The sequence below is a fragment of the Streptomyces sclerotialus genome (assembly GCF_040907265.1).
Taxonomy (GTDB): Bacteria; Actinomycetota; Actinomycetes; order Streptomycetales; family Streptomycetaceae; genus Streptomyces; species Streptomyces sclerotialus.
In genome coordinates this window covers 7,468,814-7,524,935 of sequence record NZ_JBFOHP010000002.1, presented here as the reverse complement: position 1 = coordinate 7,524,935, position 56,122 = coordinate 7,468,814, and the positions used below count along the sequence as shown (strand labels likewise).

Below are 56,122 nucleotides of genomic sequence, written 5' to 3'. Positions count from 1 at the left end.
CGTCTTCCGGGTTCTCGCTCAGCCAGTCGGTCGCCGAGATCCGGAAGAAGAGCGGCAGGTCCTCGGGCCACACCGCCCGCACCGCGTCCACGACCTCCAGCGCGAAGCGCACCCGGTTCTCGTACGAGCCGCCGTACTCATCGGTGCGCCGGTTGGTGAACGGCGACAGGAACTCGTTGATCAGGTACCCGTGCGCGCCGTGAATCTCGGCGACCTGGAAGCCGGCCTCCAGCGCCCGCCGCGCGGTCGCCGCGAACTGCTCCACGATCTCCTTGATCTCCGCCACGGACAGCTCCGCCGGCTCCGTCGACTTCTCGTCGAACGCCACCGCACTCGGCCCGACCGGCTGCCAGCCGTACCCCTCACCAGGCGCGATCGGCGCACCGCGGTCCACCCACGTCCGCTCGGTCGAAGCCTTCCGGCCGGCGTGCGCTATCTGGATGCCGGCGACCGAGCCCTGCGCCTTGATGAAGTCGGTGATACGACGGAAAGCGGCGACCTGGGTGTCGTTCCACAGCCCCAGGTCGTACGGGCTGATGCGGCCCTCAGGGCTGACGGCGGCGGCCTCGGTGATGATCAGGCCGGTGCCGCCGACGGCGCGGGCGGCCAGGTGCTGGAAGTGCCAGTCGTTGGGCGCACCCTGCTCGGGGCCCTCCGGCGCCGCCGAGTACTGGCACATCGGAGCCATCCAGAGACGGTTCGGAATGGTCAGCTGCCGGAGAGTGATCGGCTCGAACAGTGCGCTCACAACGGGCTCCCTGTACGTGAACGAGGGCGGGGCTCCGGTACGCAACCCGAAGCCTTGGTACGAGAAACATCGTAGTACGGAGGCCGTCGAACTAGACAGACAACCCGACGACTCGATGCCGAACTACGACGCCTCTCGTACAACGGGGGCATGCCGCGAATCATTCCTCGTCCGGCACATCGAGATACCCGTCACACGCCACTCCCCGTCTCACCATTTCGCTTCGGTGGGTAGCCGGACAATCACGGCCGGGGATCGCTCGGGCCGCCGGCATGACCGCGATCGCCCACGGTTGCCGGAGCTGAGCAGGCCTCTGGCCTCAACGGTTGCCGGAGCTGAGCGGGCCTCTGGCCTCATAAGCCACCCCCGTCTCAGGCCATATGCCGCACCCCGAGGCCATCCCCGGGGTGCGGGGAGTACCTGATGTCCGGCCCGAAGAGAATCACCACGTCAGGACCGTTCCCGCAGATGTGGCCGCTCGGTCGTCCCTGACCCGTCGACGCCGAAGCACTGTGTCCATCAGACGAGCAGTTCGGCCGGCGGATGCCCCCAGCAAGCCGCCGTTGACGACCGAGCCGCCTCCTCACACCGGGTCCGGGGCTGTCGGCCGGGTCAGAAGAGCATCGGGCAGAACGGTGCGGGATCGTGATGAAAGGCGTGTGTGGTCGCGGCCACCGCGCCGGCGCGGTGCTCCGTGACGCGACCGGCCGCGGCGAGCTGCTTGAGGGACGTACCTCCCAAATAGACGGCGCCCAGTTCCCAGGCCGACAGCGACAGATCCGCGGCCGCGGTGGTGCGCGCGCAGTCACCGCCGTCGACGCCGGTCCGCAGCCGCCAACGCCCCTGGTTCCAGGGGCAGTCAGTGTCGGCGACTTCGATCACCACGTCGGCCTCGGCCGCGTATCCGCGTTCTCGCAGGGCGCGTCCGAGGTCGACCACGCGTACGTAGAGCTGATCGCGCACGACGGGCACCGCGCTTCGCGGATCGGCCAACAGAGCCAGGACGGGGTCGTCGACGGGCCGGTCGGCGTGCACCGCTCCGGCGAGGTCGATGTCGAGCAACGCGCGCCATACGCTCGTGTACGCGAGCGGGTCTTCGGCGAACAGCTCGCGGACATGGACGTCGTAGCGCGGGTAGGAGTCCTCCCAGCGGGCGGTCAGCGAGTACAGCGCGTATCCGCGCGGTCGGCTGCTCTCGCCCCGGTCCTCGGCGAGCACGCACAACAGGCGGCCTGCCTTGCCGCGGCGTTCGGGCAGGTCCAACAAGGCGCGACGGGTCCACGCATCGTCGCGGTGGAAGGCTCCGGGACGCCGGTCCGGCGCGCCTTGGTGGATGCGCGCGATGTCCGCGACGCACTCCGCGGGGTCCACGACGCGTACGGGCAGCGGCGGTTCATCGTACGGGTGCGTCATGTCGCGGGCATGGCGCGGAATCCGCAGGTGGATCGCGCGGGTGGCGCTGCCGAACCCGAAGCGTCCGTAAATCGCCGGTTCGGTGGTGTGCAGGGCGGCGACGGGCTCCTCGCCGCGCTCGTGCAGGCGGGCGAACGTGCGCACCATCAGACCGCGCATCAGACCGCGGCGCCGATGTCCGGGGTCCGCGGTGACATAGCTGATGCCGGCGACGGGGCGTCGGCCGCCAGGCACGCCCATGTCGAGGGAGTAGACGGCGAGCGTGGCGCAGGTGCGGCCTCCGCGGTGCGCGAGCAGCGAGCGTTGTGGCTCGAACACCGCGGCGAGCACGTCCTGATACGCGGAGGCGGCGTCGTATCCGCCGTAAGCCAGTGCCACCGTGTCGGAAAAACGGTCCCAGGAATCCGGGGCGGCGAATTCGTACCCATCGGCACACACGGACGTCTGATCCATGGGCGGCCACACCTCACAGACAAGGGGAGCTGATCATCGGATCTCGATCCGCTGATTTTCAAGTTCTTCACGTCGAATCGATGATTTTCCGGCGTCGGCCGGTCCACGGTCCTCGGCCTCAATCGGGCATTCGACCGCTCAACATGCTTCATACGACACGGACAAACTGTCAAGGCTCGTTGTGAATCTTCACCGGGACGGGCGTGCGGCGGACCGGCGCATTCGGCGGCACAGGAACAGACCATTCGAAGCGATGGCGCCCTGGAAACGGAGGAGACCATTCGCCCCAGGTCCAGGAGGACTGACTTCGGCGCCCTATGATCTCCGGAACCCGACTACATCGACGTGGACACCAGCGCGGGCGACTTCGCGGAGACCCGGTTCACACGGCGAATCCGTGCGGCCGTGACTCGATGCAGACGAGCACCGGCGGCAACACCATCGACACGAGGGTCCACAAGACACTGGCGCGTACGCCCGCACCGAGCTCGTCGGACCGGACGCTCGCCGACGCGCTCGCCCTTCCGCCGGCGGCCGACCCAGCCGAACGGGCGAACGCGACCGACCACGCCCACAGCGACGGACTGGGCGACGTCCTCCGGTACGGCCCGGCGCGATTCTCGACCACGCGCACCTCGAGAGCCTCGCGCGCCGGATCGGACGGCGACTGCCGGCGATCGACACCTTGGCGCTCGGTGGCGCGCAGCCTCTTCACCGAATCCGGGTTCCCCGCTCGCGGACCACCGTATGGCCGCCGGACCCAGTCGTCGCGAAGACCGGCGGCTGCGGACGCACCCACACATGCGCGAACGGCATGTCATAGGCGCCCACGCACCCCACCAGGACCAGGTCTTCCGGCCCGAGCGACGCGGGCCCCGGCACCCCGCGTGCGAAGACGTCGCCCTCGTAGCAGTTGTTGCCGTACACGTCGAACGACTCGAACGACTCCGAGGGAGGTACCACACCTGTGTTCGATGACGCGTCGACTCGCGCGAACTCGATCGGGTGCGGGCGCGATTTGACCGTGCGGGAGAGATGGGTCCCGGCATCGAGCACCACGAGGTCGGGGGCGTCGGTGCGTCGCTTGCGCACGGCCACCCGGGCCACGAGCACACCGTGTTCCTCCACGAGGCTGCGCCCCGGCTCGATCACCAGGCGCACATCTTCGGGCCGCAGGCCGATGAGGCGGCACTCCTCGGCGACCTCTGCAGCGAAATCCCGCCATGGGGCTCGGGGGTCGGCGGTGTCGCGGCGAGGTGGGAAACCGCCGCCCAGGTTCAGGACGAACGGCTCGCCGGACGCCCCGGCCCACACCCGCAGGGTCTCGCACCACCGACTCAGCGCGGCGCGGTACGTCCCGGGGCCACTGACCAGCGTGCCCACGCCCAAGTGCACACCGCGCACTCCGATGCCGGCGTCGGCGAGGAGACGCCACGCGTGCGGCGCCTCGCCGGGCAGCAGTCCGAAGCGCGACCACCTCCCCGACGCGGTCGGCATCGCGAGCCGCAGACACACGCGTGGCGTAGCGCCGAAATCCCGGGCTGTAGCGGCGAAGTGCTCGGCCTCGCTCAAGGAGTCGACCTGGACACCGACACCGAGGGACACGGCGTGCGCCAGCTCGGCGGCATTTTTCACGGGGCCGTCGAAAAGAATATTCCGCGGCGCGAAACCGTCATCGAGCGCGGTCCGCAATTCCGCTCCGGAAACAACCTCGGCTGTCGCTCCCAGGGAACACAGAAGCTGCGTGAACACCGTAAGTGGGTTGCTCTTGTACGAGTACGCGAGCGTGAAACGAGGGAACCATTCACGCCAGGCATTGTCCATCGCCGAGAAATCCCGTTCGACGCCGCTCGGATCAACCACGTAGAACGGCGTCGGCGTTACCAGAGCCAGCTTTTCGGCCAGATATTTGAACCGCTTGGCTATCAAGATCGCTCTCCTGGAACTCCCGCACAATGACTGTGACGCGCTCAATGTAGAGCATCTGATCAGGACCCCGTCGACACGACGAGGGAAATCACCCGGGGCTCACACTGCACAGCGCGATGTCGCAAAGTCGCCGCCATTTCGACAAGATTTCGACGATTGATGACCACGTGCACTGGGCGCCCTGCTCACCTACGGGCTCACCGCCGCCCGCCTCCGTGGCCACGCCCTTCACCGGGAACACCGCACAAAGCACCCAGCACCCAGCACCGGTCCGTCTCTGCATCCAGATGGACGAGGACCACCCCGAGTACCGCCGGACCGTCGACAACGCCGACAGTGACGACGGTGACGACGAGGCAGAGAGACCTGAGCCACGAGGGAACGCGAAACCCAGATGTGCGACGGCGCCGCCGGCAGCGTCTCCCGCATCGACGCCTCCGCCAGACGGCAACCGTCTGCACCTGGCTCCCCGGCGCCCTGCGAAAGTGCTGACTCGCCGTTCAGCCGATGCCGAGTTCAGCCAGGGCCTGCGCGCCGTCCAGGAGGAGCGTGTCCGAAAGATCGCGTAAGTCCATGATCTGACAGGCTGGCCGAGGCCCAGCCTCGGGCCTCGGCCGAGCCGGGACGGACAGACATGACGGACAACGAATCCCCGGCCGCAGGGCCGGTCGGGGACGAGCTGGTGGACGAGGTTGTCGAGCGGCTGACGGACCGCGCCGACGCCTCAGGAGCCGCCTTGCCGGGCGAGGGCGGGCTGCGCGATCGACTCCGCCAGCGTGCGGGCCCCCAAGGGGGCGGCTGACAGGACCGGATCCGACCGACCACGGCAAGAAGGGGTACGACTACCAGCACCTGCGGCGCCGGCCGCCCTCCCGCTGCACCCGGCACCGTCTCGCCCGCAAGGCATCGAGTCATCCCAACGACCGGGCCGGCACCGCTGGGTCGTGGAACGGGACCATGCCCTGACTGTCCGGCTGCCGACACCTCCACCGCCACCATGAGCGTACGCCGGAACACTTCCTCGCCTTCACCGCCGCCGCGCCCCTCATATGCCACCGCCGGCTCATCAACCGACACGAAGACTCACAGTCGGTCTCTCCACACCGGCTGGCCGCGGAGGATGCGGCCCGCCACCGTCCTTGCTGTCCTGCTCGCAAGTTCTTCTGTCGTGGGACTGGTCATCGGGACTCCAGGCGGAGCAGGCCGAAGGCCACCACCCGCGCACGTCGGCGAAGCCGCGGTCGGGTGACCAGCCATGGAAGAGCCGGCATCGACCTGCTCGCTCCAGTGTGCACATCTTCGTCCTCATCCACCGAGGCCGCGACGATCGGAATGCTGCGCTCAGCTACCAGAAGGGCACTGAAGCAGCACAGGCGCCCGTTGCCGTGGGCGACGAGCCGGGTGCCGCCACGTTCGACAGGTGGCCGCCAGGCCCGACAGGCGGCCGGCCGGATCGGATCGGTGGTGGCCTGACGGCACGTCGCGGCCCGCTGTCGCGCGGCGGGCGGAGAGCCAGGCCACTCCCCCGCTTGCAGGGCGCGCAAAGTGATCACAGCAGACAAGTGGTGCACAGGTCGACGAAGGGAGTGGTGGTGGCGACCAAGGTGGTGGTGGCGTTGTCTGCCGGGTCGGCGGAGCGGGACGGTGCAGCCGACCGGGCCGGTCGTTTGTCCGCTGGCGGTGTCGACGAGGGAGGGAGTCGTCCAGGGGGAAGCCGCCGGGGACGGCACGGCGGACCCGGGCGACCTCGCAGAACGCCTGGTGCCCTACTTCGGCACTTCGGCACTTCGGCCACACCGGCCCGGCGCTGGTGTGGCGACAGCAGGCGGCGTCCCCGAAGCATCTGAAACCTGCCGGACGGGTCTTGCGCGTCGCGCGGCCGGGCAGGTCGGCACGGGCCGGGTGGGCGACTACGACCGGTCGTACCCGGAGATGCCCGGTGGCGGCTACGCTCCTCCGGTCCCGGGCAGCCGCGTGGCGTAGCCGGGCTGGAGCAGTTCGCCGAGCCCGCACGTACCCGCTTCTCGGTCGGGGGCGCCTGGCGCCCGCATCCACGACGGGCCCGCGCCGGGATCGTGCCTGGCAGCAGGGCCGGTGGGGCCCGGGCGTGCCGCCGGTCCGCCGGCCCGCCCGGTACTCACCGTCCACGCCTCCTCGCGCCGTGTTCCCGTCACCGCCTTCCGGGCTTCGCTGCGTCGCGCGGTGTTCCGACCAGGGGCAGGGGTACCCGCCGACCGCTTTGCACGCCAGCTTCGAACGTCAGCGAATCCTGAGGGAGGAGCCATGGCTCGAACCGAAGGGCCCCACCACCCCGCACGTGAGCAGGCGTCAACGGTCGGCGGTACGGCCCGGCAGGAGGCCCAGCACGGTGCGCGAGTGGCACAGGAGAAAGGGCAGGAGGTAGTGGGCACGGCCCGCGAGGGCGCGGCGGAGGTCGCCAAGGAGACCGCCGCGCAGGGCCGGTACCTGTACGAGAGGGCCAGGGACCAGGCGGCCGGTGAGACCGGAGCCCAGGTCCGGCGGATGGCGGCCGGCCTGCGCCGCATCGCCGACGACCTGCGTCACATGAGCGACGAGGCCAAGCCCGACTCGCCCGCCGCGTCCCTGGTACGGCAGGCGGCGGACCGCGGGCAGCTGCTCGCCGACCGCCTCGACCGCCGGGGCCCTGACGAGCTGCTGAACGAGGTGAAGGACTTCGCGCGGCGCCGCCCCGGCCTGTTCCTCGCCGGAGCGGCACTGGCCGGCTTCGCCGTGTCGCGCATCGGCCGGGGTATCAGCACCGCCGCGAGCACGCCGTCCGGGACCGCCGGTGCAGAACGCCCGTCGGTGGCCGCATCCGGTCCGGCCGTGGGTACGGTCCCGCCGGTCGCGTACGAGGCGGAGGAGGCAGCCCGGTCCGTGCAGGAGGAGCCGTCGCAGCAACAGCCGGACCGCCCGCTCACGACTCCGGGCCCGCCGCCGCGGACGTCGGAGGACGTGCCGCCCGTCCAGCCGCCGCCCGGCTCGGCATCGCCGCGGGGCACCCGGCGGTCCGGTGGGGAGTGGTGACCGTGTCCGGTCGACGCCCCGGACAGCCGGGGACGCCTCGGTCCGGTGACGCCGGGCAGCGCGAACCGCGGTCCGGCCCTCCGGCGGACCGCACCACCCGGCCGGTCCCCCGGCCCGGCACGCCGGCCGAGCCGGAGCACGAGACCGGCGGTACCGGGCGGCCCACCACGGAGCACGAATCCGGCGGTACCGGGCGGCCCACCACGGAGCGCGATACGTCGTCCTCGGTGGGCGAGCTGATCAGTGATGTCACCAGCGACCTGGCGCGGCTGGTCGGCAACGAGCTGGCGCTCGCCAAGGCGGAGCTCAAGGAAGAGGGCAGGAAGGCGGGCCGGGCCGCGGGCATGTACGGCAGTGCGGGGTATGCGGTCGGCCTCGCGCTGCTCCTGGCCAGCCTGGCGGCCGTCTACGGTCTCGCGCACGTCATCGGCCTCGCCTGGGCCGCCTTGGTGATGGCCGCCGTGTGGGCGGTGGCCGGCGCGGCCCTCTACGCGGCGGGCCGCCGGCGGATGCGTTCCGTCCAGCCGACGCCCGAACGGGCGAAGGATTCCCTCAGGGAGGACGTGAAATGGGCACGACACCCGACGAGCTGAGGCAGGAAGCCGACGCCACACGCACGCACCTCACGCAGACCGTGGACCAGCTGGCCGATCGGGTGAGTCCGCCGCGGGTGGCCCGCCGGAAGGCCGGGGCCGCGCGCGACCGGCTCAGCACGATCAAAGACAAGGTGATGGGCACGTCCGGGCCCGGCGGCCCGATGGCGGGCGAGAAGGTGGGCGAGAAGGTACGCGGCGCCACGGAACAGCTGACCCAGCAGGCCAAGGAGGTGCCCGAGCGCCTCGGGGACCAGGCCCAGCAGGCACCCGCGCGGATCCGTGCGCAGACCCAGGGCAGTCCGCTGGCCGCCGGACTGATCGCGTTCGGGGCCGGCATGCTCACCGGCGCACTGTTCCCGGCGACGCCCGTGGAGGAGCGGATGGGGCGGGAGGTCCGCGACCGCTCCGAGGACCTGGTGCAGCCGCTGAAGGAGACGGCGCAGGAGGCCGCCCGGAACGTACGCGAGCAGCTGCGCGAGCCTGCCCGCCAGGCCGCCTCAGCCGTGCAGGAATCCGCGGAGGAGGCCGGCCGGTCCACCAAGGAGCAGGCCAAGGAGTCGGGTCGGGAGGCCGGCGAAGAGATCCGCCGGACCGGCCGCCGCACCACTGGTGAGGCCGGCCGCGAGCCCGAAGGCCCGTAAGGACGCTCCCCATCGAACGTACCGCTCGACACCGGAGGCCCCGGCCCTAGCAGGTCGGGGCCTCCGGCCCGGCCCGAGGTCGCAGGTCAAGGCTATTGAGTTGTGGTGGTGGGCAGGCCGGCCAGGCGGCGTACGGCGTCGAGTCCGTCGTCGGTGCCGGGCCAGTGGCGGGTCAGCGCGTCCGCTCCGGCATGGCGGACGACCGAGCGCAGCACGACGGCGACCACGATGGCGTCATCCGCGTAGCCCAGGACGGGGATGAAGTCCGGCACCACGTCGAGGGGCATCGCCAGGTAGCCGAGCAGCAGCCACAGCCGGATGCGCACGCCACGGGGGAGGGTCCGGTCGCGGGCGAGGCGGGGGATGAGCCGCAGCAGGTCGGGCAGCAGCCGGACGGCCTCGGTGAGCAGGTTGCCGCGGGGGCGGACGAGGGCCAGGGCCGCCAAGGCGAGCAGCCAGAGCAGAAGCAGCCCGCCGGCGACGGCCAGGGATACGGACAGCCAGGTGCACCAGGTGCTCACGAGCGGTCCCTTTCCTCGGCGGAGCCAGGCCGTACCGCGGCCCGTACTGTTGCGGCGACCGGGCAGTACCTCACCTGCCGCAGTGTGACAGGGGCGCATGACCACGACCGGCACCTGACGAAGCACTACCAGGTTCCCGGTTCACTTGGCGGCCCTCGCGCGCGGGCCGACAATGGCGGCAACGCAGCAGCCACCACATGCCGGTCGACCAGGAGGCAGCGATGCGTCAGACCCATCTCACCGGGGAGTCGGCTGAGTACACCAGTGCGCGCGAGAAGCTGCGCGAAGCCGAGATCGACCTGATGCGCCATCGCGAACAGGTCGCTGAGATGCGCCGCCGGCTGCCACTGGGTCCTGTCGTCGAGGACTACGTGTTCGAGGAAGGCCCCGCGGATCTGAACGCCGGTGACACGCCGGTACAGACCGTGCGACTGAGCCAGTTGTTCACCCGGCCCGATCGCGATCTGGTCGTCTACCACCTCATGTACGGCAAACAGCAGACGCAGCCCTGTCCCATGTGCACGATGTGGATCGACGGTTTCAACGGAATCGCCCACCACATCGCGCAGAACGTGGACCTCGTGATCGTCGCGGCGGCCGATCCGCCCGCTCTGCGCGCGCACGCCCGGAGCCGGCGGTGGACGAACCTGCGTCTGCTCAGTGCCGGAGCGACCTCCTTCAAGTACGACCTCGGCAGCGAGGACGCCGAGGGCAACCAGGACTCGACCGTGTCGGTGTTCACCCGCGACAGCGACGGAGCGGTGCGCCACTTCTACTCGGCCCACCCGAGGATGTCCGACGACATCGAAGAGCGCGGCATCGACCTGCTCGCCCCGGTGTGGCACCTCCTCGACCTCACCCGCGGAGGCCGCGGCGATTGGCGTGCCGCGCTCAACTACTAGGCTTGGGACAAGGGCACCCTCACTCCGCAACTCCCCGGCGAACACTCGGCGTGAGGGGGCGGGACGCCTGTCAAGGGATGAGCCGTTTCTCGAACCAGTGGTGGGCGTAAGGCTCGTCGTTGAAGGCGGGGACCTCGGTGTATCCGCTGTTGCGGTACAGGCCGGTGGCGGCCTTCAGGGCTTTGTTGGTGTCGAGTCGTACCAGGTCGCTGCCGTGCCGGGCGGCGCGTTCCTCGAGTTCGGACAGCAGGCGCCGGGCCAGGCCGAGGCCCCGGGTGCCGGGGCAGACCCACAGCCGCTTGATCTCGGCGGGTGCTCCGGCCGGCAGCTTGAGCCCGGCGCAGCCCACCGGCTCGCCGTGCAGCCGGGCGACGAGGAACAGGCCGCGTGGCGCGCGCAGTTCGCCCGGGTCGGGCAGCAGGCTGTGGGCGGGGTCGAAGCCGCCCTCGAAGAGCTCCTGCAGTTCGGTGGCGTAGGACCGCAGACAGTGCACGGCGTCCGGGTGGCCGGGGTCGAGCACGTCCACGGAGACCAGCGAGGCGGTCAGCAGCCGCTCGACCTCTGCCATGGCCGAGGTCAGCCGGTCCCGCTGCCGGGCATCGAGCGGGTCGAGGAGCGAGGTGGCGAGTGCGTCGCTGCGGTCGTCGAGAAGGGCCCGCTCCGCGCGCCCGGCCTCGGTCAGCCGTACGGTGCGCACCCGCCGGTCGTGGGGGTGGGGCTCGAGGGTGATGAGGCCGTCGCGCTCCAGTGCCCGCAGCAGCCGGCTCACGTAGCCGGAGTCCAGGCCGAGCCGGGCCCGTAGGCCGCGGACGTCGTGCGTGCCCTCTTCGCCGCCGCCGTCGCCGTCGCCGATCTCCCAGAGCAGGCGGGCCTGCCCGTAGGGGCGTGCGCTGCCCAGGTAGGAGTCGTGCAGTACTCCCACGCGCTCGGCGACTGTCCGGTTGAAGCGCCGTACCTGCTCCACTTGCTCCGCCGTCATTCTCTGACCTTAGTCAGGTAATGACGGGCGGGTCAAAGCGGCGCATGCGAGGGGTCCCCGCCCTCGGGTAGTGGCCTGCGGAGCAGGTAGCCGCCCGTGCAGGCTGCCAGTACGGCTACGCAGGCCGTGAAGGTGAGGCCGGCCCCGCGGAGGCCCAGGGCGAGGGTGAGGGCGCCGACGCCGACCACCGGAAGGGAGATCCCGGTGTAGGCGACCACGAAGAAGGTGGAGATCGTGCCGCCGCGGTGCTCGGCCGGCGCGGCGGCGGCCACGGACGTCAGGGCCGCGCGGAAGGCGAGTCCCTGGCCGAGGCCGCCGCACACGGCGCCGATGATGAGGAGCGGCAGGGACTCGGCGGTGAGCGAGGCCGCCACGAGTGCGAGGCCGGCCACGAGGACCAGACAGCCGTACGGGAGCGCCCGGCGCGCGCCGAGCTTCTCCGTCAGCGACTGCCCGGCCGTCGAGCCCAGGAAGACCGAGAAGACGACAGCGCCGGACACGGCGAGGTCGGCCACGCCCAGCGTCTCGGACACGAAGGTGGGGGCCACCGCCGTGAAGAGTCCCAGCAGTGAGAAGCCGGCGAAGGCCGCGAGGGCCGAGGGCGCGAAGACCGCGCGCGCCTCGGACGGTACGACGATGCCCTGTGGCTGGAGGCCCGGCCACCGCTCGGGGTGTGCGACGGTCTCGGGCAGCAGCAGGACCAGTACGCACGCCGCCACGAGCAGGGCGAGGTGTGCCAGGTAGGGCAGGCTGAGCGGCCACGGGGCGTACTGGGCGAGGATGCCGGCGAGCAGCGGGCCGCAGCCGAGGCCGCCCATGTTGGCGGCTGCGGCGGCGAATCCGGCGCGTGACTTCCGTTCCTCCGGCGCCAGTTCGAGCACCGCTGCCGTGGCCGCGCCGCTGAACAGCCCCGCCGAGAAGCCGGAGAGCAGTCGTCCGGCGAAGAGCAGCGGCAGGCCGCCCTCGCTCAGGAAGCACACCGCGCTGAGCGCCGAGAAGGCAAGCGCCGCGAGCAGTACGGGGCGGCGGCCGACACGGTCGGAGTAGTTGCCCGCGAGCAGCAGGACGGTGATGACGCCGATCGCGTAGACGGCGAACACCACCGTCACCATCAGCTCCGAGAAGCCGAGCTCCTGGCGGTACAGCCCGTAGAGCGGGGTGGGCAGCGTGGTGCCCGCCATGCCCACGGCGAAGACGGCCGCCGCTGCCGGGTACCCGGGGCGGCGGCCCGCGTCGTGACGAACGATCATGTCCCCACGGTACGAGCCGGTCCCCGCCGGGGCCCGTCAGTACGGGCAGTACGGGCCCGTCGCGCCGGAAACCGTCAGTTCGCCCCCGCCGTGGCGGCCACCGCGTCCGCGACGAGCCGGTCCAGGCCCGGGAGGGCGTGGGAGCGGCGCTGGAGGGACCGGGCACGGGCACGGCAGACGCGGTCCGCCAGCACCTCCCCTACCGCCGCGGCCAGCGACTCGGGCGTGGCGTCCTGGGCGTCGACCCGCCGGCCGACGCCGATCTCCTGCAGCCGCGCCGCGTTGCGCGACTGCTCGGCGAAGAGCGGTACGGCCACCATGGGAACGCCGGCCGCCAGCGCTTCGCGGGTTCCGTTGAACCCGGCGTGCGTGAGGAACGCGTCGCTGGACCGGAGGAGCAGCTCCTGCTGGACGAACGAGGTCAGGTGCACGTTGGCGGCACGGGCGCCCCGCCACTCCCGCGGGTCGGTGTTGGCGCCGAGCGCGACGACGCCGGTGACGGGGAGGTCCCCGAGGGCCTCGATGATGGCGTCGAGGAGCGGGAGCGCGCCGCCGCCGGGGAAGTGGGTGGCGTTCGAGCCCAGCGTGGCCAGGACGAGCGGGCGGTCGGCGGGGAGCCGGGCGATCTCCGGGTCGAGGATCTCCTCGGCAGCGGGCGCGGGTACGCGGTAGTGGCGGGCGCTGGGCAGCCGGTTCGCCTCGGGGTAGAAGTCCTCCGGTACGACGCCGGCCCGGAAGGTGCGGAAGGCGTGCCAGGGGTCGGTGATCCGGTCCAGGCCGAGGTCGGCGCGGTGCTTGTTGAGTTCTTCGGTGACGGCCGGGTGGTCGTACGGTGCCATCGGGGCGATGTCCAGCACGCCGTGCGGGATGCCGAGCCGTTCGCCGGCCAGGTAGCCGCCGAACTCGGTGGACTCGTGGAGGATCAGGTCGGGGCGCCAGTCGCGGGCCACGTCGATCAGGTCGCGCGCCGCGGGGCCGGCCAGCTGCCCGACGAAGGCCCGCGCGAAGAACTCCGGCTCCAGCTCGATGGTGACCTTGCCGAACCGGCGCAGGTCGACGGGCGGCCGGACGCCGCCCTGTTGCAGCGCCTCCTGCATCCCCACCACGTTCGGCAGCCGCAGCGCGGTCAGCCCGCGCTTCTCGATGTGGTCCGCGACGGCGCCGCCGGTGGCGACGGCCACCTCGTGGCCCGCCCGGCGGGCGCTCTCGGCCGCCGGCAGCACCAGCGGAGCGAGGTGCGAGTAGCTGGCCTGGGCGGTGAAAAGGATGCGCATGGTGCTTCGCTCCCTCGGGTGCCGCGCAGCCGTCATCCAGGGCGCACGCGGCTGGGGCTCGGGAAAATCAACAAGTGTTGAACACCCTAACCGTCCGGATTCCGGAGCCCTGGACCGGGGCGGCACGGTACCGCGCTGTGACGGATGCGTCACTAAAATCCCGCGAACCGTGTCCTGCCCCGCCGGCGCCGGGCATCTTGGCCCTATGTCGCGGAACTTGCCCAAGATGCGCAACTTATCCATGCCGCCGCGCAACCCCTCGGGGCCGCGGGACGTGCCCCCGGGCGGCCGGCCGGCCACGGCCGCACCTGACAGCCCGTCACCACCCGGTGCCGGCTCCGGTGCCGGTACCGGCACCGCCCGGCTGATCGGCGTCGATCTCGCCCGCGGCCTCGCGGTGCTGGGCATGTTCGCGGCCCACGTGGGCCCCGACCCCTCCGACGGCGGCCCGGTGGGCTTTCTCATGGAGCTCGCGCGCGGCCGTTCCTCCGCCCTCTTCGCACTGCTCGCCGGCTTCTCGATCGTCCTGATCACCGGCCGCCCCGAACCCCGCACCGGACGGGCCGGCCGCCAGGCCATGACGAGGGTCCTGATCCGCGCCGCCGTCCTGCTGGCCCTGGGCACCGCGCTCACCGCGCTGGACACCTCGATCGACGTGATCCTCGCCTACTACGCGCTGGCGTTCGTCGTGGCGCTCCCCCTGTACCGGCTCGGCGCCGCCGCCCTCGCGACGATCGCCGCCGCGACCGCGCTGGTCCTCCCCCAGGACCTCTTCCTGCTCAAGATGTGGATCGCCGAGAGCAGCTGGGGCGACACCGTGAACTCCCACGACCCGCTGCGCGCGGTCAACGGTTACGACGGCGTCATGGACCTGCTGTTCACCGGCTCCTACCCGGTGCTGACCTGGATTCCGTTCCTGATAGCGGGCATGGCCGTGGCCCGGCTCGACCTCTCCCGGGCCGTCGTGCGCGTCCGGCTCGCGTACACGGGCGCGGCGCTCGCGGTGCTCGGTTACGGCGGTTCCTGGCTGGCCCTGCGACTGATCCCGAACGCGCAGGCCGCCGTCGCCGCGGGCTCGGACGGCGACTCCCCGTCCGCCGCCTGGTGGTCCGACGCCGTCGGCGAACCCACCCTCCTCTTCCAGGAATGGCTGCTGGTGGCCGCGCCGCACAGCCAGACCACCCCGTCGGTCCTGGGCAACACCGGCGTGGCGCTGCTCGTGGTGGCCGGGTGCCTCATCGGCCTGGACCGGCTGCCGGGCCTGCGGCGAGCGGCCGCACCGGTCATCGCGGTCGGTGCGATGTCCCTGTCGGCGTACGTGCTGCACATCGTGGCCATCCGGGTGCTGGGCACCGAGGACATGTCCGACGCCAGTGAGCCGCTGGTGCTGCTGGGCTTCGCCGCGGGCGTGATGCTGCCGGCCGTGGTGTGGAAACGGCTGTTCCGGCGGGGGCCCCTGGAGTACCTGCTGTACCGCGCCACCCGGCCGGCACGCCTGGTGCGGTGAGTCCTGCCCCGAACGCCCGGTGACCTCAGTGGCCGCTGCCCCTCGCCGTCAGGAACCGTCGCAGGGCGGCCTCCTCCTCGGGGGTGAGACCGGTGACGAACTGTTCCAGCGCCGCGATCGGGTCGGGCCCCTTGTCGAGGGCCTGGTGCATCATCTCGGCGGTCAGCTCCGCGGCGTTCTTGGCCGGCCGGTAGGCGCCGCGCCGGCCCCCGGCGTCCCGTACGACCAGGGCCTTGTCGTGCAGCCGCTTCAGGATCGTGTGGATGGTGTTGTACGCGAGGTCACCGCCGATCGCGGCCTGCACCTCCGCCGGGGTCAGCGGTTCCTGGGTCGCCCACAGGGCGGCCAGGACCTCGCTCTCCAGCATCCCGGCGCTGCGTCGTTCCCCTCGGCCACGAGGGCTGCTCCCTGACATGTGTGCACCCTACAGCCGGTAGGGCGCGCCCGCGCCGGCCGGCCGCCTCCCGCCCTCCTTCGCGGCGAGCAGGTCCGCCAGGAGCTCTTCCCACCGGGCGCGGATGCGGTCGGGGGCGTAGCGGCGGGCCGATTCGGCGGCGTGTCCGCCGAGCTTCCTGCGCAGGCTCGCGTCCTCGACGAGCCGGGTGAGCGCGGCGGTCAGCCCCTCGATGTCACCCGGCGGTACGAGGAGGCCGTCCTGGCCGTCGGTGATGATCTCGCGGGGGCCGTGCGGGCAGTCGAAGCTGACCGGCGGGATGCCGTGGCTCATCGCCTCGGCCAGCACCATGCCGAACCCCTCGCGCCGGGAGGCGAGGGCGAAGACGGCGGCCTTGGCGAGCTCCCGGTCGAACTCCTGGGTGGCGCCCATCAGATAGACGTGGTTGTAGAGGTGCCGGTCGTGGATGAGCTTCCGCAGCCGGTCGTGTTCCGGGCCCGCCCCGAAGATGCGCAGCTGCCATTCGGGGTGCGCCTGGGCGACGGGCTCGAAGGCCTTGATGAGCTTCGCGAAGCCCTTTCCCTTGACGAGCCGGCCGGCGGCGACGACGAGCGGCCGGTCGAGGGCGGAGGGCCGCGGGGTGCCTTCTTCGGAGAGGGGGTTGGGGATGCAGGCGACGCGCACGCCGCCGTCGCCGAGCCGCTGCCGGTAGGCGTCCTCGTCGGCCTCGGTCAGCACGGTCACCGCGTCCAGCCGCCGGTACCACCGGTCGATCTCGCGGGCGAGCTCCGGCTTGTGGTGGGAGTAGTGCAGGTGTTCCTGGCCGACGCGGACGACGGAGGACGGTGTGTAGCGGGCGGAGAGGAGATTGAGGGCGGGCCGGGTGGTGATCAGTACGCCGCCGCGGAGGGAGCGCAGGTAACGCACGATGCGCCGGTCGGTGAGGCGGCTGAACCGGTCGTGGCGGACCTCGGCCTCCGGTACGAGCCGGCTGGGGCGGTGCTGCCGGTAGTACGCCAGCGGGCGCGTCCAGCGGGACGGCGGGTCCGTGCCGTCGACCAGCGGATGCAGCCGGACGTCCGGGCGCAGCGGGAACCGGGGGTCGGCGCGGTGCCGGTGGACGCTCACGACTTCGACGTCGTGGCCGGCGGCGGCGAGCGCGTTGGCCTGGTTGACGACGGTACGGACGGTGCCGCCGACCGCGTAGGCGTTGAGCAGCAGGAAGCGGATCGTCATCGGGCGACCTTCCCGTCGCAGGCGATCGAGAGGTTGTCCTGGATGGTGTAGTACGGCTCGAACCGCCGGCCGCCGGAGGTCTGGGCGGGGTAGGTGAAGATCTTCTTCTTGCCGTGGACGTCGTCCAGGTGCCGGCCCAGCCGGAGGGTGTCGTCCTGCCCGTCGGGGACGAGGTAGAGGTCCCAGACCCGCTCGCCCGCCGGGGTGGCGGCGGCGAGCCCGGCCAGCGGGACGGACGCCTCGAAGCGGGTGCCCCGGGCCTCGGCGGGCAGCCGCAGTTCGGCGTCCTCCGCGTCGCGCACCCGGGCGATCAGCGTGCCGGCCGCCGAGGCCGTGCCCACCACCTCCCCGACGACCCGGATACGGCCGTCACGGGGCCAGACCTCGGCCACCTCGGCGTGCGCGGGACCGGCACGGTCCGGCTGGTCGTGCATGACGCGCTCCTCCTGCAGTTGATCCGACAACCTGTAGGGTCACGGCCGAAACCCTACAGGACGTAGGACCACGGGATCCGGGGCGCGGCACGGGCCGTCCCCGCCTGGTACGCGCCCGGGCCGCCCGCGCCCGGCACGCAGCACCCGGGTGCCCCGTACGGCCCGTACGACGCCTGCGATCCGCACCGCGCCTGCGGCCATGGGCTCCGCGCTGTCCATAGGATCCGTACGGCCCGACCCCTGCGACGGAGGAACCACCCGCCATGGCCCCTGCATCCGGCCCGCTCGACGACTTGGACCGCAAGATCATCGCGGCCCTGACCGCGAACGCCAGGACCAGCTTCGCCGAGATCGGCACCGCCATCGGGCTGTCCGCCACCGCGGTCAAACGGCGGGTGGACCGCATGCGCGAGACCGGCGTGATCACCGGCTTCACGGCGACGGTCCGGCCCGCCGCGCTCGGCTGGCGCACCGAGGCGTACATCGAGGTGTACTGCGACGGCGCGGCCCCGCCCCGCCGCATCGCGGAGGTCGTCCGCAAGTACCCGGAGATCACCGCGGCCATGACGGTCTCCGGCGGCGCCGACGCGCTGCTGCACGTACGGGCCACCGACGTCGAGCACTTCGAAGAGGTGCTGGAACGCATCCGCACCGAGTCGTTCATCCGCAAGACGATCAGTTACATGGTCCTCTCGCACCTGATCCCGGACAGTCCGGAGGCCGGCGCCGGCTCCTCCGCCGTCCAGGGGTACGGCACCGGAGGCACCGGTTCCCCCGCCTGATCCGAACGTCCCAACGGGATCACTGGTCACACCGGGGGCGGAGACGCACCAACCCTGCGCGGAGGGGCACTTCTGCGCACGTTCGCTGCGCCGGTACGCAGCGTTCCGGCCTTGTCCGGCACATCGACGGCTTTCTACCGTTGAGGCATTCCCTGCGTCACGCGCCGATGACCCCGCGTCATCGGCGGGACGCCCCTTGCCGTGTCGCCGGAAACGGAGGACCCCGCCGTGCCCGAACCCGTGTCCGCGCTCGTGCGCGAGCCCGAGCCCGTCCCCACCGGGGCCGTACCCGCCGTCCCCGACGAGGCCGTGCGCACGATCGTGCGCCCGCCGCGCGTACCGCGCCCCCGGCGCTACCTGCTCTGCGAGCCCCGGTACTTCGACGTCCGGTACGCCATCAACCCCTGGATGAGCGACGGCACGCCGGTCGACACCGCGCTGGCGCGGCGCCAGTGGGCGGCCCTGGTCCAGGCGTACCGGGACCACGGCCACACGGTCGAGACCGTGGAGCCGGTGGCGGACCTGCCGGACATGGTCTTCGCGGCGAACGCGGCGCTCGTCGTGGGCGGCCGGGTGTTCGGCTCCCGCTTCTTCGCCCCGGAGCGCCGCCCGGAATCCGCCGCGTACGAGTCGTGGTTCAAGGCGGCCGGCTTCGACGTGCAGGTGCCGGAGTCGGTGTGCGAGGGCGAGGGCGATCTCGTGCCGGTCGGCGGGTACATCCTGGCGGGCACCGGTTACCGCACGACACGGGAGGCACACCGGGAGGTGCAGGAGTTCCTCGGCGTGCCGACGATCGGCCTGCAGCTGGTGGACCCGTACTTCTACCACCTCGACACCGCCCTCTTCGCGCTCGACGACAGCAACATCGCCTACTACCCGGAAGCCTTCTCACCGGGCAGTCTTGAGGTACTGCGGCGGCTGTTCCCCGAGGCGGTGACGGCCACCCGGGACGACGCGATGGCGTTCGGCCTCAACTCCGTCTCCGACGGCTGTCACGTCTTCGTCGCCCCGCAGGCCGAGGGGCTCGTCGAACAGCTCTCCCGCCACGGCTACGTCCCCGTCCCCGTCGACCTGTCGGAGTTCCACAAGGCCGGCGGCGGCATCAAGTGCTGCACCCAGGAGGTCCGTCCATGACCGCGCCCACCCGCCCCTCCACCGCGTCCGCCGCGCCGGAGACCCGCTCGCCGCGGGATCCGGGGGCCCGCTCGTCGGCCGAGCTGATCCGCGCGGAGGCCCCCGTCCTCGCGCACAACTACCACCCGCTGCCGGTGGTCGTGGCGCGCGCCGAGGGCGTATGGGTCGAGGACGTCGAGGGCCGCCGGTACCTCGACATGCTGGCCGGGTACTCGGCGCTGAACTTCGGCCACCGCCACCCCGCGCTCGTCGAGGCCGCGCACCGCCAGCTCGACCAGGTCACGCTCACCTCGCGCGCCTTCCACCACGACCGGCTGGCCGGCTTCGCCGAGGAGCTGGCGGCCCTGACCGGGCTGGACATGGTCCTCCCGATGAACACCGGCGCCGAGGCCGTGGAGAGCGGCATCAAGGTCGCCCGCAAGTGGGCGTACGACGTCAAGGGCGTCGCCCCCGACCAGGCCACGATCGTCGTCGCGGCGGACAACTTCCACGGCCGGACGACCACCCTGGTCAGCTTCTCCACCGATCCCACCGCACGCGCCGGGTACGGCCCCTACACGCCCGGCTTCCGCGTCGTCCCCTACAACGATCCGGCCGCCCTCGAAGCGGCCGTGGACGAGACCACGGCGGCCGTGCTCATCGAGCCGATCCAGGGCGAGGCCGGCGTGGTCATCCCCGACGACGGCTACCTCACCGGGGTCCGTGAGCTGACCCGCCGGGCCGGCTGCCTGTTCATCGCCGACGAGATCCAGTCCGGCCTGGGGCGTACGGGCCGCACGCTCGCCGTCGAGCACGAGTCCGTCGTCCCCGACGTCCTGCTGCTCGGCAAGGCGCTCGGCGGCGGCATCGTCCCGGTCTCCGCCGTCGTCGCCCGCCGCGAGGTGCTGGAGGTGCTGCACCCGGGCGAGCACGGCTCCACCTTCGGCGGGAACCCGCTGGCCGCCGCGGTCGGTTCGGCCGTCGTCGGGCTGCTGAGCACCGGCGAGTACCAGCGCCGGGCCGCCGAGCTGGGCGAGGTGCTGCGCACCGGGCTCGACGGCCTGGTCGGCAAGGGCGTCAGCGGCTTCCGGGCCCGCGGTCTGTGGGCGGGCGTGGACGTCGACCCCGCGCTCGGCACGGGCCGCGAGATCAGCGAACGTCTCCTGCGGGAGGGGGTCCTGGTCAAGGACACCCACGGCTCCACCATCCGGCTCGCCCCGCCGCTCACCATCACGGAGGACGAGCTGTCGTCGGCGATCGAGGCGCTGGGGCGCGTACTGAGCGAGTAGATGCCGCATAGAAATACAGTCGCACGCGAGAAAATACCTGGCACTGACGGCGGTTGGCCGTAATCATATGTCTCATGACACATAATGATTCACGGCCAATCGCCGATACGGACGAGCTCGGCTGGCCCGTCGGCTTCCGGGCGTACACCGGGAACGGGGGCCTGCGAGCGAGCGGGGACGACCTTTCGATCGTCGCCTCGGACCGGCCGTCCGTCAGCGCCGCGATGTTCACCCGCAGCCGCTTCGCCGGCCCCGCGGTGATGATCAGCCGGGCGCACGCCGCCGGCGGGCGCCTGCGCGCCGTCACCACCCTGGCGCAGAACGCCAACGTGGCCACCGGCCGGCAGGGCGAGGAGAACGCGGCCGAGGTGGTCGGCCGGGTCGCCGCCATCCTGGGCGTCCCGGCCGACGCCGTCCTCATCGGCTCCACCGGCGTGATCGGACGACCGCTCCCGATGGCCGCCCTCCGCGCACACCTGGAAGCGACGGCCGGGCGCGGCACGGCGGCCTTCGAGGCGGGCCCCCTCGACGTGGCGCGCGCGATGATGACCACCGACACCCGCCCGAAGACCAGTACCCGGACCCTCGGCGCGGCCCGCATCGTCGGCGTCGCCAAGGGCGTCGGCATGCTGGAGCCGGACATGGCCACGATGCTGGCGTACGTCTTCACCGACGCGGAGCTCTCCCCCGCCGAGCTGGACGGCGCGCTCCGGGGCGCGGTGGAGAAGACGTTCAACTGCCTGAGCGTGGACACCGACACCTCCACGTCCGACACCGTGGCCGCGCTCGCCAACGGGGCGGCCGGTCCGGTCGACGTCGCGGCGTTCTCGGCGGCGCTCACCGAGGTCTGCCTGGACCTCACGGAACAGCTGGCGAGCGACGGAGAGGGCGCGAGCAAGCTGTTGCGCGTCACGGTGGGGCAGGCCGCCGACCACGCACAGGCCAAGCGGGTCGCCAAGAGCGTGGTGAACTCCCCGCTGGTCAAGACCGCCGTGCACGGCGCCGACCCGAACTGGGGCCGGGTCGTGATGGCCATCGGCAAGAACACCGAGGACACGGACATCGAGCCGGAGAAGGTGACCGTACGGTTCGGCGGGACCGAGGTGTACCCGGCGGAGCCCTCGGCCGGCACCTTGGAGAAGCTGGCGGAGACGATGCGGCAGGACGAGGTCGACATCACGATCGGACTCGGCATCGGTGACGCCACGGCGACGGTCTACGGCTGCGACCTGACCGAGGGCTACATCCGCGTCAACGCCGACTACACGACCTGAGACAAGATCTCGGCACACCCCCTCCGACCTGCGCCTCCATGCTTCCGAGCGCCGTTGTCAGTGGCCGGGTGCAGACTGACCCGTACCTGGAACAACGGCGTTCGGAGGTGCAGTGACATGACGAGTGGCACGCAGGATGTCCTTCTCGCGGTGGGGACCCGGAAGGGCCTGTTCCTCGGCCGTCGACGGCGGGGCAGGTGGGAGCTGAGCGAGCCGCACTTCCCGGCCCAGGCGGTCTATTCGATCGGCATCGACACCCGCCGCGCCACGCCGCGGCTGCTGGCCGGCGCGGACAGTGCGCACTGGGGGCCTTCGGTCTTCCACTCCGACGACCTCGGCGAGAGCTGGGTGGAGCCGGCGCGCCCGGCGGTCAAGTACCCGGAGTACACCAAGAGTTCGCTGGAGCGGGTGTGGCAGCTCCAGCCCGCGGGCCCGGCCGCGCCCGATGTCGTCTACGCCGGTACGGAGCCGGGCGCGCTGTTCCGGTCCGAGGACGGCGGCGAGTCGTTCGAGCTGGTGCGGCCCCTGTGGGAGCACCCCTCACGCGACCAATGGGTGCCGGGCGGCGGCGGGCTCGCCGTGCACACGGTGATCACCGACCCCCGTACCGCCGACGCGGTGACGGTGGCGGTGTCCACGGCAGGGGTGTTCCGCACCCTCGACGGCGGCGCGAGCTGGGCTCCGTCCAACAGCGGCGTCAAGGCGGTGTTCCTGCCCGACCCGGACCCGGAGTTCGGGCAGTGCGTCCACAAGATCGCGCAGGACCCGGTCGACCGTGACCGCCTCTACCTCCAGAACCACTGGGGGGTGTACCGCAGTGACGACGCGGGAGCGCAGTGGACGGACATCGGGTCCGGGCTGCCGTCGGACTTCGGCTTCGCGGTCGCCGCGCACCCGCGGCGCGGCGACGTGGCGTACGTCTTCCCGATCACCGCTGACATGGACCGGGTGCCGGCCGACCACCGCTGCCGGGTCTTCCGCACGTCCGACGCGGGCAGCAGCTGGGAGGCCCTGAGCGAGGGGCTGCCGCAGGAGGACCACTACGGCACGGTGCTGCGCGACGCGCTGTGCGTGGACGACGCGGATCCGGCGGGCGTCTACTTCGGCAATCGCAACGGCGAGGTGTTCGCCAGCGCGGACGACGGGGACAGCTGGCAGCAGCTCGCCGCCCATCTGCCGGACGTGCTGTGCGTACGGGCGGCGGTGCTGGCGTAAGGCATCCGGAGGAGGCGGCCGAGCGGTGCGGGCGGGGCAATCGCCGCCGGACGGTCGCCCTGTGACCGGTGATGGCGTGATTCGGACGAGCCGTCGCCGGAAGTGATCGGAGGAAGGGGGCACAGGTTGATACGGACCACCGGGCGGCCAGTAGGGTGACGCCGTGGCTGCACGACCTCTCCATGAAATCGTCGAACCGGGCTGGGCCAAGGCGCTTGAGCCCGTCGCCGGACGGATCGCCGCGATGGGCGACTTCCTGCGGGCGGAGATCGCCGCGGGACGTACGTACCTCCCGGCCGGCAGCAATGTGCTGCGCGCCTTCCAACAGCCCTTCGACGACGTACGGGTGCTCATCGTCGGGCAGGACCCCTACCCCACCCCCGGCCACGCCGTAGGGCTGAGCTTCTCGGTGGCGCCGGAGGTGCGGCCGCTCCCGGGCAGCCTGGAGAACATCTTCCGCGAGATGCACTCCGACCTCGGGCTGCCGCGGCCGGCCAACGGCGACCTCACGCCGTGGACCCGGCAGGGTGTGCTGCTGCTGAACCGTGCCCTGACGACCGCGCCGCGCAAGCCCGCAGCCCACCGCGGCAAGGGCTGGGAAGAGGTCACGGAGCAGGCGATCCGCGCGCTGGCCGCGCGGGGGCGGCCGCTGGTGGCCGTGCTGTGGGGGCGGGACGCGCGTAATCTGCGCCCGCTCCTCGGCCAGGTGCCGTCGGTCGAGTCGGCGCACCCCTCGCCCATGTCGGCGGACCGGGGGTTCTTCGGCTCGCGGCCGTTCAGCCGGGTCAACGACCTGCTGGTCCGGCAGGGCGCCGAACCGGTCGCCTGGCAGCTGCCCTGAGCACACAGGCGCTGATCCGGTGGCCTGGCGGCCGCCCTGACCTGGAGGGATAGTGTGCCCGCATGACCACGAACACGAACGTCCCGGCGGGCTGGTACGCCGACCCGCAGGGCACGCCTGACCAACTGCGCTGGTGGGACGGCACCCGGTGGACCGAGCACACCCACCCGGGCGGACAGGGCCAGGCGCAGGCCCAGGACCAGGCACAGCAGCAAGGTCCCGCGGCCCAGCAGGCCGCCGGGGGCGCCGCCCAGCAGGGCGGGGCTTCCGCCGCACACCACCAGGGCCAGGCCCCGGGCGCACAGGCTCCGGGCTCCCAGGCACCGGGCGCGCAGGGCCAGGTCCCCGGGCAGCAGGGCGGCGCCCAGCCGACGGGACAGCCCGGTTTCCCGCCCGCCGGTGCCCAGCCGGGTGCTCAGCCAGGCAGTCAGCCTGGTGCTCAGCCGGGCCCCCAGCCCGGCGCGCAGCCGATGCCGCAGGCGCAGCCGTACGGGCAGGGCGCCCCGCAGCAGCCGTACGCCCAGCCGCAGCCGCACCCGCAGGCCCCACCGCAGATGGGACAGCCGCAGATGGGGCAGCCGGTACCGCAGGGGTACGGCCACCCGCAGCAGGGGCCGGGCCCCGGCGCCGCCGACCCGGCGCAGGTGCAGCGCCAGGTGCAGCAGCAGGCGGGGGTCGCGCCGGCCGGCCCGGGCGGCGGTTCGCTGTTCACCGAGCCGGTTCTGGTCGTGAACCAGAAGGCCAAGCTGATCGAGATGACGAACGAGTACAGCGTCTTCGATCAGAACGGCAACACCGTCGGCTCGGTCGTCCAGATCGGCCAGAGCACCGCCAAGAAGGTGCTGCGCCTGGTCTCCAGCCTCGACCAGTACATGACCCACAAGCTGGAGATCCGCGACGCGTACGGTCAGCCGCAGCTGGTGCTGACCCGGCCGGCGAAGTTCATCAAGTCCAAGGTGCTGGTGGAGCGCCCGGACGGGCAGCCGGTCGGCGAGATCGTGCAGCAGAACGCCATCGGGAAGATCAACTTCGCCATGGTGGTCAACGGCCAGCAGATCGGCGCCATCAAGGCGGAGAACTGGCGGGCCTGGAACTTCGCCATCGTCGACCACGCCGACCAGGAGATCGCCCGGATCACCAAGACCTGGGAGGGCCTGGCCAAGACGATGTTCACCACGGCGGACAACTACGTCCTGCAGATCCACCAGCAGCTGCCCGACCCGCTGCTGAGCCTGGTGGTCGCGACGGCGCTGACCGTCGACACCGCCCTCAAGCAGGACGCCCGCGGCTTTGGGTGAGCCCTCGGCACCGGGACTGGTGCTCGGCGTCGACTCCGGCGGCTCGGGCCTGCGGATCGCGGTCGCCCGCGCCGACGGCACGCGCGCCCCGGCCGCCACCTCGGCCGCGGGCCGGCTCCCGGCGGCGGAGCCGGTGCCCGTGCGGCGGCTGGGTACGGTCGTCATCCCGGAACCGGTGCGTACGGGCCCGGGCGGCATCGACGCCGACGATCTCCTCGCCCGGGTCCTGCCGGCCGCCGAATCGTTGCTGCGCGAGGCAGGAGCGACGGGTGAGACCGGCGCGACAGGCGAGGCAGGCACGACGGGTGGGGCACAGGGAGCGCATGGGACGAGCGGTCACGGCCGCTGCGTGGCGGTGTGCGTGGGCGCGGCCGGTATGGCCACGCTCGGCGACGGCCTGCGCGCGACGCTGCCCACCGCGCTGTTCCGCTCGCTCGGCACGGCCCGGCTGGCGCTCGCGGCCGACGCGGTCACCGCGTACGCCGGCGCGCTCGGCCAGCGCCCCGGAGCCGTCGTCGCGGCCGGTACGGGCATGATCGCGATGGGTACCGACCTCACCGCGGCGACCGGCTGGCGCCGGGCCGACGGCTGGGGCCACCTCCTGGGCGACTGCGGCAGCGGTGCCTGGATCGGCCGGGCCGGGCTGGCGGCGGCGATGCGTGCGCACGACGGCCGGCCGGGCGGTTCGGCGGCCCTGCTGGCCCGCGCGGAAGCGGTGTTCGGCCCGGTCACCGGCCTGCCCGGCAAGCTCTACCCGCGCACCGACCGGCCCGCCGTGCTGGCCTCCTTCGCCCCCGAGGTGGCGCGGTGCGCCGCCGAGGACAAGTTCGCCGCCGCGATCCTCGACGAGGCCGCCCACCACATCGCCGACACCGCGGCCGCGGTCTGCCCGCCGGCCGCCGGGCCCGCCCGTCCGGAGATCGCCTGCACCGGCGGGCTGTTCAGGATGGGCGAGCCGTTGCTGGAGCCGCTGCGGTCGGCGCTCGCGGTGCGGCTGCCCGGCGTACGTCTCGCCGCTGCGGCCGGCGACCCGCTGGACGGCGCGCTGCTCATCGCGTCGGCCCTGGCACGGGACGCACTGCGGCTGCCCACCGACGAGCATCTCCTGCATGTCGTGGACCGGCGGCGTCCCGAGGACGGCTGGCCTCCGCCGGCTCCGGCCCAGCACGGCCGCCCCTGAGTCGGCCCCCAGCAAGATTCACAAGCGCACACGAAAAATCGCTCCTTCGCGCCCACCTCGACCACCACTTCCGCCCCACCGTCCCCCAAGCGGAATCTCTGCCGCCGCTCCTTCCGTGCTCACTCGAACGAGAAATCCGCGCAGATCACACGGCGTGTCGCGGGATGTCCGGAGGGAGACGCGCGGGACGAATCGGTACACAAACCACCCGACTGTGCCCTCCCTCGGCACCGGGTGCCGAAGAGGCGTTAGCATGCGGCGCCATGAGTTCCCCCACTGGGCCCGCACCCGGCCTGCCTGTACGAATGCCGCGTCCGCGTCAGTCCGGACGCCACCGCCGCCCTGAGCCGGTCGTCGCGCCCGAGGGCGCGCCCGCGCTCGTCCTGGCCGTTCCCGGCGCCCCCACCGCCGCTTCGCGCAGCCTGGCGGAGGAGGTGTCCAGCATCGCCCGCTCCGAGCTGCCCGGCCTCGACGCGCGGATCGGGTACGTCGACGGCGGCGACGAGGAGTTCCCGTCGCTGGAGGCCGTGCTCTCGCACGCTGCCGCCGAGCGCAGGGCCCGTATCGAGGCCGGGGCGACGGACCTCAAGGACAGCCCGGCCGCCGTGGTCGTGCCGCTGCTCGCGGGGCCCGACAACGCCCTGCTGCGCCGTATACGCCAGGCGATCATGAACAGCGGTTCCGCCGCCGAGCTCACCGATGTGCTCGGCCCGCACCCGCTGCTCGCCGAGGCGCTGCACGTGCGGCTGTCCGAGGCCGGCCTGGCGCGCGCCGACCGGGCCCGCCTGTTCACGGTCGCAACGGCTGCTGACGGCATCATCCTCGCCACCGTCGGCGGCGAGGAGGCCGTGCAGGCCGCCGGCATCACCGGCATGCTGCTGTCCGCGCGTCTCGCCGTGCCGGTGCTGGCCGCCGCGCTGGACGAGGAGGGCGCGATCTCGCGTACGGCCGAGCAGCTGCGCACCTCCGGTTCGCAGCAGCTGGCGCTGGCCCCGTACCTGATCGGCCCGGAGATCGCCGACGGCCTGCTGGGGGCGGCCGCGGCCGAGGCGGGCTGTGCCTCCGCCGAGGCGCTGGGTGCGTACATGGCGGTGGGCCGCCTGGTCCTGTCCAACTACGCGGCGTCGCTCGGCATCACGCTGCAGTCGGCTCAGGGCGCCGCGACCCGTTGACCAGCCGCCGGCCGCCCCTGGCGGCCGGCGATCCGGTCCGGTGGCCGAACCTCCGACGGGCCGCCCCCGCAGCACGCGGTGGCGGCCCGTCGCCGTCCCGGCCGCTTCCCTCATCGCCGTCCCGGCCGCTCCCCCGTCGCCGTCCCTGGCCGCCGTTCTCAGCCGCTCGTCCGCCCCACGAGCACCCGCACCCGCACCTCCTCCGCGTACGGCCCCTCCGGCAGCGCTTCGCGCAGTCCGGCGGCGAACAGCGGGCGTTCCCCGGGCCCGGGCAGCCGGTCGGCCGGTACGGCGGAGAAAACGCCGCCGAGCAGCTCTTCGAAGGTCAGCTCGGCGCGGTAGCTGTGGTCGATCTCGCGCACCCCGTCGTAGCCCGCCGCGTGCAGCGCCTGGGCGTACACGGACCGGTCGTCGTCGCCCGTGCCGCAGGTGGCCTCCAGCGCCGTGCCGAAGTGCCGCTCCAGATATCCGCGGAGCGCGTCCGACCAGTAGCTCTCCTGCTGCCACAGCGGTACGCCGTTGGTGACCACGGCGATGCCGCCGCCGGGCCGCAGCATCGGGCGCAGCGCGCGGAAGAGCCGGTCGTGGTCCATCCAGTGCAGCGCCTGGCCGATGACGGTCATGGCCAGGGCGCCGCGGCCGAGCAGGGTGCCGAGCGCCGCGACGTCGGCGTCCGCGCCGAGCACCCAGGTGGCGTTCTGCACGCCCGCCTCGTCGGCGGCGCGGCGGGCCAGCCGCAGCATGTCCGGTTCGGGGTCCATACCGAGGACCGCGCCGACCCGCGCGGCGAGCGGGACGGCCAGCTGTCCCGTGCCGCAGCCGAGGTCGAGCGCGGTGTCGCCGGCGGTCAGGCCGAAGGCCTCCTGCAGGGCGTCCAGGAGCTCCGGGCGGTAACCGCGCCGGAAGCGGGCGTAGTACTCGGCGACTTCACCACTGAATCCGACGGTCATACGGTCAGCCTGCCCGGATCCGGGCCGCGGCGCCCGGCATTCGGACGATCTCACCGCTGAACGTCCGCTATCGGCTGAACATGCTCAGCGGGCTGAACGCAAGAGGGCACGCACCGGCCAACTGGCTCGTACCTGACGGCCGGTACGAGCCGCAGCGGAGTCCGGCCGGGGTGCTGACACAGGCGCTCAGCGCGCGAAGACCACGCACGAGGCCGACGGGACAGGGAGGGAGCCGCCGCGCTCCGGGATGCCGGTGTCCGGATCGACCGTGAACCAGGTGACGTCGCCGGAACGCTCGTTGGCGGCGTAGAGGTACCGGCCCTCGGGGTGCAGCGCCAGGTCGCGCGGCCAGTCACCGCCGCACGGCACGGTCGTCACCAGCCGCGGCGCCAGCCCGTCCCGCTCCAGGGCCAGTACGGCGATGCTGTCGTCCCCGCGGTTGGCGGCCCAGCCGAACCGCCCGTCGGCGGAGACCACGAACTCGGAGGGCAGGGTGGGCGTCACGCCGCCCTCGGGCAGTACGGGCGTCTCCCCCACCGGTGACAGCAGCCCCTGGACGGCGTCCCAGCGGCAGGTGGTCACGGTGGGGTCCAGCTCGTTGATGACGTACGCGAGGTGGCCGCGCGGGTGGAAGCGCAGATGGCGCGGGCCGCTGCCGGCACGCAGGGTGATCTCGCGCCGCATGACCAGTTCGCCGCTGCCCGGATCGATGTCGCACACGCGGACGGAGTCGGTACCGAGGTCCACGCTGAGCACCCAGCGCCCGGTCGGGTCGGCCACCACGGCGTGCGCGTGCGGGCCGGTCTGCCGGTCCGGGTGCGGGCCGCTGCCGTGGTGCTGGAGGACGCCGCCGGGGCCGGGCTCGGTGGGCGCGCCGTCCGGCCGCAGCGGCAGCGCGCTCACGCTGCCGGAGCGGTAGTTGGCGGTGAGCAGGTGCCCGGCGTGCGGGGTGAGGTGGGTGGGTGCCGAGCCGTGGACGGGCGCGGGCGGTGCGAGCAGGACGGGCCGCTCCCCCGCGAGGGAGAAGGCCGCCGCCGCGCCGTCCGGCGTCTCGCTCACCGCGTACAGCAGCCGGCTGCCGGCGGCCACCGCGAGGTAGGAGGGGCTGGTCACCGCGTCGGTGCGGTCCAGCTCCTTGAGGGCGCCGCTGTCCGGGTCGAACCCGGCGGTCACCACGCCGGCTCCGCCGGCCGTCGATCCGATGTAGGCCCGCCACTCGGAAACGTTTCGGCCGTCACCGTTCACGCTGCTACCCCGCTTCTCGTCCGTACGCGCCGTGCTGGTCGGTCACCGACGCTAACAGCCGGGCGGCGGGACCGCCGGAGATCGCCGGCGGTCCCGCCTCTCAGGCGCCGATCAGCGGCGGGCGGCCGGGGGCGCGCAGCGGCACCGCGAGTTCGGCGAGCGCCCGCTCCAGGCCGTGCAGGTGGGCGAGGGCCGGCTCCGCCGCGTGGACCTGCGGTGCGGCGGCCACGGCGGGCCGCTCCGCACGGGCCGCCGTGCGCGGTGCGGTGAGCGCCTCCACCGCGGCCGCCACCCGTCGGCAGGCCGCGGTGAGGCGGTCGTCGTGGGACGCCTCGGGGTCGGCGGCGACGGCGGCCAGGCCGCGTACCTCGCGGGCGCAGTCGTCGAGCAGGGCGACGACCTGGCGGGCCCGTCCCTTACGGGCCCGCACCGGGTTGAGCGGGTGGACCAGCGGGGCGAGGGAGGCCCGCACCCGGCCGAGCAGCAGCTCCAGTTCGGCGACGCGCGCGGCGGGGTCGGCCGTACCGGAGCCGGCGAGGCGGGCGGCGGCCTCGGCGGTGCAGGCGTGCACGCAGCGCAGGGCCCGCTGGATCCAGGCGTCGGTGGTGGCGTGGGTGGTGACCGGCAGCACCAGGAGCACGGCCAGTACCGCGCCGAGCGCCCCCACGCCCGTCTCCACGACCCGCAGGACGAGCAGTGCCGGGTTCAGCACCCCGAGGAGCCCGTACAGCAGACCGGCCAGCACCGTCACCGCGAGCATCATCCAGGTGTACGAGACGGCGGCCGTGTAGAAGATGCCGAAGACACAGACCGCGACGAGTGCGGCGGTGGCCACCGGAGCGCCGTGCAGCGGTACGGCCACGCCCAGCCCGAGCACCAGGCCGAGCACCGTGCCGAGGACCCGCCGGAAGCTCCGGACCAGGGTCTCGCCGCTCGACGCCGTGTTGACGAAGACCCACCAGGTCGCGCCCACGGCCCAGTACCAGCGGTCCTGCGACAGCACCTGCCCAGCGGCGAGCGCGAAGGCGCTGCCGGCCACCGCCTGGACCGCCTGCCGGGTGGTCGGCCGGGCGAACCCGGTGCCGCCGGTCAGCGGCGGTACCACGGCGGCCGGCGGCAGCCGCCGCTCGTAGCACCACAGGCCGAAGCGCACGGTCGAGGAGGCCAGCAGGGACAGCAGCATCGCCGCGTACAGCTCCGGCAGCCGGCCGGGCACCGTGTGCAGGAACTGCGAAGCGAAGAAGGCCATGAAGCCGAGCACGCCGAGGGAGTGTCCCCGCGGCCCCCATCGGCGGGCGTACACCCCGGCGCCGACCACGGCGAGGAAGGCCGCGTCCCGGGCCTGCGGGTGGTCGTGCAGCACCGCGGCGAGGGCGAGTACGGGGAAGCCCACCGCCGGGAACAGCGCGGTGGTGACCGCCTGCCCGCGGACCGTTGTGTCCATGACCGTGAAGAGGGCGAGCAGGGCCGTGAGCCCGCCGGTGATGGCCGCGGCCAGCGAGTGTCCGGCCAGACCGCACAGGGCCACTGCCAGTCCGATGCCGAGGACCGCCCGCAGCGCACTGCGCAGGCGCAGCCGTCCCGGGTCCGGAGCCACGAACACCTTCTTCAGCACAGATCCCCGCCCTTTCTGCATTCCGTACCGCATGGCATGAAAAAGGCGCCGCGGAATCCGCAGCGCCATCGACACGACCATCAGAACACCCGAGGACACACTGGCTCAACCGGCCTCGGAAACGCTGTGCCATTGGTACAGCTGGACGCTTTGCGGCAAGGTCACGGGCGTGCCGATGGACCACCGGCACGCCTCTCGGCAGGCCGGCCGCTGACGCGTACGCCGGGGCCCTGACCGGCGGCTACACCGTCTCACCTGCTGAAACACTTGTCTCAACGGCTTGAACCGGGCCGGGGAGCCGACGCAGAATGCCAGGCATGACTGCTGCTGCCGACCTCCTCGTGGGACGCCTCCACGTCGATCTGTGTCGTCAGGCCAGCGCCAACTGTCGCGTCTGACGCGCTTTCCGGCCGCGGACCCCGTCTTCTCCTGGGCCGCGCTGCCGCGCCTTTCCTTCTTCTCCCGTATCCAGCGTCTTTTCCCGCATCCAGCGGCGCATCGGCGTCGCTCCTCCGCGGCGCATCGTCACGCACGTCGCCGGGCCGCTGTGCCCTGCCCGGAACGTGGCCCGCCGCCCTTTCCCGGAGTCCTCATGTCTGCTCTGACGTTCCACTGGTTCCTGCCCACGACCGGTGACAGCCGGCACATCGTCGGCGGTGGCCACGGCGCACAGCCCGGTACCGCCGGCGGCGACCGGCCCGCCTCGGTCGAGTACCTCGGCCAGATCGCCCGTACCGCCGAACAGCTCGGCTTCGTAGGGGCGTTGACCCCGACGGGGGCCTGGTGCGAGGACGCCTGGCTGACCACGGCGATGCTCACCCAGGTCACCGAACGGCTGAAATTCCTGGTGGCCTTCCGGCCCGGCCAGATCAGTCCGACCCTGTCGGCGCAGATGGCGGCGACGTACCAGCGGCAGTCGCACGGCCGGCTGCTGCTCAACGTGGTGACCGGCGGCGAGTCGGCGGAGCAGCGCGCGTACGGTGACTTCCTCGGCAAGGACCAGCGGTACGCGCGCACCGGCGAGTTCCTGGACATCGTGCGGCGGCTGTGGGACGGGGAGACGGTCGACCACCACGGCGAGCACCTGCGGGTGGAGGGCGCGAAGCTGAACCGGCTGCCCGACCCCGTGCCGCGGGTCTACTTCGGCGGTTCCTCGCCCGCGGCCGGCGAGGTGGCCGCACGGTACACCGATGTGTATCTGACCTGGGGCGAGCCGCCGCAGCAGGTGAAGCAGAAGATCGACTGGATCCGCTCGCTGGCCGCCGCGCAGGGCCGCGACGTACGGTTCGGCATCCGGCTGCACACCATCAGCCGGGACACCTCGGAGCAGGCGTGGGCCGAGGCCGAGCGGCTGCTGAAGGGCATGGACCCGGAGCGCATCAAGGCGGTGCAGCAGGGCCTGGCGACCAGCGAGTCCGAGGGCCAGCGCCGGATGCGCGAGCTGCACAACAGCGGGTCGAGCGACAACCTGGAGATCTACCCCAACCTGTGGGCCGGTGTCGGGCTGGTACGCGGCGGCGCCGGTACGGCGCTGGTGGGCAGCCACGCCGAGGTCGCGAACCTCATCGAGGAGTACGCCCGGCTGGGCATCGAGGAGTTCGTCCTCTCCGGGGTGCCGCACCTGGAGGAGGCGTACTGGTTCGGTGAAGGCGTGCTGCCGCTGCTGGAGCGGCGCGGCCTGTGGCAGCACCCGGCCGGGCCGCGCACCACCGAGGCGGGCATCGTCCCGTTCGCCGGCCGGTGAGCCCCGCGTCCGCGCCCTCGCAGGCGCCACCGCATCCGGACGAGGTTCAGGAGGCGGCCCCGGCCGCACGGCTGCGGACGGTGGTGCTCGCGAGCCTGCTGGGCACCACCGTCGAGTGGTACGACTTCTTCCTGTACGCCACGGCCGCCGGGCTGGTCTTCGACAAGCTGTTCTTCCCCGTGGCGAACGGCACGGTCGGCACGATGCTGTCCTTCGCCACGTTCGCCGTGGGCTTCGTCGCCCGCCCCGTGGGCGGCCTGCTCTTCGGGCACATCGGCGACCGGATCGGCCGCAAGCGGACCCTCGCCTTCACGATGGGGCTGATGGGTGTCTCCACCGCGCTCATCGGCCTGCTGCCCACGTACCAGCAGGTCGGCATCCTTGCGCCCGCGCTGCTCCTGATCCTCCGTGTCGCGCAGGGCGTGGCGCTGGGCGGCGAGTGGGCGGGGGCCGTGCTGCTGGCCGTGGAGTACGGGCCCGAGGGCCGTAAGGGCAGGTTCGGCAGCTATCCGCAGATCGGGCTGGCGCTCGGACTCGCCCTGGGCACCGGGGTGTTCGCGCTCCTCGACGACGTGCTCAGCGATGACGCGTTCCTCGGTTACGGCTGGCGGATCGCGTTCCTGGTCAGCCTGGTGCTGGTCGGGGTCGGCCTGGCCGTCCGGCTGAAGATCGACGAGACGCCGGCCTTCCGCGCGGTGCGCCGCCTCCAGGAACTGCCGCGCTCGGCACCGCTGGTGGAACTGGTACGTGAGAAGGCCGCCCGCCGGCACGTGGTGCTCGGAATGCTGGCGCGATGGGGCGAGGGGGCCGCCTTCAACACCTGGGGCGTCTTCGCGATCACGTACGCGACGGGCACGCTGGCGCTCGACCGCACCGCGGTGCTGCTCGCGGTGACGGCCGCGGCCCTCGTGATGGCGGCGCTGATACCGGTGTCCGGTGCGGCGGTCGACCGCCTGGGCGCGCGCCGCGTCTACCTCGTCGGCATGGGCGCCTTCGCCGTCTCCGTCTTCCCCGCGTTCTGGCTCTTCGGTACGGGCGGCGCCTGGGCGTTCGCGGTGGCGCTGCTGCTCACCCTGGGGCTGGTGCACGCGTCGTTCTACGGGGCCCAAGGCACGCTGTTCGCCGCCCTGTTCGCCACTCCGGTGCGGTACACGGGGATGTCGTTCGTCTACCAGATGTCCGGCATCTTCGCCTCGGGGATCACGCCGCTGATCATGACGGCGCTGCTCGCGCTGGGCTCGGGCACGCCCTGGCTCGCCTGTGGTTACCTCGCCCTGACGGGCCTGGTGAGCATGTGGGCGACCGGCCGGCTGCGGGAGGGCGAGCTGCACATCCCGACCGGGCGGGCGCTCACCGGCCGCTGACGCCGGGCACGTTCAGGAGGTTCGGGCACACACAGGCCACGGTGCGGCCTGCGTGTGCCGGTCGTCTCACGCCGGCGCCATCGCCGCGTCCGCACGGTACTTGCGTACGTAGGCGGTACACAGTTCGATGACGACTCGGGTGATGATCGCCTCGGCTATGGCGAGACCGGCTTTCGCCAGTACCGCGCAAAGGATGTCACCCACCGGGACCACACTCCTGTCCGATCCTGTCCGCGCGGCTCCCCGGCAGGAGCCGCGTCGGTCCCACCTCCACCCATGCCCTGAGAAGGTGACGGCCGGGTGGCTCAGGGCCAACACCCGGTAGCGCCCCGGTGAACGTGGGGAATTCCGCCGAACGGCCGGGGCCCAGGGCGCCGGTGAGTACCGTGGGGTCAGCGGGCGGTGGCCCGGCAGCGGCCGCAGACGCCGGTGAGTTCGACGGTGTGTTCCACCTCGGCGTACCCACTGGTCTCCGCGACCTGTTCGGCCCACCGCTCGACCACGCCCGCGTCGACCGGCCGGCTGCGTCCGCACCTGCGGCACAGGAGGTAGTGCTGGTGCCCCTGCGCGCCCCGTCTGCGGTAGAGCCGCTCGCCGGTCTCGTCGCGTACGACGTCGACCCGGCCGGCGGCCTGGAGCTGACGGAGCGCGCGGTAGACCGTGGTGAGGCCCACCGCGCAGTCCGCGGTGACCAGGCGGGCGTGCAGCATCTGGGCCGAGACGAAGTCCGGGCAGCTGCCGAGTGCCCGTAGCACCGCGGCCCGCTGCGGGGTGTTCCGCGTCGGCGAAGGTCCGGTACCGGTCATACGGAGGAGCCTAAATGAAAATGATTTCCACGTCTATGCGGACAGGTTCCCGGCGTCCCGGCGTGGCCCCGCCCCGCTGTCGCAGGCCGGAAGGGCACCCCGCAGACTGGAGAGCGGCGGCCGACCGGCCCGCATCCGCACTGCCCGTAAGGAGGCCGTCCCTCATGGCCGTGGACGCACTCGACGCCCGGATCCTCCGGCTGCTGCTGGAGCAGCCGCGGACGAGCGTGCGCGAGTACGCGCGCATCCTCGGCGTGGCACGCGGCACGGTGCAGGCGCGCCTGGACCGGCTGGAGCGGGACGGCGTGATCACCGCGTACGGACCGCGGCTGTCCCCCGCGGCGCTCGGACACCCCGTGACCGCCTTCGCCCACATCGAGGTCACCCAGGGCCACCTGGAGGAGGTCGCGGCCCTGCTGGCCGAGGTGCCGCAGATCATCGAAGCCTTCTCGACGACGGGCGGCGGCGACCTGCTCGCCAAGGTGGTGGCGCGGGACGCGGCGCATCTGGAGGACGTGATCCAGCGGCTGATCAACATGCCGGGTGTGGTGCGGACCCGTACGGAGGTGGCGCTGCGCGAGCGCGTGCCGCACCGGCTGCTGCCGCTGGTCGAGGACGTCGGCGGAGCCGCGGCGGCGCGCTGACCGCGGGCTTGGCATGCTGGGGGCATGAGCACCGACCCCTCCCGCACCCCTGTCGTCTTCGACCTCGACGGCACCCTCGTCGACAGCGAGCCCAACTACTACGAGGCCGGGCGCCGGCTGCTGGCCCGGTACGGAGTCACCGACTTCACCTGGGAGCACCACACGCGGTTCATCGGTATCGGGACGCGCGAGACGCTGGAGATCCTCAAGAAGGAGTACGGGATCGAGGCGCCCGTGAGCGAGCTGCTGGCCGGGAAGAACGAGATCTACCTGGAGCTGGCCGGGGCGCGGACCGAGGTCTTCCCGGAGATGCGGGCTTTCGTGGAGCAGCTGCACGCGGCGGGGCACCCGGTCGCGGTGGCGTCCGGCTCGTCCCGGGCCGCGATCGACGCCGTGCTGAAGGGCACGGACCTGGACGCCTGGCTCGGCACCCGGGTGTCGGCCGAGGAGGTGGGGCGCGGCAAGCCCGAGCCCGACGTCTTCCTGGAGGCGGCCCGGCGGCTGGGCGTGGCGCCGGAGAGCTGCGTCGTACTGGAGGACGCCCCGCCCGGGGCCGAGGCCGCGCGCCGGGCCGGTATGCGCTGCATCGCGATCCCGTACGTGGCGGGGACCGCGGCGGACCCGGCGTTCGAGGCCGCCGGGCTCCTCTTCAAGGGCGGTCAGCGGGAGTTCACCGCGCAGGCCGCGTACGCCTGGCTCGCGCGGTCAGCTCCGTCTTCCTGATCTTCCCGGTGGCGGTGAGCGGCAGCTCGTCCGTGAGCTCGATGGCGGGGAGCTTGTAGGCGGCCATCGAGGCGCCTGCCCACTCCCCCAGCGCCTCGGCGGTGAGCGTGCTGCCGGGGACGGTCCGCACGTACGCGTACGGGCGCTGGCCGCGCCGCTCGTCCGGCACGGCCACCACGGCGGCGGCCAGCACGTCCGGATGGCGCCCGAGCAGCGTCTCGACCTCCGTCGGGAAGACGCTCATGCCGTTGACCTTGATCATGTCCTTGTCGCGGCCGAGGTAGTGCAGACAGCCGTCCTCGTCGAGGGAGCCGATGTCGCCGGTGTGCAGCCAGCCCTCGCGCAGCGCCGCCTCGGTGGCCGCGGGGGCGCGCCAGTAGCGGGTCAGGACGGACGGGCCGCGGACGACGATCTCGCCGCGCTCGCCGAGCGGCAGCGGCTCCCCGGTCGCGAAGTCCACGACCATGACGTCCGTGCCGGGCACCGGCAGCCCGCAGAAGGTGGGCTCGCCCAGCAGGTCGCGGTCGCCGTCCTGGAAGCCGAGGGTGGAGGTGTCGCTGGTGTGGGTCTCGGTCATGCCGTACGACGCCTCGCGCAGCACGCTGTGGTCCCCCACGGCGCGGCGCCAGCGCTCGCGCACCTCGGGAGTGAGCTTGCGGACGAAGGAGACGGTGAGCGGCGCGGTGAAGGCGGACAGGTCGCGATCCGGGAGGTCCGGGCGGTCCAGCAGTTCGAGGTAGTTCTCGACCGTGCCGGCCATGGTCGCGACGCGGTACCGCGCCAGCCCGTCGAGGACCGCGGCCGGGTCCCAGCGCGGCAGCAGCACACTCGTACCGCCGGAGACCAGCGGCGCGAGGATGCCGAGGTTCTCGCCCGCGATCCAGAAGACGGGCAGGTAGCAGAGGGAGACGATGCCTTCGGGCACCAGGTCGGGGGCGCGCCCCGAGTCGATGGCGGTGGCCGTGTAGACCATGTGCCGCTGAGTGTGTTCGCAGCCCTTGGGCATACCGGTGGTGCCGCCCGTGTAGTTGAGTGCGGCGAGCGCGTCGAGGTCGTCGGCGATCCGGCCGTACGGAGCGTGCGCGAGGGCGTCGTCCCACTCACCGGTGTCGGCGAGCAGGACGTCCCGTACGGGCGTGTCCGCGCGTATCTCCTCGATGGCCGGGGCCAGTTCGGTACGGGAGATGACCAGGCGGGTGCCTGCGTCGGTCAGTTCGTGGCGGAGTTCGGCCGCCTTGAACATGGGGTTGACCGGTACGTGGACCGCGCCCAGGCGGAGCACCGCCAGCATCGCGACGAGGAACTGCGGGCAGTTGGGGAGGTGGACACCGACCCGGTCGCCGGGCCGCACCCCCTGCGCGGCCAGCCACCCCGCCAGCCGGTCGGACGCCTCGTCCAGCTCCCGGTAGGTCGTCTCGTGCCCTTCGAAGACCAGGGCCGGACGGTCGGGCGCCGTGGCCGCCCAGTGGTGCACATAGCCGGGCACGGTCCGCTCGCCCGCCCGCAGCCGGACGGTGTCCGCCTGCCGGCCGCGGCGGGCCCGGTCCTGTCGGGTACGGAGATCGGTCAGGTAGTGCTCGATACGCGTCGCGCGGCTCACTGCTACTCCTCCGGTATCGCCTGGTGTCCCTCGTGCGGCGGTGCGGTGCGGGGCTGCGGCGCCGGTCCCGGTACGCCGAGCAGGTGCAGGTACATCGCGGTGACGTCCCGTACGGCGGCCTCGTACGCGTCCGGGTCCTCGGCGACCACCCGGGCGAACCGGACGCTCATCCCGCCCACCGCGCGGGCCACCGCCAGCGCGTCGGCCACGGGCGCCAGTGCACCCGCCGCGGCCAGCCGCCGGATGTAGCGCGCCGTACGGCGGGTGGGCCGCTCGCTGATCTCCTGCCACAACTCGCGCAGCTCCCGGTCCCCTTGCGCCTGCTGCTCGATCAGCCGGAGCAGCGGCAGATGACCGGCGTACGCCGCGATGAAGGCGGCGGTGGAGTCGTGTGCGACCGCGCGGACGTCGTCCGGGTCGGTGTCCGGCACCTCCTGCGCGGCGAGGAAGGCGTCCCGTACCCGCACGGCGAGCACCCGGAAGACCTCTTCCTTGGAGGCGAAGTAGACGTAGAAGCCCGCCCGGGACAGCTGCGCCTCGGCGGCGATGTCGGCGATGGTCGCGGGCCCGTAGCCGCGGCGCGCGAAGACCGCTTCGGCGGCGTCCAGCAGCCGGTGCCGTACGGGCGTGTCGCTGCGGTCGCGGGCGGTACGGGTCGCCCAGGGCCGGTGGCCGCGCGCGGGCGGCTCCGGAGGCTCCGGCGACCGTCGGGAGGCGGGTGCGGACTGCTCTCTGCGTGCCACGCCTCGACCATATTGACGTTGACGCCAATGTCAATGAGCATGACAGCGCCGTCTCAGCGTGGAGGTGCTTGATCGATGGGGTCAGCTGCCGTGCTCGTCGCCAATCGCGGGGAGATCGCCGTCCGGGTGGTGCGGGCCGCCGCCGGGGCCGGACTGCGCAGCGTCGCGGTGTACGCCGAGGACGATGCGGCGGCCCCGCACGTCCGGCTCGCCGACGAGGCGCGCCCGCTGCCCGGCACGGGGCCCGCCGCCTACCTCGACGCGACGGCCCTGCTGTCCGCCGCGCGGGACACCGACTGCGCGTACGTGCACCCCGGTTACGGGTTCCTGAGCGAGGACGCCGGCTTCGCACGGGCCTGCGCGCAGGCGGGCGTCACCTTCGTCGGCCCCTCCCCCGACGTGCTCGGCCTCTTCGGCGACAAGGCACGCGCCCGCACCCTGGCCCAGTCCCTGGACGTACCCGTCCTGCCGGGCACCACCGGCCCCACCACCCTCGACGAGGCCCACGCATTCCTGGCCGAAGGGCCGGGCGCCGGCGGCCCGGTGATGGTCAAGGCGCTCGGCGGGGGCGGCGGCCGGGGCATGCGCGCGGCGCGGGACGCCACCGAACTCGCCGAGGTGTGGGAACGCTGCCGCTCGGAGGCCGCAGCGGGCTTCGGCCGCGGTGACCTGTACGTCGAGCGGCTGCTGACCGGCGCACGGCACATCGAGGTACAGGTCGTCGGCGACGCCACGGGCACGGTCACCCACGTGTGGGAACGGGACTGCTCGGCCCAGCGCCGCCACCAGAAACTCATCGAGATCGCGCCCGCGCCCGCACTCCCGGCGAGCGTCCGCGACCGCCTCCTGGACTGCGCCCTCCGCATGGCCCGCGAAGTGGGGTACACGGGCGTCGGCACCTTCGAATACCTCGTACGTGGCGAGGAGTTCCACTTCATGGAGGCCAACCCACGCCTCCAGGTCGAGCACACCGTCACCGAAGAAGTGACGGGCATCGACCTCGTCGACGTACAGCTGCGGCTGGCGGCGGGCGCCACGCTGGCGGACCTGGGACTGGCCGACGGCCCGCCCGCACCGCGCGGCTTCGCCGTACAGGCGCGGGTGAACGCCGAGGTGACGGCCAAGGACGGTACGGTACGCGGCGCGGCCGGCACGCTCACCCGCTTCGAAGTACCGACCGGTCCCGGCGTCCGGGTGGACACCGGAGCGCACGGCGGCCTCACCGTCGGCGCGCGCTACGACCCACTGCTGGCGAAGGTGGTCACGCGTGTCCCGGCACCGGACTTCGCGGCGGCCTGCGAACGGGCCCGGCAGGCCCTCGCCGAATTCACGGTGGAGGGCGTACGGACGGGCATACCACTGCTGCGTGCCGTCCTCGGCCATCCCGCGTTCCAGGCGGGCGGCGTCCATACCTCATGGGTGACCGATCACCTGCACGAACTGCTCACCGAGCCCGACGAAACGCCGCCGGCAGCGGACACCGACGAGGGCACGGTCACCGCCCCCATGGCCGCCACCGTCGTCAGCGTCGACGTGGCCCCGGGCGACACCGTACGGGCGGGCCAACAGCTCCTCGTCCTCGAAGCGATGAAGATGGAGCACGTACTGACCGCACCGACCGCGGGCACCGTGCGCTCCGTCCGTGCGGCGGTCGGTGACACCACCGCCGAAGGCCGGCCCCTGGTGGCCCTGGAACCGGCCGACGGCGGCACGGCCGACGAGACCGCGGCCACGGAAGCGGACCCGGACACCATCCGCCCTGACCTGGCCGAGGCGCTGGCACGGCACGCGGCCGGACTGGACGCACAGCGCCCGGAGGCGGTCGCCAAGCGGCACACGCTCGGCCGCCGGACGGCCCGCGAGAACATCGCCGACCTGTGCGACGAGGGCAGCTTCACGGAGTTCGGCGCGCTGGCCATCGCCGCGCAGCGCCGCCGCCGGTCCCTCGACGACCTGATCGCCGCCACCCCGGCCGACGGCATGGTCACCGGTACCGGAACGGTCGACGGCGCGCCGTGCGTGGCGATGTCGTACGACTACACGGTGCTGGCGGGCACCCAGGGCCACAACAACCACCGCAAGACCGACCGCCTGCTGTCCGTGGCCGAACAACGCCGCCTCCCCGTCGTCCTCTTCGCGGAGGGCGGCGGCGGCCGCCCCGGCGACACCGACACGGCATCCGTCGCCGGCCTCGACATCATGACGTTCCACCAGATGGGCCGCCTGAGCGGGCTGGTCCCCCTCGTCGGCATCGCGTCCGGCCGCTGCTTCGCGGGCAACGCGGCACTCCTGGGCTGCTGCGACGTGGTGATCGCGACACCCGAGGCATCGATCGGCATGGGCGGCCCGGCAATGATCGAGGGCGGCGGCCTCGGCTCGTACGCCCCCGAGGAGGTCGGCCCCCTCTCCGTCCAAGTCCCGAACGGCGTGGTCGACATCCCCGTGGCCGACGAACCCGAGGCGGTCCGCACCGCCAAACGCTACCTCTCCTACTTCCGCGGCCCCACCGACGACTGGGAGTCCCCCGACCCCCGCCTGCTCCGCCACGCGATCCCGGCGAACCGCCGCCGGGCGTACCCCATCCGCCGAGTGATCGACGGCCTGGCCGACACCGCTTCCGTCCTCGAACTTCGCGCCGGCTTCGGCACCGGCGTGGTGACCGCCCTGGTCCGCATCGCCGGCCGCCCGATGGGCCTCCTGGCCAACAACCCCCACCATCTCGGCGGCGCCATCGACCGCGACGCCGCCGACAAGGCCGCCCGCTTCCTCCAGCTCTGCGACGCCTTCGGCCTGCCGGTCCTGGCCCTCTGCGACACCCCCGGCTTCATGGTCGGCCCCGACGCCGAACGGACCGCGACCGTACGCCACTTCTCCCGCCTCTTCGTCACCGGCGCCAACCTCCGCGTCCCCGTCGTCTCCCTCATCCTGCGCAAGGCGTACGGCCTCGGCGCGATGGCCATGATGGGCGGCTCCACCCGCGCCCCCTTGGCCACCGCCGCCTGGCCGACCGGCGAACTGGGCGGCATGGGCCTGGAGGGCGCGGTCCGCCTGGGCTACCGCAAGGAACTCGCAGCCATCTCCGACCCGGAGGAGCGACAGCACGCCTTCGAGTCCCGCGTCGCCGAACTCTACGAACACGGCAAGGCGGTGAACGCGGCGGCAGCACTGGAGATCGACGCAGTCATCGACCCGGCCACCTCCCGCGACTGGATCACATCGGCTCTGGCTGGGTACCGGACGGATGAACTGGGGGCGGGCGGGCGGGGGTTCGTGGATACGTGGTGAACGGGCGGGAGGCGTCGTCCCGACCGGGGCCCGAGGTCAGCCGGGTGCGAGTGCCAGCAGCATGGCGGTGACCGCCGGGAAGAGCAACAGCACGGCCCAGCGCACATACATGTTCTTGACGTGCGCGATCCGGCTGGTGCCCGTCAGCGCACGGGACAACCGTGCTTGCGGGTCCTGTCCGTCGAGCCGCAGCGCCACCGACAGCTCGGCCCTGCTCTCGGCCCGGACCACGTCCTCGTAGTACGCCAGCACCTGTGCACTGCCGCGCAACGTGGCCCCCCGGCGTGGCACCAGGGCCATCAGGAGCAGCAGCAGCGCACCGGTCGCGCCGATGACCGCCGCCCACCACAGCGGGACGGTCCACGAGGTGCCCGCCGGCCGACGCATGAGGAGCAGACCGAGCAAGGAGCCACCGGTCGCGAGCAGGACGGACGCCTTGCCGTCGGCGCGGCCTATCTCGGTGTGGTTCTGGGCGATCAGTTCCCGTGTCAGCACCGGTACGCTCGCCCGGGCCGCGGACGGAGGCCGGGCCTCCGTCCCCGTCATGGGTCCGGACGGTTCCGCGCACGTCACCGGTGCTCCCGGGGTGTTCCGTTCATTCCGGCGTGCCGTTCGCCCTGCAGCCGCTGGAGGACTTCCGCGCCTTGTGGTACGCACAGCTCGTTCAGCACGTCAGCGACACGGACACCGACCAATGACCGCTCCCCTTCCGTCAACCCCTTGAGGGTGGCGGCCAGCGTGCGCTCCCAGTCGTCCTCGTCCGTGAGCAGGTCCTTGTGAGCCACCGTCCACTCCAGTACGTCCTTCGCCTGCTCCGGCTGGTGCAGCAGCCACAGCGCGGCGAGGCCGACCGGCCCGCCCGCGACCACCTCGCGGTAGAAGCCGTACGCTTCGCGGTGCGTCTCGCCCCAGGCTGCGGGCAGTGGCGGCAGCGCTCCGCGGGCCGGTGCGCTCACCGGTTCCGGAGGGGTCTCCAGGAAGCGGTAGGTGAGGCCCGCCTCCGCCATGACGTGTTCCTGCTCGTACGGGGTGATCGGAACGGTGCCGTACGCGGGCGGGGGCTGCTTGAACAGGTCGTGCCGGCCGGGCACGCTGCCGTGGCCCGCGATGTGCGTGGCGATCCGCTGGGGCGCGCCCTCCTCCGTGACCCTCTGCCGGACGACGGCGACCGGGTCGCTCACCCTCCATCGGACCTCGTAGCGCGAAGTCCCGGTACGTGTGCGCACGTCCACCCAAGAGGTCCGCTCGGCGAGGGAGACCCAGAAGGCGTACGGGAAGTGCCCGCTCCTGACATCGCGCAGGGACGGGCGCGAATGCCCCCAGCTGCTGCGGCCGCGAGGCGGCTCGACCCGTTCCGCGCCCGTCTCTGCCAGGAAGACCAGGGCGCGCCCGGCGCGGGCGCCCATGCGCAACCGCAGCAGGCTCATCAGGGGTGAAGAAGCGGAGACGTACAGCGGTTCCGTCATGACACTTTCCGTTCTGTCGCGATGGTCGAGCGTTGCCGGTAACGGGTGAGAAGGAAGCGGATGACGCCCCGGCGGCCGTCCGCCGACTTCGCCAGTTCGCCGAGGAAGCCGTCCAGGTCCACTCGGCGCCGCAGTGCCGCGTCCCTTCCGATGTCCGACAGACCCTCGGCCATCGCCCCGTACGTGGCGGGCTCGTCCAGCGCTGTCGCCACCAGGTCGAGGGCGCGGTACCGGTGGTCGGCCAGCACGTCGGCCAGGCTCACCTTCTGCGTGCCCGACCGGTTGAACTCGGGGAAGCCGGTACGGCAGAGGGATTCGATGGCGAACGCGGCGTACGAGTGGTGCAGCGTGCCGCCCTCCGCGGTCAGCCAGGTCACCAGCCAGGCGAGGACCAGCGGCCGATTGGCTTCTTCCTTGAGCAACACGCCGAGCGCGAAGGAGACCGCGGTGCGCAGTCGTCCCTCCAGTCGGTCGTCCGGCCCGTCCAGCACATTCCTGAGCAGGTGCATGGCGGCCTCGGGACGCGCCAGCCCGTAACTGCCCGCGCAGGTCTCGGCGACCGTGCACCGCAGGTTCACATCGCGTTGTCGGCTCCACTGCCGCAGCTGTTCGTGAGCCGCCGCCGCCAGCTCCGCGTGCTGGGCGAATTCACCGAGCGCGTACGCCGCCAGCCGCCGTCGCCACCTGACGTCCGCCGAGGCGAACTCCTGTACCTCGCGCAGCACCGCCGGTCCGGTGGCGTGCGCCAGCACCCGCCCGATGGCGCGGCCCGAGGCGAGGTCGACTCCCGGCTGGTAGGAGAGAACCCGCAGCCCTTCCCGCAGGATGGGGGCAGTGCCTTCGTACTCCAGCCAGAGCTGCCGCAGCACCGCCTCGGCCCGGTGCCGGCCGTGGAAGACGACGGGCTGCACCCGGTATCGATGCCGGTAACCGGAGGCCACACGCGGGGGCAGGGCACGTGCACCGATCTTCGCGAGACGCTTGTCGAAGGCGGGACCGAGCAGGTCCGGTTGTGCGGTGCGGTCGTGGGCCGGGACGTCTCCGCCCGCCCGTTCGCGGAAGAGGGGGCGCAGCTTGGCGGCAAGCTGCTCGATGACCGTGCGGTCCTGCTCTTCGAGCAGGGCGACGGCCGCGATGAGAGCGAGGTCGTCCGCGCTGCCCGCAGCGCTCTCCAGGGCTTTCCTGGCAGCCGGCAGACTGCCGAGCCGCAAGTTCTCCAGCGCGGTGGCGGCCGGCCGGCCGGTGGTCACCGCCTCCCTCAGTTCTTCGGCCGCGTCGGCCCCCAGGCCGGGCAGGCGGCTCGCGCGCAGGTACGCGGTGAACTCGGGAGCGGTCAGGGCGGCCAAGGTCTCCGACAGCTGATCGGTGGTGATCGTGCCCGCTCGGGCCCTCGCCCGGAGGTGTGCTTCGGCCACGTCACAGGGGCTCGGGGGGCGATGTACCGCCTGCCATGCTCCGGTATCGGCAGGTAGGGACACCTCCTCCCCCACGATGACCACGAGGCTTGCCGACATGTCGCGCAGCCGGGCCGACAGCGACATGAGCTGGACTTCGCCGAGGCTCTTCGCTCGTTCCTGCGGCAGGCCCTGCACCAGGTGCCCGCGCCCGGGTTTCAGCTCCCACGTGGTCAAGTCGCCGGACGGGTCGAGACCGGCGATGCCGTCGGCGCCGTGCCGCGCTGCCAGCAGTGCGAAGGCGGCCGTGGTGGAGCCGGTACCGGTCTCGGCCCGCAGGAGCAGGACTCCCCTTCCGAGGATTTCCTCGCAGCGCGCGTAGGAAGGCGGCTCTGTGAAACCGCGCAACCGCTCTTCGACATCCCCGCGGGGATAGGGCCCTTCACGGAACGCCGGCTGGAAGACCTTCTCGGAGGCGGGTTCTTCCATGCCGACGATGACGGAGACGTTTCCGCCGACACTCCCCATGATGGCGAGTCCCTGGCCGACGCGCTGCCGGTTGTTCTCGAAGCCGTCGGCCTGCGGAGCGGGGTGGTCGATCAGCCCGTCGCTCATCGGTGGTCCCCGGAGCCGCCGACGTGCTTGTCACCCGAGATGTTGTCGCCGCCGCCCCAGTGCTGGTTGGCTGCCCGGTACGTCGTGGCACCGGTGTAGTTGAAGTCCCCCGCGACATCACCCATCAGGGCGGCGCCCTCGCCGACGTGCTGGGCGTTGTCGCGGTAGCGCGTCGTCTCCGGCCGCGGCGTCCGCGGTTCCGGCTGCTGCTCGGCGGGCGCGGTGTTCTCCTCCGCCGCCAGGACGCCGGCGTGTACGAGGTTCCCGGACGGTGTCGGGATGTAGAGCCACGCCTGTTGCGCGAAGGCCTTGCCCTCCACGGTGGCGGGCACTTCGATGCAGCGGTCCGGGTGCAGAGCCGTGTAGGCGCCGAGGATCACGTCCTCGTAGACCCGCTGGGAGACGACCGCGGCCAGGTGGGTGGTCTGCTCGCTGGCGGCTGCCAGGATCGCCTTGACCGGGCGCGAGTCGAGCAATCGGTGCGTGTCGTTGCGGGGTGTGCCGTTGCCGTCACCGGGCTCCCCGGCGTCCGGCAGCGGCCCGACGTGGACGCTGGCCCGTAGCCGGATGCGCGGCCCGAGGGTCTGCTGGTTGTAGGCACCGAGTACCTCGTCCAGGGTGTCCAGGAACGGCGAGAGGACGAACGGGAGGTGCACGGGCTCGAATCCGAACACCACCCCGTCGCCGGTGTTGGCGGGAAACCTCTTGGCGTCCCTGAGGTCGCACAGGTCGGCTCGTTCGAGGGCCTGGTCGACCAGTGCGGGGATCAGCCGGCTGACCGCTTCGTGCTGCACGGCGGGGAGGCCGGTGAAATCCTTGGCGTCCACGGCGAAGAGGGCCCGGTAGGGCGGGAGCGGCCGGCTCTTGGCGTAGGGCACGGGCATGGGAGTGGGAGTGGACATGCGCGGTCTCCTCGGTCGATGACGGGTGCTCGGCCGCCGTTGAGCGGCTGGTGATGAGCATCCGTGAGCGCCCGGGACGCGAATGCACAGCGCAGGGCACTCCGAGGGTGACCGTCCTCACTCGTCGTACGTCTCAGTACTCGTCGTACATGCCGATACTCGTCGTACGTGTCACTCGAGGGCGGCCCAGTGCCGCAGCGTCCGCATGTCCCTGATGGTGATCACCCGGCGTGCGGTTTCCACCGCTCCCGCTTCCCTCAGCTGCTGCAGTCCGGTACCGACCGAATTGCGGGTCACCCCGATCGCCTGGGCGATCTCTTCCTGGGTGAGGCCGGCCAGTCGCACCGGGGCGCGAACACCGTTCGGGCCGATGAGCTCGGCCAGCCGGAGGAGCGATCGCGCCAGCCGTACGACGAGGGAGACGTTCTGCAACTCTGCCCGGCGCGCGTCGGACTCGCGCAGGCGGGACAGCGTCTGCCGCATCAGGTCCATCACCAGGCCGTGTTGCTCGACGAATCTGCGGAAGCGCTCGGCCTCCAGCACGACGGCCGTGCACGAGCTGAGCGCGACCACGTCCGCGGTGCGTGTCGTGCCGTTGAAGACGGACACCTCGCCGAGGAGGTCGCCCGGGCCACGGAAGGCCAGCCAGGTCGTCGCGCCGTCGGGTTCCCGGCAGACGACCTTCGCCAGGCCGTCGGTGAGCGCGAGGAGATGTGTTCCGGGAGCGCCTTGCCGGAGCATCACACTGCGTGCCCGGAACCGCCGCACCGTCCCCAGGCGCTGTAACTCACTCCATGCGTCTTCCGCCAGCATTCCTGGCCCTCCTGGTGCACTTGCTCGACCGGCCCGTTGGGAAGTTGTACGCCACTGCCGGCCTGTGCACCAGGACATCGGTCACGATCACCGTTCCGGTCAGGCAGCCGCGCCCTCCCCCTTTCCTCCGCTTCCGGGTGTGCGGTGGATCGGCGTCCCCGACCCCGTGAGCGGCGTCCCCGTCCCCCCGTGCCGTACCGCGACGATTTCGGCCGCTATCGACAGGGCCGTTTCCTCGGGGGTGCGGGCGCCGAGGTCGAGGCCGATCGGGGAGTGGAGGCGGGCTAGTTGGTGGTCGGTTACGCCGGCTTCGCGGAGGCGGCGGTTGCGGTCCTCGTGGGTGCGGCGTGAGCCCATCGCGCCGATGAAGGCGGCCGGGAGTTCCAGGGCCGTCGTCAGCAGCGGGACGTCGAACTTGGCGTCGTGCGTGAGTACGCAGAGGACCGTGCGGTCGTCGGTCCCGGTGCGGCGGAGGTAGCGGTGCGGCCAGTCGACGACGATCTCGTCGGCCTCCGGGAAGCGGGCCCGGGTCGCGAAGACGGGGCGGGCGTCGCACACGGTCACGTGGTAGCCGAGGAACTTGCCCGTGCGGACGAGCGCGGCGGCGAAGTCGATGGCACCGAAGACGATCATTCGGGCGGGCGGCACGCTGGATTCGGCGAAGAGGGTGAGGTCGGCCTCGCAGTGTGTTCCGTCGGCGGAGACGGTGAACGTGCCGGTGCGGCCGGTGGCCAGCATCGCCCGGGTTTCGGCGGCCACTGTCCGGTCCAGGTCCGGGTGTGCGTCGAGGCCGCCTTCGTACGAGCCGTCGGCGCGGACGAACAGCGCCTTGCCGAGCAGGGCGGCGGGGCCCTCGGCCACCCGGGCGACCGCCGCCGTCCCCCCTGCGGAGGCCGCCGACAGGGCCGCCGCGAGGACCGCCCGGTCAGGGGCGTTCGACCGCACCGGGGTGACCAGGACGTCTATGACCCCGCCGCAGGTCAGCCCGACGGCGAAGGCGTCCTCGTCGCTGTAGCCGAAGCGTTCGCGCACCGGCGTGCCGTCCTGGAGGGCCTGGGCGCACAGGTCGTACACCGCTCCCTCCACGCAGCCACCGGAGACCGAGCCGATGGCCGTGCCCTCGCTGTCGACGGCGAGCGCCGCACCGGGACTGCGTGGTGCGCTGCCGCCGACGGCCACGACGGTGGCGACGGCGAAGTCCCGGCCCTGCTCGATCCACCGGTGCAGGTCTTCGGCGATGTCCAGCATGTCGTCGGTCTCCTCTCGTTCGCGGCCGGTCGGACGACGGGGGTGGGGCGATGAGGCGGAGTGGGTGGGGTGGGATGGGTGGGATGGGTGGGGTGGCTGGAGCGGGGGCCGGTACCCCTTGGGGCCCGGCCGCCCGCTCCGCGCCTCACCTGCTCAGCCGGCCACGCCGGCCCCCGCGGCCGTCTCCGTCGCCGCCAGCAGTACCCGGTCCGGCCGGATCGGCAGGTGGCGGTGGCGTACGCCCGTCGCGTGCCAGACGGCGTTCGCGATCGCCGCCGCGGCGCCCACGATGCCGACCTCGCCGACGCCCTTGATGCCGACCGGGTCGTCCGGGTCCGCGTCGTCCACCCAGTCCGCCTCCAGGACCGGTACGTCGGCGTTCGCGGCGAAGTGGTAACCCGCGAGGTCGGCGCCGACATGGCCGCCCGAGGCCGCGTCCCGGACCGCCTCCTCGTGCAGCGCCATGGAGATGCCCCAGGTCATACCGCCGATGAACTGACTGCGGGCGGTGAGCGGGTTGATGATCCGGCCCGCGGCGAAGATGCCGAGCATCCGCCGTACGCGTACCTCACCGGTGGTCACGTCCACCGCGACCTCGGCGAACTGCGCGCCGAAGGAGTGCCGCTCTTTCTTCGCCAGCGCGCCGACGGCCTCGGTGGTGTCCGACCGGACCGTGATGCCCTCCGGCGGTACGGCACCGCCCAGGGCCAGCCGTTCCCGCAGCTCGCCGGCGGCCGCGATGACGGCCCAGGCCCAGGAGCGGGTGCCCATCGAGCCGCCGGCGATCATCGCCGGGCCGATGTCGCTGTCCCCGATCCGCACGCGGACGCGGTCCTGGTCCACCTGCAGGGCGTCCGCGGCGATCTGGGTCAGCGCGGTGCGCGCACCGGTGCCGATGTCCGCCGCGTTGATCCGTACGGTGAAGGTGCCGTCCGCCTTCGCCGTCACGGACGCCGTGGACGGCATGGCGTTGGAGGGGAACGCGGCCGCTGCGGTGCCGGTACCGAGCAGCCACCGCCCTTCGCGGCGTACCCCGGGGCGGGGGTCGCGGTCCGCCCAGCCGAACCTGCGGGCGCCCTCCTCGAAGCAGGAGAGCAGGTTGCGGCTGCTGAACGGCAGCCCGGAGACGGGCCCGGCGTCCGGCTCGTTGCGTACGCGCAGCGCGATCGGGTCGAGGCCGGCCTTCTCGGCGAGCTCGTCGAGCGCGCACTCCACCGCGAACGAGCCCGGCGCCTCGCCCGGCGCGCGCATGAAGGTCGGCGTCGGCACGTCGAGACGTACGACCCGGTTGACGGTGTGGTGGGCGTCAGCGCCGTACATCACGCGTCCCACGGCGGCGCTCGGCTCGACGAATTCGTACACGGTCGACGTGAGGCTGTGCGCCTGGTGCTCGAACACGCGCAGCCGTCCGTCGGCGTCGGCGCCGAGCCGGACCCGCTGTGCCGTGGGGCTGCGGTAGCCGGTGAGGGAGAACATCTGGCGGCGCGTCAGTACGACGCGGACCGGACGCTGGAGTACGGTCGCGGCCATCACGGCGCACACCTGGTGGGCCCGGATGCCCTTGGACCCGAAACCGCCCCCGACGTGTTCGGACCGCACCCGTACCGAGGCCGGGTCGAGGGAGAAGAGGTTCGCGAGCTCCGCCGCCACCCATGTGGTGCCCTGGTTGGAGTCGATGACTTCGAGGCGGCCGCCCTCCCACCGGGCCGTCGCCGCGTGCGGCTCCAGCATGGTGTGGTGCTCCTCCGGCGTGGTGTACTCCTCGTCCACGACGACGGCGGAAGCGGCGAGCTCGGCCTCCAGGTCCCCCTTCTGCTCGGCGGCGCCGTCCGGCGTGTACGTACCGGGCCGTCCGGCGGCGAACGCCACGTCGTGCGGTTCCACGTCGTACCGGACCACCAGCGCCTCGGCGGCCTCCCTGGCCTGCTCCGACGTCTCGGCGACGACCAGAGCCACCGGCCACCCCATGTGCGGCACCCGGTCGTTCTGGAAGACCGCGATGGTCGGATCGGGCTTCCCGAGCATGCCCACGTAGTCGGTGTCGACGCGCGGCGCGTTCCCGTGGTGCAGGACGCCCAGCACGCCGGGCATGGCCAGTACGGGTTCCGTCTCGACGGAGCGGATGCGGCCGCGCGCGATGGTGGACACGACCAGCCAGCCGTGGGCGAGTTCGGCGAACGGCACCTCGCCCGCGTAGCGGGCCGCTCCCGTGACCTTGGCCAGGCCCTCCACGCGGGAGCGGGCGGTACCCACGGCCCCCGTCACCGCGTCGGTGTGCGTGGTCGTGGTCATCGGTCGGCCTCCTCGGTGAGCTCGGTCAGTACGGACACGACGAGGTTGCGCATCAGCGTCACCTTGTACGCGTTGTCGGGCAGCGTCTCGGCGGCCGCCAGCTCGGCGTCGGCAGCGGCGGCGAACGCCTCGGCGGTCGCCGGGCCGCCGCACAGCGCCGCTTCGGCCTCCCGCGCCCGCCACGGCCGGGACGCCACAGCGCCGAAGGCGAGCCGTACTTCGCGTACGAGGCCGTCCCGCACGTCGAGCGCGGCGGCGAGGGAGCCGATCGCGAAGGCGTACGAAGCGCGCTCACGCACCTTGCGGTACCGCGAGACGGCGGCGACCGGTGCCGGCGGGAGCGTGACGCCGGTGATCAGCGCGCCGGGCGGCAGTGCGGTCTCCAGGTGCGGGGTGTCACCCACGGGGAGGTAGAAGTCCGCGAGCGGCAGCCGGCCCGGCCCGTCGGCCGTCTCGTACTCGACGACCGCGTCGAAGGCGCTGAGTGCCACGCCCATGTCCGAGGGGTGGGTGGCCACGCAGTGCTCGGTGGCGCCGAGGATCGCGTGGTTGCGGTGCTCCCCCTCGATGGCGGGGCAACCGCTCCCGGGTTCCCGCTTGTTGCAGGGCTTGGTCAGGTCGGCGAAGTAGCCGCAGCGGGTGCGCTGGAGCAGGTTTCCGCCGACCGTCGCCATGTTGCGCAGCTGGCCGGAGGCACCGGCGAGCACGGCCTGCGCCAGTGCCGGGTACCGGCGGCGCACTTCGGGGTGGGCGGCGAGGTCGCTGTTGGTGACGGTGGCGCCGATACGCAGCCCGCCCGCCTCGGTCAACTCGATCTCGTCGAGCGGCAGTTCACGTACGTCGACGAGCCCGGCGGGGCGCTCGACACCCGCCTTCATCAGGTCGACGAGGTTGGTGCCGCCGCCGAGGTAGCGCGCGTCGGGGTCGGCGCCGAGCAGCGCGACCGCGCCGGAGACGTCGACGGCCCGCTGGTAACCGAACTCCTTCATATCGCCGCCTCCGCCCCGGTCCTGGCCTCGGCCTCGGCCTCGGCCGCGCGCGCGACCGCCTGGACGATGGACACGTAGGCACCGCAACGGCACAGGTTGCCGCTCATCCGCTCCCGGATCTCCTCCGGCGTCAGGGGCGGCGGTCCCGCCTCAGGCCGTACGTCCTCGGTCGCGGCACTCGGCCAGCCCGCCGCGTGCTCCTCGATCACACCGAGGGCCGAACAGATCTGACCGGGCGTGCAGTAGCCGCACTGGTAACCGTCGAGGTCCAGGAACGCCTGCTGGACCGGGTGCAGGTCGTCCCCGTCCGCCACGCCCTCGATGGTGGTGATCTCGCGCCCCTCGGCGGCCACCGCCAGCTGCAGGCAGGAGACGGCCCGCCGGCCGTCGAGCAGGACCGTACAGGCACCGCACTGGCCGTGGTCACAGCCCTTCTTGGTACCTGTCAGGTCGAGCCGCTCGCGCAGCGCGTCGAGCAGGGTGGTGCGGTGATCGACGGGCAGCGTGTACTTCTCTCCGTTGATGTTCAAGGTGATGGCGCTGGACGTCGATGGGGGCATGGGCAGCCTACTTTCGCGTATGGGTACGTGATGGCCGGTGCCGGCAGGAGTACGCGGCGAACGACGAGATGACGAGCTGTCGCGATGACGAAGCGTCGATGGATCGATGCATTGACGAGTCGACGCGTCGATGTGTCGATACCTGGGAACGATGGTCGGACGGCCCCTCGGACGGTCGGAATGGGGGTGGCACTGTGCAGAGCGACGGTGTTTCCACAGCTGACAGGCCAACAGCTGACGGAGCGACAGCTGACGGCTCAGGAGTCGGCGGCCCGGGCGCCGACGGCATACGCGGCGGGCGAGGTACTGGTCTCGGCGGCCACCGGCCTTCCCCCTCCGACCGCATCTGCCGCTATGGTGAACCTAAGCGGACAACTGTCCGTTAGCGTTGAACTTAGCGGACACCTGTCCGCTTAGCAAGGCCGTTCCGTGGGTAATTCCCGTCGGCCGACGGCGATTACGGGAGGAGGGCGGGTGCGGCAGCGGAAGGACGCGGAGGCTGAAGCGCGCAAGGGCACGGAGGCGGAAGCACGGAAACACGCGGAGGCCGCGGCGCGGAAGCACGCGGAGGCCGAAGAGCCGAAGGACGCGGGGGCCGAAGCACGGAAGGACGCACCGCTGCGCTCGGACGCGCTACGGAACCGCGAGCGCATCCTGGAAGTGGCCCTGGCGGAGCTGACGCGCTCGGCGGACGCCCCGCTGAGTTCGATCGCGAAGAAGGCGGGTGTCGGCCAGGGCACGTTCTACCGCAACTTCCCCAACCGCGAGGCCCTCGTCCTGGAGGTCTACCGCTACGAAGTGCAGCAGGTCGCCGACACCGCGGCCCAGCTGCTGGCGACCCGCAGACCCGACCAGGCCCTGCGGGAATGGATGGACCGCCTCGCCCAGTACGCGATGGCCAAGGCCGGCCTGGCCGACGCCATGCGCAAGACCACCTGCTCCCGCGGCAGCCTGGCCGGCCTCGGCCACGCCCCCCTGACCTCGGCCGTCACCCTCCTCCTGGAGGCCAACGAGGCGGCCGGCACCATCCGCCCGGGCATCACCCCCGACGACTTCCTCCTCGCCATCGCCGGCCTCTGGCAGATCGACCCCCACACCGACTGGCAATCCCGCTCCGCCCGCCTCCTGGACCTCGTCATGTCAGGCCTCCGCTCGGGGGCCCGAGGGGCCTGAGGCGGCCCTCGCACGGAGCTACGCGGGTCTGAGTTCGGACTGGTCCTTCGTGATGGTCACCTGATCGCCGCCGACGACGTACGTGACCACACCGGACCACCGGCGGTCGGCTCCCTGGCGCCATTGCGTCAGCAGCCCCGGCACCCAGACGCCGTCGACGAGTACCTGACAACGCTTCGCCTCCGGCGAAGGGCGGAAGTCGGGGAAGCATAAGATGCAGGCCCCCTTCCCCTTCGCCATGGCCACGGAGAGCGCGATGTTCTCCGGTGTGTGGTTCTCCTTGCCGAAGCGCCGGGCCTTGCGCTGCCCGTCCCGCAGCCCGTCGCAGGCTGTGGAGCGGTGGAAGACCGACCCTCCCCTGGTGATGAAGACCCGGGCGCTGAGCCCCCTGGGCACCGGGGCACACTCCGTGCACTGACCGACCACGAGCTCATGCACACAACGTTCATCTGCCATGTACTCCATGCTTCCGGAGGCATGACTCGTCTCACAAGGCTCGATCGCCAGGAAGCGCCGAGAAGTGCCCTGGAACGCCCTGGAGCGCCAGGACAGGGAGCCACGGCCGGGGACGGGCTACGGCCGACGACGGGGCTTGCCGCGCTTGCCGCCCTGCTTGCCGGCCTTGGGGCTACCGGAGCCGCGCCGGGCGGCACCCTTTCCGGTGGGCTTTCCGGTGGACTTTCCGGTGGGCTTTCCGGTGGACTTCCCGGAGGGCTTGCCGCCTGCCGCCTTCTGCCCCGCGCCGCCCTTGGCCGGCTGCTTGCGCTGCGGCTCTGCCGAGGCGGCGGCACGGCGGCCCCGGGTGCTGTTCACGGTGCGGCCGCGGACGATCCCGATGAAATCGTCCACCAGATCAGTCGTCGCGTCCTCCCGCCACGACAGCGCGACCCGCGACTCGGGGACATCCGTGACCGTCCGGTACGTGAGGTCCTTGCGGTGATGCAGGCGGGCCAGCGACTGCGGGACGATGAGCAGGCCCACTCCGGCCCCGACGAGGGCGATGGCGTCCGCCGTCGTCGCGGGGCGCTCGATCGCGGGCTGCCCCGGCGGGTGCTCCCAGTCGAGGGTGTCGTCCAGGGGGTGCAGTACGAGCTCGTCGGCGAGATCCTCGGCGCTCACCTCGTCGAACGCGGCCACGAGGTGATCCTTGGGGACCACGACCACCGTCGTCTCGGTGTAGAGGGGGATGGCACTGAGGTCCGTACGGTCGGCCGGCAGCCGCAGGAACCCGGCGTCGGCACCACCGTCGCGCAGCACGTCGGGCGCCTCGGCAGCGGACACCTGGACGAGCTCCAGCGGTACGTCGGGCAGGCGCTCGTTCCAGATCCGCACCCATTTGCCCGGCGTCACGCCCGGAACGTACGCAAGCCGGAACGACGGGGACGCCGGGGGCGGCACCGAAGAGGGCGAGGTGGGTACCGAAGGAGCGGGAGGGGGAGAAGTAGGTACCGAGGGGGGAACATCCGAGCCTGTCACTACGCCAGGCTACCGGTCGTGGTCAGAGGTGGCGCACACGATCGATACCCTTGTCCTCATGACGTCGCACCACCAGAGCACCCAGACCATGAAGCCCGCCACCGCGGCGAAGAAGCTGGGTGTGTACCTCGAGGCCACCCCCGCCGAGTTCCAGGAGGGTGTCGTCTCGCGCACCGAGCTGAACGCACTGCAGACCGACCCGCCCGAGTGGCTGCGCGAGCTGCGGCGCAACGGCCCGCACCCCCGGCCGGTGGTGGCGTCGAAGCTGGGCGTCTCCATCTCGGGTCTGGCGCGTGGCGGAGTCACCGAGGCGCTCACCACCGAGCAGATCGACGCGCTGAAGGCGGAGAACCCCGAGTGGCTGCAGAAGGAGCGCGCCACCCAGGCGGAGGTCCGTAAGGAAGCCGTGCGGATCAAGGAGAAGAACGCCCAGCGCCGCGAACAGAACGGCTGACCCGCCTGCCGGCCGGAACACCGCCGGCCCGCTCCCCTCGCCCGGAGTGCCCCTCTCCGGAGGGGCGGGCAGGGGACCGGAGCCGGCTGAGCGACCGGCCCGGTACAGATGCCCGTACGCTCCATCGGGCCGATGTCCGTGGACGAGCCGTACGCCGCCTCCCCGGCCTACCGGCGTACAGCCCCGCGCTCCGGTCGGAACATGTCGGCGCCCCTCCCTTGACCGCGCCCTCGCCGCCGGGTGAGGCGAAGGACGCTCTTCCCTCGCGCTTCGCCCGATAAGCGGTCGAAAGCCCGCATGAAGCGATGACCTGGACATGAGCGGCTCGAAACGGATGAACAGGCACAGGCGGAAGTGTGAGATGCCGCCTTGGGAAACTCTTTGAAGAGCCGTTGTCCGTGAGGAGCAACTGTACGGTCGTGCCGTGGCGTTACCCCTGAAGGGACCGTCGCTCGACGGTCCCCGCGCAACGCCGTGAAAGGCACTACCGATACGGAGCGTTTCTTCTTGGCCGCACAACTACTGACCAAAC

Annotated in this window: 52 protein-coding genes and 2 pseudogenes (2 of these 54 cut by a window edge); 25 read left to right on the top strand and 29 right to left on the bottom strand. The window is 72.4% G+C overall.

Annotation, left to right across the window (positions count from 1 at the left end):
- The 4 genes from AAC944_RS33030 to AAC944_RS33015 all read right to left on the bottom strand — a co-directional run.
- A protein-coding gene (locus AAC944_RS33030) for an NADH:flavin oxidoreductase/NADH oxidase (protein ID WP_030608981.1) crosses the window boundary here: on the bottom strand, window positions 1-748 show its 5' portion. Its footprint begins 356 nt before the window's first position; only the first 748 of its 1,104 coding nucleotides appear in the window; the start codon lies at window positions 746-748; its stop codon lies off the left edge, out of view.
- A 612-nt stretch (window positions 749-1,360) separates the two neighbouring features.
- On the bottom strand, window positions 1,361-2,614 hold the full coding sequence (locus tag AAC944_RS33025) for a GNAT family N-acetyltransferase (protein ID WP_051871437.1): 1,254 nt from the start codon (window positions 2,612-2,614) through the stop codon (window positions 1,361-1,363).
- 382 nt (window positions 2,615-2,996) lie between these two features.
- Window positions 2,997-3,329, bottom strand: a complete 333-nt coding sequence (locus tag AAC944_RS33020; RefSeq protein ID WP_030608986.1) for a hypothetical protein — start codon at window positions 3,327-3,329, stop codon at window positions 2,997-2,999.
- The gene (locus AAC944_RS33015) at window positions 3,326-4,543 is read right to left on the bottom strand and encodes a type III PLP-dependent enzyme domain-containing protein (protein WP_030608989.1); all 1,218 of its coding nucleotides are present in this window, start codon (window positions 4,541-4,543) and stop codon (window positions 3,326-3,328) included. The genes AAC944_RS33020 and AAC944_RS33015 overlap by 4 nt, the downstream gene beginning before the upstream one ends.
- A 755-nt stretch (window positions 4,544-5,298) precedes the next feature.
- Between AAC944_RS33015 and AAC944_RS33005 the strand changes: the two are divergent.
- The 4 genes and pseudogenes from AAC944_RS33005 to AAC944_RS32990 form a co-directional block, all read left to right on the top strand.
- Window positions 5,299-5,614, top strand: a pseudogene (locus tag AAC944_RS33005) (IS5/IS1182 family transposase); the annotation flags it as partial.
- Between the two features lie 1,212 nt (window positions 5,615-6,826).
- Window positions 6,827-7,591: a hypothetical protein gene (locus AAC944_RS33000; RefSeq protein ID WP_196942794.1), complete on the top strand. Its 765-nt coding sequence runs from the start codon at window positions 6,827-6,829 to the stop codon at window positions 7,589-7,591.
- A 2-nt stretch (window positions 7,592-7,593) separates the two neighbouring features.
- Complete coding sequence (locus tag AAC944_RS32995) at window positions 7,594-8,184, top strand: phage holin family protein (RefSeq protein WP_196942796.1); 591 nt, start codon at window positions 7,594-7,596, stop codon at window positions 8,182-8,184.
- Complete coding sequence (locus AAC944_RS32990) at window positions 8,160-8,828, top strand: DUF3618 domain-containing protein (protein WP_030608997.1); 669 nt, start codon at window positions 8,160-8,162, stop codon at window positions 8,826-8,828. Before AAC944_RS32995 ends, AAC944_RS32990 begins: the two co-directional genes overlap by 25 nt.
- A gap of 92 nt (window positions 8,829-8,920) precedes the next feature.
- Here the strand turns inward: AAC944_RS32990 and AAC944_RS32985 are convergent, their stop codons facing one another.
- Complete coding sequence (locus tag AAC944_RS32985) at window positions 8,921-9,349, bottom strand: YkvA family protein (protein WP_368396634.1); 429 nt, start codon at window positions 9,347-9,349, stop codon at window positions 8,921-8,923.
- A gap of 197 nt (window positions 9,350-9,546) precedes the next feature.
- On the opposite strand from AAC944_RS32985, the gene AAC944_RS32980 reads away from it, so the two are divergent.
- Window positions 9,547-10,251 carry a DUF899 family protein gene (locus AAC944_RS32980; protein ID WP_368396633.1) on the top strand — a complete coding sequence of 235 codons (705 nt, stop codon included), beginning with the start codon at window positions 9,547-9,549 and terminating at the stop codon, window positions 10,249-10,251.
- Between the two features lie 70 nt (window positions 10,252-10,321).
- On the opposite strand, the gene AAC944_RS32975 is transcribed toward AAC944_RS32980, so the two are convergent.
- From AAC944_RS32975 to AAC944_RS32965, 3 genes are all read right to left on the bottom strand, one after another.
- Entirely contained in the window at window positions 10,322-11,230 is a 909-nt protein-coding gene (locus AAC944_RS32975; protein WP_030609004.1) for a bifunctional helix-turn-helix transcriptional regulator/GNAT family N-acetyltransferase, read from the bottom strand.
- 32 nt (window positions 11,231-11,262) lie between these two features.
- Window positions 11,263-12,480 (bottom strand): MFS transporter, encoded by a 1,218-nt coding sequence (locus tag AAC944_RS32970; protein WP_030609007.1) that lies wholly within the window; start codon window positions 12,478-12,480, stop codon window positions 11,263-11,265.
- Window positions 12,481-12,554: 74 nt separating this feature from the next.
- Window positions 12,555-13,754 carry a glycosyltransferase gene (locus AAC944_RS32965; RefSeq protein WP_030609010.1) on the bottom strand — a complete coding sequence of 400 codons (1,200 nt, stop codon included), beginning with the start codon at window positions 13,752-13,754 and terminating at the stop codon, window positions 12,555-12,557.
- Window positions 13,755-13,995: 241 nt separating this feature from the next.
- Here AAC944_RS32965 and AAC944_RS32960 point away from each other — a divergent pair, with 241 nt between their 5' ends.
- Entirely contained in the window at window positions 13,996-15,261 is a 1,266-nt protein-coding gene (locus AAC944_RS32960) for a DUF418 domain-containing protein (protein ID WP_051871439.1), read from the top strand.
- Between the two features lie 25 nt (window positions 15,262-15,286).
- Here the strand turns inward: AAC944_RS32960 and AAC944_RS32955 are convergent, their stop codons facing one another.
- The 3 genes from AAC944_RS32955 to AAC944_RS32945 are packed head-to-tail and all read right to left on the bottom strand — an operon-like array spanning window position 15,287 to window position 17,325.
- Entirely contained in the window at window positions 15,287-15,676 is a 390-nt protein-coding gene (locus AAC944_RS32955; protein ID WP_030609016.1) for a BlaI/MecI/CopY family transcriptional regulator, read from the bottom strand.
- 9 nt (window positions 15,677-15,685) lie between these two features.
- On the bottom strand, window positions 15,686-16,891 hold the full coding sequence (locus tag AAC944_RS32950) for a glycosyltransferase family 4 protein (protein WP_030609019.1): 1,206 nt from the start codon (window positions 16,889-16,891) through the stop codon (window positions 15,686-15,688).
- Window positions 16,888-17,325, bottom strand: coding sequence for a hypothetical protein (locus AAC944_RS32945; protein ID WP_030609022.1), 438 nt, complete (start codon window positions 17,323-17,325; stop codon window positions 16,888-16,890). Before AAC944_RS32945 ends, AAC944_RS32950 begins: the two co-directional genes overlap by 4 nt.
- A 263-nt stretch (window positions 17,326-17,588) precedes the next feature.
- Here AAC944_RS32945 and AAC944_RS32940 point away from each other — a divergent pair, with 263 nt between their 5' ends.
- The 10 genes and pseudogenes from AAC944_RS32940 to AAC944_RS32895 all read left to right on the top strand — a co-directional run bounded on the left by AAC944_RS32940 (window position 17,589) and on the right by AAC944_RS32895 (window position 27,489).
- Complete coding sequence (locus AAC944_RS32940; protein WP_030609024.1) at window positions 17,589-18,107, top strand: Lrp/AsnC family transcriptional regulator; 519 nt, start codon at window positions 17,589-17,591, stop codon at window positions 18,105-18,107.
- A 321-nt stretch (window positions 18,108-18,428) separates the two neighbouring features.
- Entirely contained in the window at window positions 18,429-19,241 is an 813-nt protein-coding gene (gene ddaH, locus AAC944_RS32935) for a dimethylargininase (protein ID WP_030609026.1), read from the top strand.
- Window positions 19,238-20,509, top strand: coding sequence for an ornithine--oxo-acid transaminase (gene rocD / locus AAC944_RS32930; protein WP_030609028.1), 1,272 nt, complete (start codon window positions 19,238-19,240; stop codon window positions 20,507-20,509). Before ddaH ends, rocD begins: the two co-directional genes overlap by 4 nt.
- A 74-nt stretch (window positions 20,510-20,583) precedes the next feature.
- On the top strand, window positions 20,584-21,783 hold the full coding sequence (argJ, locus tag AAC944_RS32925; protein WP_051871440.1) for a bifunctional glutamate N-acetyltransferase/amino-acid acetyltransferase ArgJ: 1,200 nt from the start codon (window positions 20,584-20,586) through the stop codon (window positions 21,781-21,783).
- 117 nt (window positions 21,784-21,900) lie between these two features.
- Window positions 21,901-22,998, top strand: coding sequence for a WD40/YVTN/BNR-like repeat-containing protein (locus AAC944_RS32920; RefSeq protein ID WP_030609032.1), 1,098 nt, complete (start codon window positions 21,901-21,903; stop codon window positions 22,996-22,998).
- A gap of 163 nt (window positions 22,999-23,161) precedes the next feature.
- Complete coding sequence (locus tag AAC944_RS32915; protein ID WP_030609035.1) at window positions 23,162-23,839, top strand: uracil-DNA glycosylase; 678 nt, start codon at window positions 23,162-23,164, stop codon at window positions 23,837-23,839.
- Window positions 23,840-23,901: 62 nt separating this feature from the next.
- A pseudogene (locus AAC944_RS32910) lies at window positions 23,902-24,015 on the top strand (DUF2510 domain-containing protein); the annotation flags it as partial.
- 294 nt (window positions 24,016-24,309) lie between these two features.
- Complete coding sequence (locus AAC944_RS32905; protein ID WP_368397338.1) at window positions 24,310-25,137, top strand: LURP-one-related/scramblase family protein; 828 nt, start codon at window positions 24,310-24,312, stop codon at window positions 25,135-25,137.
- Window positions 25,130-26,317, top strand: coding sequence for an N-acetylglucosamine kinase (locus AAC944_RS32900; RefSeq protein WP_051871441.1), 1,188 nt, complete (start codon window positions 25,130-25,132; stop codon window positions 26,315-26,317). Before AAC944_RS32905 ends, AAC944_RS32900 begins: the two co-directional genes overlap by 8 nt.
- A 305-nt stretch (window positions 26,318-26,622) precedes the next feature.
- Window positions 26,623-27,489: a sirohydrochlorin chelatase gene (locus AAC944_RS32895; RefSeq protein ID WP_037771339.1), complete on the top strand. Its 867-nt coding sequence runs from the start codon at window positions 26,623-26,625 to the stop codon at window positions 27,487-27,489.
- A gap of 158 nt (window positions 27,490-27,647) precedes the next feature.
- Here AAC944_RS32895 and AAC944_RS32890 read toward each other — a convergent pair whose 3' ends face one another.
- From AAC944_RS32890 to AAC944_RS32880, 3 genes are all read right to left on the bottom strand, one after another.
- Window positions 27,648-28,439: a class I SAM-dependent methyltransferase gene (locus tag AAC944_RS32890; RefSeq protein WP_030609047.1), complete on the bottom strand. Its 792-nt coding sequence runs from the start codon at window positions 28,437-28,439 to the stop codon at window positions 27,648-27,650.
- 186 nt (window positions 28,440-28,625) lie between these two features.
- A complete protein-coding gene (locus AAC944_RS32885; protein WP_030609050.1) occupies window positions 28,626-29,684 on the bottom strand; it encodes a lactonase family protein in 1,059 nt (352 codons plus the stop codon).
- A gap of 100 nt (window positions 29,685-29,784) precedes the next feature.
- Complete coding sequence (locus AAC944_RS32880; protein ID WP_030609052.1) at window positions 29,785-31,299, bottom strand: FUSC family protein; 1,515 nt, start codon at window positions 31,297-31,299, stop codon at window positions 29,785-29,787.
- A 308-nt stretch (window positions 31,300-31,607) separates the two neighbouring features.
- Here AAC944_RS32880 and AAC944_RS32875 point away from each other — a divergent pair, with 308 nt between their 5' ends.
- The 3 genes from AAC944_RS32875 to AAC944_RS32865 all read left to right on the top strand — a co-directional run bounded on the left by AAC944_RS32875 (window position 31,608) and on the right by AAC944_RS32865 (window position 34,407).
- Window positions 31,608-31,697, top strand: coding sequence for a putative leader peptide (locus AAC944_RS32875; protein WP_107054069.1), 90 nt, complete (start codon window positions 31,608-31,610; stop codon window positions 31,695-31,697).
- A gap of 194 nt (window positions 31,698-31,891) precedes the next feature.
- The gene (locus AAC944_RS32870) at window positions 31,892-33,043 is read left to right on the top strand and encodes an LLM class flavin-dependent oxidoreductase (RefSeq protein ID WP_030609054.1); all 1,152 of its coding nucleotides are present in this window, start codon (window positions 31,892-31,894) and stop codon (window positions 33,041-33,043) included.
- Window positions 33,040-34,407 (top strand): MFS transporter, encoded by a 1,368-nt coding sequence (locus AAC944_RS32865; RefSeq protein WP_051871442.1) that lies wholly within the window; start codon window positions 33,040-33,042, stop codon window positions 34,405-34,407. The genes AAC944_RS32870 and AAC944_RS32865 overlap by 4 nt, the downstream gene beginning before the upstream one ends.
- 66 nt (window positions 34,408-34,473) lie before the next feature.
- On the opposite strand, the gene AAC944_RS32860 is transcribed toward AAC944_RS32865, so the two are convergent.
- Both AAC944_RS32860 and AAC944_RS32855 read right to left on the bottom strand, forming a co-directional pair.
- A complete protein-coding gene (locus AAC944_RS32860; RefSeq protein WP_196942798.1) occupies window positions 34,474-34,611 on the bottom strand; it encodes a hypothetical protein in 138 nt (45 codons plus the stop codon).
- Between the two features lie 188 nt (window positions 34,612-34,799).
- Window positions 34,800-35,213 (bottom strand): Fur family transcriptional regulator, encoded by a 414-nt coding sequence (locus tag AAC944_RS32855; RefSeq protein ID WP_030609059.1) that lies wholly within the window; start codon window positions 35,211-35,213, stop codon window positions 34,800-34,802.
- Between the two features lie 164 nt (window positions 35,214-35,377).
- Here AAC944_RS32855 and AAC944_RS32850 point away from each other — a divergent pair, with 164 nt between their 5' ends.
- Entirely contained in the window at window positions 35,378-35,857 is a 480-nt protein-coding gene (locus tag AAC944_RS32850; protein WP_030609062.1) for an Lrp/AsnC family transcriptional regulator, read from the top strand.
- Between the two features lie 24 nt (window positions 35,858-35,881).
- Entirely contained in the window at window positions 35,882-36,580 is a 699-nt protein-coding gene (locus AAC944_RS32845) for an HAD family hydrolase (RefSeq protein ID WP_030609064.1), read from the top strand.
- Here AAC944_RS32845 and AAC944_RS32840 read toward each other — a convergent pair.
- Window positions 36,528-38,180 (bottom strand): AMP-binding protein, encoded by a 1,653-nt coding sequence (locus AAC944_RS32840; protein WP_037771342.1) that lies wholly within the window; start codon window positions 38,178-38,180, stop codon window positions 36,528-36,530. The two genes, AAC944_RS32845 and AAC944_RS32840, sit on opposite strands and share 53 nt — an antisense overlap.
- 2 nt (window positions 38,181-38,182) lie before the next feature.
- Window positions 38,183-38,923, bottom strand: coding sequence for a TetR/AcrR family transcriptional regulator (locus AAC944_RS32835; protein ID WP_078888321.1), 741 nt, complete (start codon window positions 38,921-38,923; stop codon window positions 38,183-38,185).
- Window positions 38,924-38,998: 75 nt separating this feature from the next.
- Here AAC944_RS32835 and AAC944_RS32830 point away from each other — a divergent pair, with 75 nt between their 5' ends.
- On the top strand, window positions 38,999-42,208 hold the full coding sequence (locus AAC944_RS32830) for a carboxyl transferase domain-containing protein (protein WP_051871443.1): 3,210 nt from the start codon (window positions 38,999-39,001) through the stop codon (window positions 42,206-42,208).
- Between the two features lie 36 nt (window positions 42,209-42,244).
- Here the strand turns inward: AAC944_RS32830 and AAC944_RS32825 are convergent, their stop codons facing one another.
- The 9 genes from AAC944_RS32825 to AAC944_RS32785 all read right to left on the bottom strand — a co-directional run bounded on the left by AAC944_RS32825 (window position 42,245) and on the right by AAC944_RS32785 (window position 52,487).
- Complete coding sequence (locus AAC944_RS32825) at window positions 42,245-42,754, bottom strand: Pycsar system effector family protein (protein WP_051871444.1); 510 nt, start codon at window positions 42,752-42,754, stop codon at window positions 42,245-42,247.
- A gap of 23 nt (window positions 42,755-42,777) precedes the next feature.
- A complete protein-coding gene (locus tag AAC944_RS32820; RefSeq protein ID WP_051871445.1) occupies window positions 42,778-43,674 on the bottom strand; it encodes a hypothetical protein in 897 nt (298 codons plus the stop codon).
- Window positions 43,671-45,683, bottom strand: coding sequence for a hypothetical protein (locus tag AAC944_RS32815; protein ID WP_051871446.1), 2,013 nt, complete (start codon window positions 45,681-45,683; stop codon window positions 43,671-43,673). The genes AAC944_RS32820 and AAC944_RS32815 overlap by 4 nt, the downstream gene beginning before the upstream one ends.
- Complete coding sequence (locus tag AAC944_RS32810) at window positions 45,680-46,585, bottom strand: hypothetical protein (RefSeq protein WP_368396624.1); 906 nt, start codon at window positions 46,583-46,585, stop codon at window positions 45,680-45,682. Before AAC944_RS32810 ends, AAC944_RS32815 begins: the two co-directional genes overlap by 4 nt.
- A 171-nt stretch (window positions 46,586-46,756) precedes the next feature.
- A complete protein-coding gene (locus AAC944_RS32805) occupies window positions 46,757-47,398 on the bottom strand; it encodes a Crp/Fnr family transcriptional regulator (RefSeq protein ID WP_030609083.1) in 642 nt (213 codons plus the stop codon).
- Window positions 47,399-47,497: 99 nt separating this feature from the next.
- Window positions 47,498-48,646 carry an XdhC family protein gene (locus tag AAC944_RS32800; RefSeq protein WP_030609086.1) on the bottom strand — a complete coding sequence of 383 codons (1,149 nt, stop codon included), beginning with the start codon at window positions 48,644-48,646 and terminating at the stop codon, window positions 47,498-47,500.
- Between the two features lie 153 nt (window positions 48,647-48,799).
- Window positions 48,800-50,938: a xanthine dehydrogenase family protein molybdopterin-binding subunit gene (locus tag AAC944_RS32795; RefSeq protein WP_030609090.1), complete on the bottom strand. Its 2,139-nt coding sequence runs from the start codon at window positions 50,936-50,938 to the stop codon at window positions 48,800-48,802.
- A complete protein-coding gene (locus tag AAC944_RS32790; protein ID WP_030609093.1) occupies window positions 50,935-51,927 on the bottom strand; it encodes an FAD binding domain-containing protein in 993 nt (330 codons plus the stop codon). Before AAC944_RS32790 ends, AAC944_RS32795 begins: the two co-directional genes overlap by 4 nt.
- Window positions 51,924-52,487 (bottom strand): 2Fe-2S iron-sulfur cluster-binding protein, encoded by a 564-nt coding sequence (locus AAC944_RS32785; protein ID WP_030609096.1) that lies wholly within the window; start codon window positions 52,485-52,487, stop codon window positions 51,924-51,926. The genes AAC944_RS32790 and AAC944_RS32785 overlap by 4 nt, the downstream gene beginning before the upstream one ends.
- Window positions 52,488-53,105: 618 nt before the next feature.
- On the opposite strand from AAC944_RS32785, the gene AAC944_RS32780 reads away from it, so the two are divergent.
- Window positions 53,106-53,660, top strand: coding sequence for a TetR/AcrR family transcriptional regulator (locus AAC944_RS32780; protein ID WP_030609099.1), 555 nt, complete (start codon window positions 53,106-53,108; stop codon window positions 53,658-53,660).
- Between the two features lie 18 nt (window positions 53,661-53,678).
- Here AAC944_RS32780 and AAC944_RS32775 read toward each other — a convergent pair whose 3' ends face one another.
- Together AAC944_RS32775 and AAC944_RS32770 are read right to left on the bottom strand one after the other, a co-directional pair.
- A complete protein-coding gene (locus tag AAC944_RS32775; RefSeq protein ID WP_196942800.1) occupies window positions 53,679-54,056 on the bottom strand; it encodes a hypothetical protein in 378 nt (125 codons plus the stop codon).
- Between the two features lie 177 nt (window positions 54,057-54,233).
- Window positions 54,234-55,010, bottom strand: coding sequence for a LysR family substrate-binding domain-containing protein (locus AAC944_RS32770; RefSeq protein WP_030609105.1), 777 nt, complete (start codon window positions 55,008-55,010; stop codon window positions 54,234-54,236).
- 184 nt (window positions 55,011-55,194) lie between these two features.
- Between AAC944_RS32770 and AAC944_RS32765 the strand changes: the two genes are divergently transcribed.
- On the top strand, window positions 55,195-55,590 hold the full coding sequence (locus tag AAC944_RS32765) for a DUF5997 family protein (RefSeq protein ID WP_030609107.1): 396 nt from the start codon (window positions 55,195-55,197) through the stop codon (window positions 55,588-55,590).
- Window positions 55,591-56,097: 507 nt separating this feature from the next.
- Window positions 56,098-56,122 carry the 5' portion of a D-alanyl-D-alanine carboxypeptidase family protein gene (locus AAC944_RS32760; protein WP_030609110.1) on the top strand. It continues 902 nt past the right edge of the window, so the window shows 25 of its 927 coding nt (coding positions 1-25); it begins with the start codon at window positions 56,098-56,100; its stop codon lies off the right edge, out of view.

Excerpts from the sequence above, each read along its gene's own strand:
- AAC944_RS33025 (WP_051871437.1), bottom strand. The coding sequence starts at position 2,614 with ATGGATCAGACGTCCGTGTGTGCCGATGGGTACGAATTCGCCGCCCCG.
- AAC944_RS33000 (WP_196942794.1), top strand. The coding sequence starts at position 6,827 with ATGGCTCGAACCGAAGGGCCCCACCACCCCGCACGTGAGCAGGCGTCA.
- AAC944_RS32990 (WP_030608997.1), top strand. The coding sequence starts at position 8,160 with ATGGGCACGACACCCGACGAGCTGAGGCAGGAAGCCGACGCCACACGC.
- AAC944_RS32980 (WP_368396633.1), top strand. The coding sequence starts at position 9,547 with ATGCCGGTCGACCAGGAGGCAGCGATGCGTCAGACCCATCTCACCGGG.
- AAC944_RS32975 (WP_030609004.1), bottom strand. The coding sequence starts at position 11,230 with ATGACGGCGGAGCAAGTGGAGCAGGTACGGCGCTTCAACCGGACAGTC.
- AAC944_RS32970 (WP_030609007.1), bottom strand. The coding sequence starts at position 12,480 with ATGATCGTTCGTCACGACGCGGGCCGCCGCCCCGGGTACCCGGCAGCG.
- AAC944_RS32965 (WP_030609010.1), bottom strand. The coding sequence starts at position 13,754 with ATGCGCATCCTTTTCACCGCCCAGGCCAGCTACTCGCACCTCGCTCCG.
- AAC944_RS32960 (WP_051871439.1), top strand. The coding sequence starts at position 13,996 with ATGCCGCCGCGCAACCCCTCGGGGCCGCGGGACGTGCCCCCGGGCGGC.
- AAC944_RS32955 (WP_030609016.1), bottom strand. The coding sequence starts at position 15,676 with ATGTCAGGGAGCAGCCCTCGTGGCCGAGGGGAACGACGCAGCGCCGGG.
- AAC944_RS32950 (WP_030609019.1), bottom strand. The coding sequence starts at position 16,891 with ATGACGATCCGCTTCCTGCTGCTCAACGCCTACGCGGTCGGCGGCACC.
- AAC944_RS32945 (WP_030609022.1), bottom strand. The coding sequence starts at position 17,325 with ATGCACGACCAGCCGGACCGTGCCGGTCCCGCGCACGCCGAGGTGGCC.
- AAC944_RS32940 (WP_030609024.1), top strand. The coding sequence starts at position 17,589 with ATGGCCCCTGCATCCGGCCCGCTCGACGACTTGGACCGCAAGATCATC.
- rocD (WP_030609028.1), top strand. The coding sequence starts at position 19,238 with ATGACCGCGCCCACCCGCCCCTCCACCGCGTCCGCCGCGCCGGAGACC.
- argJ (WP_051871440.1), top strand. The coding sequence starts at position 20,584 with ATGACACATAATGATTCACGGCCAATCGCCGATACGGACGAGCTCGGC.
- AAC944_RS32920 (WP_030609032.1), top strand. The coding sequence starts at position 21,901 with ATGACGAGTGGCACGCAGGATGTCCTTCTCGCGGTGGGGACCCGGAAG.
- AAC944_RS32905 (WP_368397338.1), top strand. The coding sequence starts at position 24,310 with ATGCCGCAGGCGCAGCCGTACGGGCAGGGCGCCCCGCAGCAGCCGTAC.
- AAC944_RS32895 (WP_037771339.1), top strand. The coding sequence starts at position 26,623 with ATGCCGCGTCCGCGTCAGTCCGGACGCCACCGCCGCCCTGAGCCGGTC.
- AAC944_RS32890 (WP_030609047.1), bottom strand. The coding sequence starts at position 28,439 with ATGACCGTCGGATTCAGTGGTGAAGTCGCCGAGTACTACGCCCGCTTC.
- AAC944_RS32875 (WP_107054069.1), top strand. The coding sequence starts at position 31,608 with ATGCCAGGCATGACTGCTGCTGCCGACCTCCTCGTGGGACGCCTCCAC.
- AAC944_RS32870 (WP_030609054.1), top strand. The coding sequence starts at position 31,892 with ATGTCTGCTCTGACGTTCCACTGGTTCCTGCCCACGACCGGTGACAGC.
- AAC944_RS32855 (WP_030609059.1), bottom strand. The coding sequence starts at position 35,213 with ATGACCGGTACCGGACCTTCGCCGACGCGGAACACCCCGCAGCGGGCC.
- AAC944_RS32850 (WP_030609062.1), top strand. The coding sequence starts at position 35,378 with ATGGCCGTGGACGCACTCGACGCCCGGATCCTCCGGCTGCTGCTGGAG.
- AAC944_RS32845 (WP_030609064.1), top strand. The coding sequence starts at position 35,882 with ATGAGCACCGACCCCTCCCGCACCCCTGTCGTCTTCGACCTCGACGGC.
- AAC944_RS32830 (WP_051871443.1), top strand. The coding sequence starts at position 38,999 with ATGGGGTCAGCTGCCGTGCTCGTCGCCAATCGCGGGGAGATCGCCGTC.
- AAC944_RS32825 (WP_051871444.1), bottom strand. The coding sequence starts at position 42,754 with ATGACGGGGACGGAGGCCCGGCCTCCGTCCGCGGCCCGGGCGAGCGTA.
- AAC944_RS32820 (WP_051871445.1), bottom strand. The coding sequence starts at position 43,674 with ATGACGGAACCGCTGTACGTCTCCGCTTCTTCACCCCTGATGAGCCTG.
- AAC944_RS32815 (WP_051871446.1), bottom strand. The coding sequence starts at position 45,683 with ATGAGCGACGGGCTGATCGACCACCCCGCTCCGCAGGCCGACGGCTTC.
- AAC944_RS32810 (WP_368396624.1), bottom strand. The coding sequence starts at position 46,585 with ATGTCCACTCCCACTCCCATGCCCGTGCCCTACGCCAAGAGCCGGCCG.
- AAC944_RS32805 (WP_030609083.1), bottom strand. The coding sequence starts at position 47,398 with ATGCTGGCGGAAGACGCATGGAGTGAGTTACAGCGCCTGGGGACGGTG.
- AAC944_RS32800 (WP_030609086.1), bottom strand. The coding sequence starts at position 48,646 with ATGCTGGACATCGCCGAAGACCTGCACCGGTGGATCGAGCAGGGCCGG.
- AAC944_RS32795 (WP_030609090.1), bottom strand. The coding sequence starts at position 50,938 with ATGACCACGACCACGCACACCGACGCGGTGACGGGGGCCGTGGGTACC.
- AAC944_RS32790 (WP_030609093.1), bottom strand. The coding sequence starts at position 51,927 with ATGAAGGAGTTCGGTTACCAGCGGGCCGTCGACGTCTCCGGCGCGGTC.
- AAC944_RS32785 (WP_030609096.1), bottom strand. The coding sequence starts at position 52,487 with ATGCCCCCATCGACGTCCAGCGCCATCACCTTGAACATCAACGGAGAG.
- AAC944_RS32765 (WP_030609107.1), top strand. The coding sequence starts at position 55,195 with ATGACGTCGCACCACCAGAGCACCCAGACCATGAAGCCCGCCACCGCG.